Annotated in this window: 50 protein-coding genes (2 of these 50 only partly in view); 19 read left to right on the top strand and 31 right to left on the bottom strand. The window is 72.1% G+C overall.

The annotated features are described in order from the left end of the window. Nucleotides 1-1251, top strand: partial view of an MFS transporter gene (locus ACWD02_RS01795; RefSeq protein WP_451203391.1) — the 3' portion only. It extends 12 nt beyond the left edge of the window; the window shows 1251 of its 1263 coding nt (coding positions 13-1263); its start codon lies beyond the left edge, outside the window; the stop codon is at nucleotides 1249-1251. A gap of 9 nt (nucleotides 1252-1260) precedes the next feature. On the opposite strand, the gene ACWD02_RS01790 is transcribed toward ACWD02_RS01795, so the two are convergent. Genes ACWD02_RS01790 through ACWD02_RS01765 form a run of 6 tightly spaced genes read right to left on the bottom strand, consistent with a single transcriptional unit; the run spans nucleotide 1261 to nucleotide 8846 of the window. Continuing rightward, nucleotides 1261-5445, bottom strand: a complete 4185-nt coding sequence (locus ACWD02_RS01790) for an SAV_2336 N-terminal domain-related protein (RefSeq protein ID WP_451203389.1) — start codon at nucleotides 5443-5445, stop codon at nucleotides 1261-1263. Then, a complete protein-coding gene (locus ACWD02_RS01785; RefSeq protein WP_451203387.1) occupies nucleotides 5435-5584 on the bottom strand; it encodes a hypothetical protein in 150 nt (49 codons plus the stop codon). Before ACWD02_RS01785 ends, ACWD02_RS01790 begins: the two co-directional genes overlap by 11 nt. Then, on the bottom strand, nucleotides 5574-5723 hold the full coding sequence (locus tag ACWD02_RS01780; RefSeq protein WP_451203385.1) for a hypothetical protein: 150 nt from the start codon (nucleotides 5721-5723) through the stop codon (nucleotides 5574-5576). Before ACWD02_RS01780 ends, ACWD02_RS01785 begins: the two co-directional genes overlap by 11 nt. Beyond that, nucleotides 5713-6729, bottom strand: coding sequence for an AAA family ATPase (locus ACWD02_RS01775; RefSeq protein WP_451203383.1), 1017 nt, complete (start codon nucleotides 6727-6729; stop codon nucleotides 5713-5715). The genes ACWD02_RS01780 and ACWD02_RS01775 overlap by 11 nt, the downstream gene beginning before the upstream one ends. Before the next feature lie 51 nt (nucleotides 6730-6780). Beyond that, on the bottom strand, nucleotides 6781-8493 hold the full coding sequence (locus ACWD02_RS01770) for a VMAP-C domain-containing protein (RefSeq protein ID WP_451203381.1): 1713 nt from the start codon (nucleotides 8491-8493) through the stop codon (nucleotides 6781-6783). Next, nucleotides 8490-8846, bottom strand: coding sequence for a CU044_2847 family protein (locus tag ACWD02_RS01765; protein ID WP_451203379.1), 357 nt, complete (start codon nucleotides 8844-8846; stop codon nucleotides 8490-8492). Before ACWD02_RS01765 ends, ACWD02_RS01770 begins: the two co-directional genes overlap by 4 nt. Before the next feature lie 230 nt (nucleotides 8847-9076). Here ACWD02_RS01765 and ACWD02_RS01760 point away from each other — a divergent pair, with 230 nt between their 5' ends. The 4 genes from ACWD02_RS01760 (at nucleotide 9077) to ACWD02_RS01745 (ending at nucleotide 15821) form a co-directional block, all read left to right on the top strand. Next, nucleotides 9077-12808: a S8 family serine peptidase gene (locus tag ACWD02_RS01760; protein ID WP_451203377.1), complete on the top strand. Its 3732-nt coding sequence runs from the start codon at nucleotides 9077-9079 to the stop codon at nucleotides 12806-12808. Nucleotides 12809-13184: 376 nt separating this feature from the next. Continuing rightward, nucleotides 13185-13397, top strand: coding sequence for a DUF488 domain-containing protein (locus tag ACWD02_RS01755; RefSeq protein ID WP_451204352.1), 213 nt, complete (start codon nucleotides 13185-13187; stop codon nucleotides 13395-13397). A gap of 107 nt (nucleotides 13398-13504) precedes the next feature. Further along, nucleotides 13505-14386, top strand: coding sequence for an ATP-grasp domain-containing protein (locus ACWD02_RS01750; RefSeq protein WP_451203374.1), 882 nt, complete (start codon nucleotides 13505-13507; stop codon nucleotides 14384-14386). Between the two features lie 220 nt (nucleotides 14387-14606). Beyond that, entirely contained in the window at nucleotides 14607-15821 is a 1215-nt protein-coding gene (locus tag ACWD02_RS01745) for a Cmx/CmrA family chloramphenicol efflux MFS transporter (RefSeq protein WP_451203372.1), read from the top strand. Here the strand turns inward: ACWD02_RS01745 and ACWD02_RS01740 are convergent. From ACWD02_RS01740 to ACWD02_RS01695, 10 genes are all read right to left on the bottom strand, one after another. After that, entirely contained in the window at nucleotides 15749-16333 is a 585-nt protein-coding gene (locus ACWD02_RS01740) for a hypothetical protein (protein WP_451203370.1), read from the bottom strand. The genes ACWD02_RS01745 and ACWD02_RS01740 overlap by 73 nt on opposite strands. Next, complete coding sequence (locus ACWD02_RS01735) at nucleotides 16323-17183, bottom strand: FkbM family methyltransferase (RefSeq protein WP_451203368.1); 861 nt, start codon at nucleotides 17181-17183, stop codon at nucleotides 16323-16325. Before ACWD02_RS01735 ends, ACWD02_RS01740 begins: the two co-directional genes overlap by 11 nt. Then, complete coding sequence (locus ACWD02_RS01730; RefSeq protein ID WP_451203366.1) at nucleotides 17180-17407, bottom strand: Trm112 family protein; 228 nt, start codon at nucleotides 17405-17407, stop codon at nucleotides 17180-17182. Before ACWD02_RS01730 ends, ACWD02_RS01735 begins: the two co-directional genes overlap by 4 nt. Further along, entirely contained in the window at nucleotides 17407-18312 is a 906-nt protein-coding gene (locus ACWD02_RS01725) for a hypothetical protein (protein ID WP_451204350.1), read from the bottom strand. The genes ACWD02_RS01730 and ACWD02_RS01725 overlap by 1 nt, the downstream gene beginning before the upstream one ends. Before the next feature lie 15 nt (nucleotides 18313-18327). Next, nucleotides 18328-19062, bottom strand: coding sequence for a class I SAM-dependent methyltransferase (locus tag ACWD02_RS01720; RefSeq protein WP_451203364.1), 735 nt, complete (start codon nucleotides 19060-19062; stop codon nucleotides 18328-18330). After that, the gene (locus ACWD02_RS01715; protein ID WP_451203362.1) at nucleotides 19059-20456 is read right to left on the bottom strand and encodes a condensation protein; all 1398 of its coding nucleotides are present in this window, start codon (nucleotides 20454-20456) and stop codon (nucleotides 19059-19061) included. Before ACWD02_RS01715 ends, ACWD02_RS01720 begins: the two co-directional genes overlap by 4 nt. Continuing rightward, nucleotides 20453-25012 (bottom strand): alpha-(1->3)-arabinofuranosyltransferase domain-containing protein, encoded by a 4560-nt coding sequence (locus tag ACWD02_RS01710; protein WP_451203360.1) that lies wholly within the window; start codon nucleotides 25010-25012, stop codon nucleotides 20453-20455. The genes ACWD02_RS01715 and ACWD02_RS01710 overlap by 4 nt, the downstream gene beginning before the upstream one ends. Beyond that, a complete protein-coding gene (locus ACWD02_RS01705) occupies nucleotides 25009-25728 on the bottom strand; it encodes a class I SAM-dependent methyltransferase (RefSeq protein ID WP_451203358.1) in 720 nt (239 codons plus the stop codon). The genes ACWD02_RS01710 and ACWD02_RS01705 overlap by 4 nt, the downstream gene beginning before the upstream one ends. Continuing rightward, nucleotides 25725-26891, bottom strand: coding sequence for a glycosyltransferase family 4 protein (locus ACWD02_RS01700; RefSeq protein ID WP_451203357.1), 1167 nt, complete (start codon nucleotides 26889-26891; stop codon nucleotides 25725-25727). Before ACWD02_RS01700 ends, ACWD02_RS01705 begins: the two co-directional genes overlap by 4 nt. 208 nt (nucleotides 26892-27099) lie before the next feature. Next, nucleotides 27100-28134 (bottom strand): DUF3068 domain-containing protein, encoded by a 1035-nt coding sequence (locus tag ACWD02_RS01695; RefSeq protein WP_451203355.1) that lies wholly within the window; start codon nucleotides 28132-28134, stop codon nucleotides 27100-27102. A 190-nt stretch (nucleotides 28135-28324) separates the two neighbouring features. On the opposite strand from ACWD02_RS01695, the gene ACWD02_RS01690 reads away from it, so the two are divergent. The 4 genes from ACWD02_RS01690 (at nucleotide 28325) to ACWD02_RS01675 (ending at nucleotide 31548) form a co-directional block, all read left to right on the top strand. After that, nucleotides 28325-28477 carry a hypothetical protein gene (locus tag ACWD02_RS01690; RefSeq protein ID WP_344521185.1) on the top strand — a complete coding sequence of 51 codons (153 nt, stop codon included), beginning with the start codon at nucleotides 28325-28327 and terminating at the stop codon, nucleotides 28475-28477. Between the two features lie 69 nt (nucleotides 28478-28546). Beyond that, the gene (locus ACWD02_RS01685; RefSeq protein WP_451204348.1) at nucleotides 28547-29800 is read left to right on the top strand and encodes a PucR family transcriptional regulator; all 1254 of its coding nucleotides are present in this window, start codon (nucleotides 28547-28549) and stop codon (nucleotides 29798-29800) included. 49 nt (nucleotides 29801-29849) lie between these two features. Then, the gene (locus ACWD02_RS01680) at nucleotides 29850-30698 is read left to right on the top strand and encodes an SMP-30/gluconolactonase/LRE family protein (RefSeq protein ID WP_451203353.1); all 849 of its coding nucleotides are present in this window, start codon (nucleotides 29850-29852) and stop codon (nucleotides 30696-30698) included. A 136-nt stretch (nucleotides 30699-30834) separates the two neighbouring features. After that, entirely contained in the window at nucleotides 30835-31548 is a 714-nt protein-coding gene (locus ACWD02_RS01675) for an SCO2400 family protein (RefSeq protein WP_451203351.1), read from the top strand. A 6-nt stretch (nucleotides 31549-31554) separates the two neighbouring features. Here ACWD02_RS01675 and ACWD02_RS01670 read toward each other — a convergent pair whose 3' ends face one another. After that, entirely contained in the window at nucleotides 31555-32007 is a 453-nt protein-coding gene (locus ACWD02_RS01670) for a MarR family winged helix-turn-helix transcriptional regulator (RefSeq protein ID WP_451203349.1), read from the bottom strand. A 127-nt stretch (nucleotides 32008-32134) separates the two neighbouring features. Between ACWD02_RS01670 and ACWD02_RS01665 the strand changes: the two genes are divergently transcribed. After that, a complete protein-coding gene (locus tag ACWD02_RS01665) occupies nucleotides 32135-33181 on the top strand; it encodes an NADP-dependent oxidoreductase (protein ID WP_451203347.1) in 1047 nt (348 codons plus the stop codon). A 151-nt stretch (nucleotides 33182-33332) separates the two neighbouring features. After that, on the top strand, nucleotides 33333-33761 hold the full coding sequence (locus ACWD02_RS01660) for an organic hydroperoxide resistance protein (RefSeq protein WP_451203344.1): 429 nt from the start codon (nucleotides 33333-33335) through the stop codon (nucleotides 33759-33761). 57 nt (nucleotides 33762-33818) lie between these two features. Here ACWD02_RS01660 and ACWD02_RS01655 read toward each other — a convergent pair whose 3' ends face one another. Continuing rightward, nucleotides 33819-34973 (bottom strand): serine hydrolase domain-containing protein, encoded by a 1155-nt coding sequence (locus tag ACWD02_RS01655; RefSeq protein WP_451203341.1) that lies wholly within the window; start codon nucleotides 34971-34973, stop codon nucleotides 33819-33821. Nucleotides 34974-35145: 172 nt separating this feature from the next. Further along, nucleotides 35146-37767, bottom strand: coding sequence for a M14 family zinc carboxypeptidase (locus tag ACWD02_RS01650; RefSeq protein ID WP_451203339.1), 2622 nt, complete (start codon nucleotides 37765-37767; stop codon nucleotides 35146-35148). 135 nt (nucleotides 37768-37902) lie between these two features. Between ACWD02_RS01650 and ACWD02_RS01645 the strand changes: the two genes are divergently transcribed. Beyond that, on the top strand, nucleotides 37903-38733 hold the full coding sequence (locus ACWD02_RS01645) for an EI24 domain-containing protein (RefSeq protein ID WP_451203337.1): 831 nt from the start codon (nucleotides 37903-37905) through the stop codon (nucleotides 38731-38733). On the opposite strand, the gene ACWD02_RS01640 is transcribed toward ACWD02_RS01645, so the two are convergent. Both ACWD02_RS01640 and ACWD02_RS01635 read right to left on the bottom strand, forming a co-directional pair. Beyond that, a complete protein-coding gene (locus tag ACWD02_RS01640; RefSeq protein WP_451203336.1) occupies nucleotides 38714-39988 on the bottom strand; it encodes a pyroglutamyl-peptidase I family protein in 1275 nt (424 codons plus the stop codon). The genes ACWD02_RS01645 and ACWD02_RS01640 overlap by 20 nt on opposite strands. Nucleotides 39989-40056: 68 nt before the next feature. Beyond that, nucleotides 40057-41022: a LysR family transcriptional regulator gene (locus ACWD02_RS01635; protein ID WP_451203334.1), complete on the bottom strand. Its 966-nt coding sequence runs from the start codon at nucleotides 41020-41022 to the stop codon at nucleotides 40057-40059. Between the two features lie 49 nt (nucleotides 41023-41071). Here ACWD02_RS01635 and ACWD02_RS01630 point away from each other — a divergent pair, with 49 nt between their 5' ends. Together ACWD02_RS01630 and ACWD02_RS01625 are read left to right on the top strand one after the other, a co-directional pair. Further along, nucleotides 41072-41902, top strand: a complete 831-nt coding sequence (locus ACWD02_RS01630; protein ID WP_451203332.1) for an NAD(P)-dependent oxidoreductase — start codon at nucleotides 41072-41074, stop codon at nucleotides 41900-41902. A 28-nt stretch (nucleotides 41903-41930) separates the two neighbouring features. Beyond that, on the top strand, nucleotides 41931-42338 hold the full coding sequence (locus ACWD02_RS01625; protein WP_451203331.1) for a RidA family protein: 408 nt from the start codon (nucleotides 41931-41933) through the stop codon (nucleotides 42336-42338). Here ACWD02_RS01625 and ACWD02_RS01620 read toward each other — a convergent pair whose 3' ends face one another. Then, entirely contained in the window at nucleotides 42339-42911 is a 573-nt protein-coding gene (locus tag ACWD02_RS01620) for a TetR/AcrR family transcriptional regulator (RefSeq protein ID WP_451203329.1), read from the bottom strand. 178 nt (nucleotides 42912-43089) lie between these two features. Between ACWD02_RS01620 and ACWD02_RS01615 the strand changes: the two genes are divergently transcribed. After that, nucleotides 43090-45543 carry a beta-glucosidase gene (locus ACWD02_RS01615; protein ID WP_451203327.1) on the top strand — a complete coding sequence of 818 codons (2454 nt, stop codon included), beginning with the start codon at nucleotides 43090-43092 and terminating at the stop codon, nucleotides 45541-45543. Nucleotides 45544-45558: 15 nt separating this feature from the next. On the opposite strand, the gene ACWD02_RS01610 is transcribed toward ACWD02_RS01615, so the two are convergent. Together ACWD02_RS01610 and ACWD02_RS01605 are read right to left on the bottom strand one after the other, a co-directional pair. Continuing rightward, nucleotides 45559-46545, bottom strand: coding sequence for an aldose epimerase family protein (locus ACWD02_RS01610; RefSeq protein ID WP_451203325.1), 987 nt, complete (start codon nucleotides 46543-46545; stop codon nucleotides 45559-45561). 31 nt (nucleotides 46546-46576) lie between these two features. Continuing rightward, complete coding sequence (locus tag ACWD02_RS01605; RefSeq protein WP_451203323.1) at nucleotides 46577-47503, bottom strand: SGNH/GDSL hydrolase family protein; 927 nt, start codon at nucleotides 47501-47503, stop codon at nucleotides 46577-46579. 302 nt (nucleotides 47504-47805) lie between these two features. Between ACWD02_RS01605 and ACWD02_RS01600 the strand changes: the two genes are divergently transcribed. Beyond that, the gene (locus ACWD02_RS01600) at nucleotides 47806-48300 is read left to right on the top strand and encodes a DUF3145 domain-containing protein (protein WP_363208519.1); all 495 of its coding nucleotides are present in this window, start codon (nucleotides 47806-47808) and stop codon (nucleotides 48298-48300) included. Between the two features lie 82 nt (nucleotides 48301-48382). Here ACWD02_RS01600 and fabF read toward each other — a convergent pair whose 3' ends face one another. From fabF to fasR, 5 genes are all read right to left on the bottom strand, one after another. Beyond that, nucleotides 48383-49645, bottom strand: coding sequence for a beta-ketoacyl-ACP synthase II (gene fabF, locus ACWD02_RS01595; protein WP_451203321.1), 1263 nt, complete (start codon nucleotides 49643-49645; stop codon nucleotides 48383-48385). 70 nt (nucleotides 49646-49715) lie between these two features. Next, nucleotides 49716-49967: an acyl carrier protein gene (locus tag ACWD02_RS01590; protein WP_249590117.1), complete on the bottom strand. Its 252-nt coding sequence runs from the start codon at nucleotides 49965-49967 to the stop codon at nucleotides 49716-49718. Between the two features lie 98 nt (nucleotides 49968-50065). Then, nucleotides 50066-51097 (bottom strand): ketoacyl-ACP synthase III, encoded by a 1032-nt coding sequence (locus ACWD02_RS01585; RefSeq protein ID WP_399386371.1) that lies wholly within the window; start codon nucleotides 51095-51097, stop codon nucleotides 50066-50068. Nucleotides 51098-51114: 17 nt separating this feature from the next. Further along, nucleotides 51115-52062, bottom strand: a complete 948-nt coding sequence (locus ACWD02_RS01580) for an ACP S-malonyltransferase (RefSeq protein WP_451203318.1) — start codon at nucleotides 52060-52062, stop codon at nucleotides 51115-51117. An 89-nt stretch (nucleotides 52063-52151) separates the two neighbouring features. Continuing rightward, the gene (gene fasR / locus ACWD02_RS01575) at nucleotides 52152-53291 is read right to left on the bottom strand and encodes a fatty acid biosynthesis transcriptional regulator FasR (RefSeq protein ID WP_451204346.1); all 1140 of its coding nucleotides are present in this window, start codon (nucleotides 53289-53291) and stop codon (nucleotides 52152-52154) included. A gap of 188 nt (nucleotides 53292-53479) precedes the next feature. On the opposite strand from fasR, the gene ACWD02_RS01570 reads away from it, so the two are divergent. Continuing rightward, nucleotides 53480-54142 (top strand): pirin family protein, encoded by a 663-nt coding sequence (locus ACWD02_RS01570; RefSeq protein WP_451204345.1) that lies wholly within the window; start codon nucleotides 53480-53482, stop codon nucleotides 54140-54142. A 93-nt stretch (nucleotides 54143-54235) separates the two neighbouring features. On the opposite strand, the gene ACWD02_RS01565 is transcribed toward ACWD02_RS01570, so the two are convergent. Next, nucleotides 54236-55051: a serine hydrolase domain-containing protein gene (locus tag ACWD02_RS01565; protein WP_451203316.1), complete on the bottom strand. Its 816-nt coding sequence runs from the start codon at nucleotides 55049-55051 to the stop codon at nucleotides 54236-54238. A gap of 19 nt (nucleotides 55052-55070) precedes the next feature. Then, a complete protein-coding gene (locus ACWD02_RS01560) occupies nucleotides 55071-55559 on the bottom strand; it encodes a GNAT family N-acetyltransferase (RefSeq protein WP_451203314.1) in 489 nt (162 codons plus the stop codon). 123 nt (nucleotides 55560-55682) lie between these two features. Between ACWD02_RS01560 and ACWD02_RS01555 the strand changes: the two genes are divergently transcribed. Both ACWD02_RS01555 and ACWD02_RS01550 read left to right on the top strand, forming a co-directional pair. Beyond that, nucleotides 55683-56234, top strand: a complete 552-nt coding sequence (locus ACWD02_RS01555) for a MerR family transcriptional regulator (protein WP_451203312.1) — start codon at nucleotides 55683-55685, stop codon at nucleotides 56232-56234. Nucleotides 56235-56362: 128 nt separating this feature from the next. After that, nucleotides 56363-56625, top strand: partial view of an aldo/keto reductase gene (locus ACWD02_RS01550; RefSeq protein WP_451204343.1) — the 5' end (the start) only. Its footprint extends 679 nt past the window's final position; 263 of the gene's 942 nt are visible here — the first part of the coding sequence; the start codon lies at nucleotides 56363-56365; its stop codon lies off the right edge, out of view.

The raw sequence follows: 56625 nt of genomic DNA, 5'->3' as shown, positions 1-56625 counted from the left end.
GGGCCCGTCGCGAAAAGGCGGATACTCGCCGATCTGACGCCTTTGCGTACGTCCGTCGACTACCGGCGGCTCTGGGCCGGCAACACGATCTCCTGGATCGGCCAGGCGATGACCTCGCTCGCGGTCTCCCTCCAGGTCTACGACATCACGCACTCCAGCTTCTCGGTCGGCCTCGTGGGGCTCTTCTCGCTGGTACCCCTCGTCGTGTTCGGCCTGTACGGGGGCGCCATCGCGGACACCGTGGACCGGCGCAAGCTCGGCCTCTGCTCGTCGCTCGGCTCGTGCGGGCTCTCCGTCGCCCTGGCCGCGGGGGCGTTCGCGGGCTTCCACCACGTGTGGTTCCTGTACTCCGTGGTGGCGCTGCAGGCGGTCTGCGGGGCGCTGAACTCGCCGGCCCGGTCCTCGATGATCCCCCGGCTCCTTCCGCAGGAGCAGTTGCCCGCGGCCAACGCGCTGTCGTCGATCACGACGACGGGGGGCATGATGCTCGGCCCCATGCTGGGCGGCCTCATCGTCGGCCTGTGGGGGTACCAGATCGCGTACACGGTGGACGCGGTGGCCTTCAGCGCGTCCCTGTACGCGATGTGGCGGCTGCCGGCGATGCGGCCCGAAGGCTCGGAGGAGGGGGTGCGCAGGAAGCGGGCCTCGGTCCTCGACGGCCTGCGGTTCCTCGCCACCCGGCCGAACCTGCGGATGACCTTCTTCACGGACCTGTGCGCGATGGTGTTCGCCCACCCGCGGGCACTGTTCCCCGCGGTGGCGGTGGTGTGGTTCGGGGGCGACGCGAAGACGGTGGGCCTGCTGGTCGCGGCGCCCGCGGTGGGGGCGCTGCTCGGCGCGGTGTTCTCCGGCTGGCTGGGGCGCGTCCGGCGGCACGGGCTCGCCATCCTCGTCGCGGTGGCCGGGTGGGGCACGGCGATCGCCGTCTTCGGCCTCACCCGGAACCTGTGGCTGGGGCTGTTCTTCCTCGCGGTGGCGGGCTGCGCCGACACCATCTCGATGGTGTTCCGGAGCACGATGCTCCAGGCGGCCGTGCCGGACGAGATGCGGGGCCGGCTGCAGGGCGTCTTCATCGTGGTGGTGGCGGGCGGGCCACGTCTCGGGGACTTCATCGCCGGGTCGGTTGCGGACCTGGCGTCGCCCGGGGTGGCCGTGGTGGGGGGTGGGGTCGCGTGTGTCGTCGGCGTGGGGTTGCTGGCCCTGCGGTGGCGAAGGTTCGCTCGGTACGACGCGAGGGCGCCGGAGGCGTAGTGGGGGCGTTCAGCGGTCGGGGAGCAGGCCGACCAGGCGGGACAGGTCGCTGATCGTCGTGTGGGCGCCGGCGGTGGTCAGGCGTTCGCGGGCCGCGGGGTTCGGTGCGTATCCGACGAAGGCGACGCGCAGGCTCCGGGCGGCGGCCGCCTCCGCCGTCGTGGAACCGACCATCACGCAGCGGTCCGCCGGGGTGCCCAGCTGCTCCAGCGCGCGGCGCGGGCAGTCGGGGTCGGGCATGAGGAGGGTGAGGTCCGAGGTGCGGCCGTGGATCTCGACTTCGGGGAGATGGAGCCCCTTGGCGCCCAGGTAGGCCACCACCGCCCGCGCCGAGGTGTCGGTGACGACGGCCAGGCGGAGGGCTCTCTCGGGCTGGGCCAGGGTGTGCAGGACGGACGCGACGTAGGGCTCCGGCTTCGCGGTGAGCGCGGCCTGCATCTCGATCTCCTCCAGGCGCGTGCGCAGTTCCCGGGCCAGCGTGCGGTGCCGGGCGACGGGGCGGAGCACGTCCATGGGGTGGACGCGGTCGGCCGTGCCGCCCGTCACGTGCTGCTCGGGCAGGAGGGGGGTGCCGGCCAGCGCCTCCTCCGGGTCACGCCGCTCGGCGATCAGTGTGGTGAGGGCGCGGGCGGCATGGCGGGCGGACTGTTCCGAGTAGAGCCGGGCGAGGGTCCCGTCGAAGCCGAGGAGGACGGCCTCGACGGTGTCGGGCAGCGGGACGGGGGGCTGTTCGGTGGACACCTCGCAGTACCAGTCGTCGGACTGCGGGACCGGATCGAAGCGGTGGGGCAGACGGCCCGAGCGGTTGAGGCGCTGGTGCAGGTCGTTGGAGACGATCACGACGGCGCGTCTGCCGTCGCGCCCGAGCAGATGACGCGGCCCGGACGGGATCGTGGGCGCCGAGACCGTCGGGTCCGGCTCATGGGTGAAGGTGACCCCGAGCCCGAGCACGGGGAAGGCCTCCAGCGCGGACGGAAGTTCGTTGACCGTGGTGGTCAGTACGTGCAGGACATGCACCTCGGGGGCCACGGTCACGTCCCAGCCGCGTGGGCGCGGACGCATCGCGAACTGATCGGGGGTGATGCCGCCCCGGATGAGGAGGTGGGAGATCTCCCGCCCCAGGTTCTGCCGTACGTCCTCCTGGCGTCCCGCAGGGCGGGCCAGGTACTCGAAGGTGACCGTGGTCGGCGGGGTGACCGGCTGGTCGTCCGCGGTCTCCCGCCGGACGCCGAGGTCGTCGAGCTGGTCGCTGGGGAGTTCCTCGTTCGGAGTGAGCACCTCGTCGTCGGTGTGCGGGAACTCGCGGAGCAGGGACTGCCGCAGGCGGTTGACGTCGGCGCGGGTGGCGCGGGCCGCCGGGCCGGGCACGCCTTCCAGCGGGGTGCCGCGCCACAGCTCCAGGGCGGCTCTGCTCAGATCGCGGGCCCGGGCGGAGTCTCCCGCGAAACGGGCGTCACGGGCGTCGTCGTGGAGCCGCTGGAAACGGAACAGGTCGACCGCGTCGGGACCCGTCGGGAGGGCCAGGGCGTATGTGCCGCTCCCTGCCACCACGGAGTCGGGGCCCAGCGCGTTGCGGAGGCGGGAGGCGTAGGTGCCGATGAGCCGGGGCGCGTCGGCGGGTCTGTCGCCCCCGCCCCAAAGGCCGTGCATCAGCTCGTCGAGAGGCACGTCCCGGCCGCGCCCGAGCAGCAGCATGCAGAGCATCGCCTGCTCGCGGCCGCTGCCGGTGGCGAGGGGCCGGCCGCCGCGGGCGACGCGCAGAGGGCCGAGCAGGGAGTACGTGCGCTCGTACGACGTGGGCGAGGCGAGCCGCGCGAGCCGCCGGAGGCCCTGGCTCCGGCGCTCCGGGTCGGTGGAGCCGAGGTCGGTGACGGCCGAGAGGAGCGTCTCGCCGATGCCGCCGGGCTCAGCGATGCCGCCGGGTTCCGTGATGCCGTCGGGATCACTGATGCCGCCGGGCTCGGTGACGCGGCGGCGGTCGGTTGTCCCGGGCGGGCTCAACATGCCGATCCCCTCCACCAGTTCGGAGGGCGCCGCCGCGTCCGTCCCGGCGGCCTCGCCGGTCCCGGCGTACATCTGGCGTACGAGGCGGCCGAGCGCGGCGAGGTCGGCCGTGCCGCTCTCCTCGCCGTAGGGGATCAGCGTGAAGCCGCACAGCACGGCGCCCCCTCGCGGCGGGAGCCGCACGAAGGCGGGGGAGAGGGCGCCATGGGTCATGCCCGCGGTGTGCAGGGCGGAGACCGCGCGGGCGAGGGGCGGGACCAGATCGAGGAGGAGAGGGGCGGGCAGCCCGTCGGGGTGGTCCGCCAGGAGCTCCGCGAGGTTGCGGCCCTCGATGAAATCCATGACCACGTACGGGACTTCGCCGTTCGCGTAGTCCCGTACGGCGGCCACCTGCGCGTGGCGGAACCGCGACAGCTGCCGCGCCGCCCGCGTGAAGTCGGCGCGGAGCCACTGCGGTGCCTGCGGGTAGCGTTGCACCACCACGGGCTCGCCGCCCCGGCGCAGATCCTCCGCGAGCCACACGCTGTCGCTCTGCCCGATCCGCCGCACCATCCGGTAGCGATCGCCGAGAAATCCCGCCCCCCGGCCCCCGCCCAGCTGCCGCACACTGTCCGGGGTGACCGTCGCGAAGGGCTCGCCCTGCGGTGTCTCCGCTTCCGAGACCCCGCCGGACGTCGCCGCCACCGCCCGCAGCTCGCCGGGTGCCGTACCCGCCCGCTCGTCGATCAGCCCGCCGACCCGGGCGAGCAGCTCCCGCGTGCGTCCCCGTGCGGTACGGGGGAGCGTACGGAGCAGCAAGTCACGTACGCCGGGCCGGAATTCGTACGACCCGGCGCCCTCGCCCGAAGCCAGCATCCCGCTGAGGATCACCTCCGCCAGATGCTGCGGACGCGGGCGCTCCTCCACCGCGGCCTGGACGAGCCGCATCACCGGCAACTGGGCCTCGCCCACCGCGAGATGCCCTGCCAGGCGGAACGCCTCGGGAGAGGCGGTGGAGCGGAAGCGGAGCACGAGGTCCTCGGGCGAGGCCGGCGTGACGTCGTCGGCGGACGTCTCGGCGTCGGGGGGCGCCGGAGCCGGACCGAGCCACCCCACCGCCCCCGGCAGCCGCGCCCCACCCGCGTCCGCCACCAGCGCCGCCCAGTTGGCGAGCCACGGACCGGCGGGTTCGAGGACCGGGACCGGCACCGCTGCGGCGGGCGGCGCCTCCGACGCGGCGTACGGAGTGAAGGAGAGCGCGGCGGACGGTGCCGCGGGGAACGGGGCCGAGAGTGAGCCCGGGGTCGTGGGCAGAGCCGTGGTGCGCCAGAGGCGTTCCGGGAGTGGCTGGATCACGGCCACGGGCTGGTGCGCTGCCCAGCGGCGCAGCGTGCGGTACCAGCGGGTGCCCGCCGCGCCGTCGCGCCACTGCGGGCCCATGCAGTCGCTGATCACCAGGGTGACCGTGCGGCCCGACGCGGGGGCGTGCGCCGCCTGGGGCGGGACCGTGCCGTCCGGCTCCGCGCGGTGCAGCTCCACCGTGCGGAAGATGCCGGACTGGGCGAGTGCCGTGTGCAGTTCGTGGACCAGGGGGCGCCAGATCGGCATGGTGGGGCCCGCGTCGTACACCAGGCACAGGCGCAGCCAGCGCTCCTCGGCGGGGCGCAGGACCGGCAGCCAGCCGCGCGGGTGGCCGCCGAGGCGGGCGATGCGGTGGGCCGTGGCCTCCTCGTCGATGACCTGGCCCACCGGGGAGGGGGCGCGGCGCTTCAAGGGGCGCAGGGCGCGTTGCAGGGTGAGGGGGTGCGTCACCATCGGGGGGACGGGGACCCGGACCGGGGTGTGGCCGGCTGCCGTCTGTGGTGCGTCGGAGGTGCTCGACGGGTTCTCGGGAGAAGCGCCGGCCGCCGCTGTGTCGCCGTCGGGCCGGGCGGGCAGCAGCAGCGGCACCCGGTCGTCCGATGCGGGAGCAGGCGCGGGGTCGGCCGGGTGCGGTGACGGCGACGGGCTCACCGGCGCCGGCGTGGGCTGCGTCGGCGCCGGGTCGGCAGAGGCTTCCTGCCGCGTCGGCCCGGCGCCGCCCATCTGCCCGGCGAGCCACAGCAGTTCGGCGAGTTCGGTCGCCGTGGGGCGTGCCCCGTCCGCCGCCTCCGCGAGGAGATCGGCGAGCCGTGCGACGGGGCCCCGGTGCCGGGGGGCGTCAGAGTGCATCGGGGTCGCCCATCTGCCGTGCGGGCCAGGGGAGTTCGGCGAGTTCGGTCGACGTGGGGCGTGAACCATCCGCCGCTTCCGTGAGCAGATCGGCGAGCCGTGCGACGGGGCCCCGGGGCTGGGGCGTGTCAGAGTGCATCGGGGTCGCCCATCTGCCGTGCAGGCCAGGGGAGTTCGGTGAGCTCGGTCGTGGTGGGGCGTGCCCCGTCCGCCGCCTCCGCGAGGAGATCGGCGAGCCGTGCGACGGGGCCCCGGGGCTGGGGCGTGTCAGAGTGCATCGGGGCCCGGGTCCGCGGCCTGCGTCAGGTACGGCATCAGTTGCCGCGCGAGCTCGTCGCGGGACGCCGCGTCGACACCCGCCGCGCCGGTCAGGTAGATCGCGTTCAGGAGCTGGTCGGTGGCCAGTTCGCCGCCTGTGCCGCGTTCCAGGAAGCGGGCGATGAGCGTGCGGGCGTAGGCGTCGGGCTCGCCGAGGTGGGCCCGGACGATCTCCTCCAGGTGCTCGTCGCGGGGCTGGCGCAGGCGCAGCGTGACGCAGCGGCGCAGGAACGCGGGCGGGAACTCGCGCTCGCCGTTGCTGGTGAGGACGACGAAGGGGAAGGCCCGGCACCGCACGCGGCCGCGCTCGACGGTCACCGGGTCGTCCGAACCGTCGGCCAGGAGGGCCGCCCTCGGGGTGTGCTTGGCGATCCGTACCAGCTCGGGGATCTCGTACTGGCCCTCCTCCAGGATGTTCAGGAGGTCGTTGGGCAGGTCGAGGTCGCTCTTGTCGATCTCGTCGATGAGGAGGGCGCGCGGACGTTCGTAGGGGAGGAGCGCCGTGCCGAGCGGGCCGAGGCGCAGGTGGTCCTCGACGCCCGCGCCGTCCCGCGACGCCTTGGTCCGCGGGGCGCGCCCCGCCGCGTACAGCCGCGACAGCGGGTCGTACTGGTAGAGGCCGTCGTGCAGGGCGCTGCGGCTCGTGATGTTCCAGCGCAGTACAGGGCCGAGGCCCAACTCCCGCGCCACCGCGTACGCCAGGCTCGACTTGCCGCTGCCCGGAGGGCCCGTCACCAGGAGTGGACGCCGCAAGTAGAGGGCCGCGTTGACCAGTTGTACGCAGGTCTCCGTGGCCCGGTACGTGTGCGCCCGGTGCACGCGGTCGGGGGAGGTCGCCGAGCCGTCGTCCGTGGGAGCGTCGAGGACCGGGCCGCCGTCGAAGGCGCGCCAGGGCGGCGGCGGAGGCAGCCGGGTGATCCCGTCGTGGGGCTCGTTCGTGCCGGTGTAGACGGGCCACAGGGACATGATCGGGGTTCTCCGTGTTCCTACGTGGGACTCAGGACGCGTACGGCGGGCTCAGGCGACGGGGGAGTGGCGGTGGGCGGCGGGTGTGTCGGGGAAGCAGCGCGGGTCGTCCCAGAGGAGCTGTACGTCCCTCGCCCAGTGGGTGTCCGGCTCGTCCGACGCCTCCGCGGTCTCCCGCAACGTCAGGATGGTGCGCGGGAGTTCGGTGGGCGGCTGCCCCTCGATGTGGGCGGCGATGCGGTCCAGGAAGTCGGAGCCCGGGCAGGTCGTGTCGTCGCGGTGGCCGGGGTCCTGGCAGCCCGTTCGCGGCCACAGGATGACCGGCACCGGCACGGTGAGCGAGACATCGAAGTGCGTCACGTCGGTGTCGGGGCCGCCGCGCCCGGTGCGTGGCGGTGCGGCGAACCCGGCCAGATCCGCGCCGTCGCGCCGCAGCCGGAACCGCAGCTTGTTCGGTTTCTCCTCGGTGCCGCACTCGACGCGGTGCAGGACGGTCGCCGGGCCGTCGTCCAGGTGCTCCCACTTGCGGGCGAGGCGGTGGCGCAGACCGCCCTTGCGGCGTGACCGGTCGGTCACGACCAGGGGGTACGAGCAGCCGAGCGGGGTCGGGTCGTCGGCCCCGCACTCCCATCGGGCCACCGGCCAGTTGAGCAGCGCGCGGGGCAGCACGAAGGCCAGCAACTCGTCCGTGCCGGGGGTGAGATGGGAGAAGGCGTCGTCGACGCGCTCCTGCACGTACGCGCGCACCTGCCCCGCGGGCAGGGTGTGCGAGCCCACGGGGTGGCGCAGCCCCTCGCGGTAGGCGGAGACCTCGACCAGGAGCTGGTCGTCGCCCGCGCCGCTGTGGTCGATCTCGACGAGGATGGGGGACCAGACCGGCGGCTCCCCGGGCTTCGGCGGGGCAGGGGCCGCGGGCGCTTCGAGCAGGCCCGCGAGACGGTCGGCGAGGCGCGTCACCGCGTCCGGGTCGTCGACCTCCCAGAGGATGTACCAGGCCGCCGACCACAGCGAGCCGAACCCCTCCGGCGGCACGGGCGGCCCGAGCGGGCCCACCGCGTCGCGGTACAGCCGCTCCGGGTCGCGGGCGGCGCCGGTGTCCGCCGCCCGGTCCACCAAGGCGCGCAGCCGTTCCTTCGCGGGGCGCCGATGGCCGGGGATGGGGACCAGGTCGCCGAGCGGGGGCCAGTAGCGCGCCATGACGGGGGTGGGCAGCATCCGTCCGTTGCGCACGCCGCTGGACGCGCGGGCGGCGGCCGACACCATGCCCACCACTCGGTTGCTGTCCGCGAGGGTCACCGCCGCGCCGCTGAACCCCGGCGCCAGGGACTGCCCGTGCGCGCTCCACGCCTCCAGCTGGACCCACTCGTCGGCGATCCGCTGGGCGGCGGTGGCGCGGTACTCGGCGAGGGTGCCCTCGCGATAGCCCTTGGGGAAGCCGTACACGAGGAGCCGGGGGCGGGGTTCGGCATACGCGTCGTCGGGCGCCGCGAACTCGGCGGGCCGTACCGGCACCGCGTGCGCGAGCTCAAGGACGGCGAGGTCTCCCAGGTCGCCGCCGTGCCCGTCCCAGCCGCCGTGCGCCTCGACGGCCGCGTTCACGACGCCGAGATCCTCACGGTGCGGGAAGGAGACGGTGACGGGCGCGCCGCCGTCGCTGCCGCGGACGACGTGCGCACAGGTCAGCACGTGCCGCTCGGACACGAGGAACCCCGCCCCGACCTCGCTCCCGCACGCGATGCGGGCGTGCCACGATGCGCTGCTCATGGGGCGGGGGTGGCCTCCGGCGGGGTCGCGGCGGCGGGCCCGTCCGGGGTCCAGGCGAGGCGCACCACCAGGTGGCCCTCCGCCGTGCCCTTGACGATCACCGCGCCCGCCTCCGCCGACATCCGCACGCCGAACTCGATCTCCACCGAGTCCGGGCGCAGGCTGCCGTCACGGAACACCCGCAGCGCGGACTCCGCGGCCGCGCGGGCTCCGGCGAGCGACTCCTCGAAGGTGCGGACCGCGCGGGCGGGGCCCTCGCCGCGCGAGATGAGGTGGGAGCCGTGCGTGTCCTCCACGTCGGCCATGACGACCCGCGTGCCGTCGTCGGTCGTGAATTCCACCAGATCGTCCACCAGTGCCCCCGTCGCCCCCGTGCCGCGCCTGCCAACCGCATTGTTACGGAAGGTCGTTGCGGCTGTCACCCGTGCCCCGGGCAACGGACGCGTACGGGTGAGACTGGCGGGAAGGTGCCCTGGCGGCTTCCCGCCAGCACCCGTCAACACCCCCGCAACACAAGCCCCCCGACACTTCTCGCAGCACCCGGGGACCACCCCCGCCCGGGTCCGACGAAGAGAGGGCACCCATGACCCGATCCCCCGCGTGGCGAAGAGCCGGGCTGCTGCCCGCGGTCGGCCTCGCGTTCGCGCTGCTGCCGGCCGGGCAGGCCGCCACCGCGGCTCCTTCCGACGTGCCGCAAGGGCGGGCCACCCCTGCCACGCCCGGTGCGCGCGCCGCCCACACGGTCACCCTGGTGACCGGCGACAAGGTCACCGTCACGGAACTCGGCGGCGGCAAGAGGACCGTCACCGTCGACCGGCCCGCCGGGGCCACCGGAGCCGTCCGGAGCGAGATCGCGGGGGACCGCATCACCGTCGTACCGGACGAGGCGCGGCCCTACCTGAGCGCGGGCACCCTCGACGAGCGTCTCTTCGACGTGACGGAGCTGATACGCCAGGGGCTCGGGGACGAGAAGGGCGGCGCGCTGCCGCTCATCGTCACGTACGACAAGAGCGCCCGCCGTGCCGCGGGACCGGAGACGCCCCGTGGCGCCGACAAGGTGCGCTCCCTGCCCAGCGTGGGCGGCCTGGCGGTGAAGGCGTCCGAGCCGGGCACGTTCTGGCGGGACGTCGCTCCGGGGCCCGCCAAGTCGGCGCCCAAGAAGGCTGGTTCGGGTGGTGGGCTCGCGGACGGCATCGACAAGATCTGGCTCGACGGGCGGGTCGAGGCCGACATGGCGCGGAGCAACGAGCAGATCGGCACCCCCAGGGCATGGGAGGCCGGGCTCACCGGCAAGGGCGTGAAGGTGGCCGTCCTCGACACGGGTGTGGACGCCGGTCACCCCGGGCTCAAGGGCCGGGTGGACGCCACCAAGAGCTTCATCCCGGGCGAGGAGGTCGCCGACCGCAACGGCCACGGCACCCATGTGGCCTCGACCGTCGGCGGCAGCGGCGCCGGGTCCGAGGCCGACAAGGAGAAGGGGGTGGCGCCGGGCGCCACGCTCTTTGTCGGCAAGGTGCTCGGCGACGAGGGCTCCGGCAGCGAGTCGCAGATCATCGCGGGCATGGAGTGGGCGGCCGAGGACGTCGGCGCCAAGGTCGTCTCCATGAGCCTCGGTTCGCAGGAGGCAAGCGACGGCACCGACCCGATGGCAGCCGCGGTCGACACCCTCACCAAGGAGACCGGCGCGCTCTTCGTCATCGCCGCGGGCAACACCGGCGCCCCTTCCTCGATCGGCTCACCCGGCGCGGCGGACTCCGCGCTGACCGTCGGCGCCGTCGACTCCGCCGACCAGGCCGCCTACTTCACCAGCCAGGGACCGCGCGCCGGGGACAACGCCCTCAAGCCGGATCTGTCCGCGCCGGGCGTCGACATCCTCGCCGCACGCTCCCAACTCACCGCGGGTGAGGGCTACTACACCGAGATGAGCGGTACGTCGATGGCGACGCCGCACATCGCGGGCGTGGCCGCCCTGCTGGCCGAGAAACACCCGGACTGGAGCGGGGCCCGCCTCAAGGACGCCCTGATGTCGACGTCCACGCGGCTGGACGCGTCGGCGTACGAGCTGGGCGCCGGGCGGGTCAGCGTGCCCGACGCGATCGACGCGCGGATCACCGCGAGCGGGAGCGCCGACCTCGGCTTCTACTCCTGGCCGTACGGTGACAACAAGCCCGTCACGAAGACGCTGACGTACACCAACTCGTCGGACACGGCGGTCGACCTGACCCTCGCGGCCGAGGGGGCGGCCGAGGGTGTCGCCACCCTCGCCGACAAAACGCTCGCCGTCCCCGCGCACGGCACCACGTCGACCACGGTGACCGGCGACGGCGCGAAGGCGCCCGTCGGCAACACCAGTGGCCGCATCGTCGCCAGCGCCGCCGGGAAGCCCGTCGCGCACACCGCGTTCGGCCTGGTCAAGGAGGAGGAGCGGTACACGCTCACCGTCCACGTCAAGGACCGTGACGGCGCCGCGACCGGCGCCCGCCTCGTCTACCAACGGCTCGCGGAGCAGGTCGACCCCGTCCCGGCCGATGTCGGTGACTCCGGGACCCTGGAGCTGCGCCTGAAGCCCGGCACGTACACCCTCTCCTCCTTCCTCGACGTGCGCGGCGGCAACGGCAAGGACTCGCTCGGCCTCGGCTTCCTCGCCGCGCCCGAGATCGTCCTCGACCGGGACCGTGAAGTCACCCTGGACGGGCGGAAGCTGCGGGAGATCGGCGTGGACGTCGGCAAGCGGACGGAGACCCGGCAGCTTCTGATGGAGTACGACCGCCGCGCGAACGGCGCCGCTCTGCAGGGCGCGGTCCAGGTTCCGGTCAAGTACGACAGCGTCTTCGCGGCGCCCACCGCCGAGGTGACCGACGGCAGCTTCGAGTACCGCACCGTCTGGCGCCTCGGCAAGCCGTCCCTGGACGTCAAGGGCCTCGGCGAGGTGGTCGCCCAGCCCGGCGGCACGGTCGGCGAGGGCCGGAGCAAGCTGCGGATCGTGGACGTGGGCGGCGGTACGGCGGCCGAGTACGCGGGCAAGGACGTCAAGGGCAAGGCCGTGCTCGTGCGGCGCGAACCCGGCTCGGAGGCGACGCCCGAGCAGCTGGGGCAGGCGGCCCAGGACGCGGGCGCGCGGGCGCTGTTCGTGACGGACGACGCGCCGGGCAGGCTCAACGCCTGGTTCGGCACGGACGACAACGCGGACCGGCCGCTGCGGATCGGCACGGTCAACGCTGCCGACGGGGCGCGGCTGCGGGCGGCGGCGAAGGCGGGCCGGACCGTGGAGACGACGGCGACAGCGCGCACCCCCTACGTCTACGACGTCTCGGAGGGCCACAAGGGCGCGGTGCCCCGCGACCTGACGTACGAGCCGTCGAAGCGTGAACTGGCCGTCCTGGACGCGAAGTTCCACGCGGTGAAGCCCGTCGCGGGTGGCGAGTTCCGCTACTCCCTGACCGACACCTTCGACGTCGGGATCGGCTTCCAGGAGAAGATCGACCATCCGGTGGAGCGGACGGATTACGCGTCCACGGGAGCCGGCCAGCTGTGGCACGAGTCGGTGTCGGTCGGTCCCGGCGCCCTGGAGGAACGGAGCGGCCTGGTCACGTACCGGGGAGGCAAGCGCGGCGAGCTGAACTGGTTCAAGCCCGTGTGGCATCCGTGGCTGGGCACGGGCCTCGGCTGGGGCCAGCAGCGGACCGGGAACGACCTGGAGTTCAACGTCCCCGGCTGGGGCGATTCGGGGCCTGACCACACGGGATTCGGTGACGTGTGGAACGAGGACTCGATGACGCAGTTCACCGAGGTCCACGCGGACGGGAAGCTGGTCGACCGGCGGCAGAGTTCGGCGGCGTACGCCTGGGACGCGAGCCCGGAGCCGACGACGTACAAGGTCGTGACGGACACGACGCTCGATCCCGAGCGGTGGCGGCTCGCCACGAAGGGCCACTCCGAGTGGACCTTCAGGTCGAAGGAGACGGCGAGCGACCGCAAGACCTTCCTGCCGCTGCTCAACCTCGGGTTCGACGTTGACACGGACCTCGCGGGCGACGTGCGGGGCGGCCGGAGCGTGCCGGTCGGGATCTTCTCCGAGTACGTCAAGGGCGCGCCGGACACCGGGACCATCGGCGGCGGCAAGCTGGAGGTGTCGTACGACGACGGGAAGAGCTGGGCCGGCGTGAAGCTGGACCGGGACGGCACGAAGGCGGCCTGGAGCGGGAAGCTGAAGGTGCCCGGCTCAGCGGAGTTCATCTCGTTGCGAGCCTCGGCCAAGGACGACCGGGGCGGTTCGGTCACCCAGGAGATCGTGCGGGCGGTCGGGGTGAAGTAGCGGAGGGCCGAACGCGGCGACGCCGCCTCCCCTGGGACGGGGGAGGCGGCGTCGCTGTGAGTACTTCTGGGTGACGTCAGACCAGCCAGCCGAGGAAGTGGGCGATACCGGCGACGACGTCAGTGATGATGTTCATGGTGGTGCTTCTCCTTGTGGGACTTTCAGGATGTGCCAACTCCCGGACCCCGTATGGGACATGGCCCGGGAACGCGATAACTACGGTCTGCAGCCCGTCGCTTGCGCACCGTAATCATCGTCAATCACGCAGGCCACATGCAATCTCTGGAGTGACGATCACCTGTTCCAGGGAACAACTGCTCCCCTGTTCGCATTTTCGAGATGCGGAGGGTGTGGAGGGGAGTGACGATGGGCCGGGCTGCGAACCTGGTTCCACCAACAACGCGACCAGTACGAGGAGTTCGGCCGCCGGTACCGCGCCGAGCTGACGGGCCCCGAACAGCAGGACGCCCTCCAGCACCTGAGGGAACTGGCCGCCACCGGGACGGTCACCCTGGTCACCGCGGTGAAGGACGTGGAGCACGGACATCTGCCGACGCTGCGGGCCGTGTTGCCGGCGGACGAGAACTGAGGCGCTTCGGGTGCGGCTGGTGCCCATCACGTGCGAGATGGGGCTTGTCGGGAGCACGTCGAGAAGTTGTTAGCCTGCGGGGCGAATAATCGACCCCAGGAGGCCTAGTGTCACCCGACCGCCCCACGATCGCCCTGGTCACCAGCAGGCCTCAGCTGGAGACCGGTCTCGACCGTGACCTCCCCGAGCTGGCACGCTCGCTCGGCGCGGCGGACGCCGATGTCGCCACCGTCTCCTGGGACGACCCGGAGGTCGACTGGGAGCGGTTCGACCTCGTCGTCATCCGGTCCGCCTGGGACTACAGCGAGCGCGTCGCCGAGTTCGTGGCCTGGGCGGGGCGGGTCGCGCGGCTCACCGTCCTTGCCAACCCGGCCTCCGTGGTGCGGTGGAACACCGACAAGCGATACCTCGCGGACCTCGCGACGGCGGGGGTGCCCGTCGTGCCGACCCGCTATCTGGCGCCCGGCGACCCCCTGGAGATACCCGACGACGGCGAGTTCGTCGTCAAGCCCACCGCCGGGGCGGGCGCGCGCTACGCCGCCCGGTACGAGAAGGGTGAGTACGAAGCCGCCGCGGCGCACATCGGGCGGATGCACGGCGAGGGCCTGACCGCGATGGTGCAGCCCTACATGCCGGGCATCGACGAGACCGGCGAACGCGCGCTCGTGCACGTCGGCGGGCGGTTCCTGCACGCCGTGCAAAAGGGTGCGGTGCTCGCGCCCGGCACCGCGTACGACGCCGACAAGATGCCGCACCCCGATCTGCGCCCCTGGCAGCCGACCGCGGCCGAACTCGACGTCGCCGAGCGGGCGCTGGCCGCGGTGCCGGGCTCGCCCGAGCTGCTGTACGCGCGCGTGGACCTCGTCGACGACGCGGACGGGGCGCCCTGCGTCATGGAGCTCGAACTCGTCGAGCCGAACCTCTTCCTCGCCCTGCACGCGGACTCGCTGCCCGTGGTGACCGAGGAGATACTCACCGCCGCCGGGTAACGGGGTGGACGTGGCGCAGGGGGCGTGAATACCCTGCGGCCATGTCCAGTCCCGAGTCCGACAGACTCCAGCCACCGGCCGGCATGACCGGTGGCTCTCACGCACGTCACCGGACCCATCGCCGCAGCGCGGACTGACATTCCCCTTTTCTCCCTGGCGCGGCAGCCGCACGGCTGAGCCGCCGCCTTGTCGACCCATGCCATGGGTGCGGAGTCTTCTCATGCCCTTTGCCCTCTACATGCTCGGACTTGCCGTCTTCGCGCAAGGCACGTCCGAGTTCATGCTCTCCGGTCTCGGCCCCGACATCGCCGCCGACCTCGGCGTGTCCCTCTCGACCGCCGGAACCCTCACCTCGGCCTTCGCCGTCGGGATGGTCGTCGGCGCGCCGGTGATGGCCGTACTCGGCCGACGCCGGCCGCCCAGGACCGCACTGCTCGCCTTCCTGGTCACCTTCCTGCTCGTCCACGTCGTGGGCGCGCTGACCACCAGCTTCGCCGTGCTGCTCGCGACCCGTGTCGTCGGCGCGCTCGCCAACGCCGGGTTCCTCGCGGTGGCCCTTGTCGCCGCCGTCGGCATGGTCGAGCCGAACGCCAAGGGGCGGGCCACGTCGGTCCTGCTCGGCGGCGTCACCCTCGCCTGCGTCGCGGGCGTACCGGGCGGCGCGCTGCTCGGGCAGTTCTGGGGGTGGCGGTCCGCCTTCTGGGCGGTGGCCCTCGTCTCGGTGCCCGCCGTCCTCGCGATTCTGCGGTCCGTGCCCGCCGGCGCCCCCGCCACCACCGGGACCGGCGCGCGCGGGGAACTGCGGGCCCTGCGCGAGCCGCGCCTCGTGGTGACGCTGCTGCTCGGGGCGCTGGTGAACGGCGCGACCTTCTGTACGTTCACCTATCTCTCGCCGGTGATCACGCAGGTCACCGGCTTCGCCGAGAGCTGGGTGCCCGCGCTGCTCGCGCTCTTCGGCGTCGGGTCGTTCGTCGGGGTCACGGTCTCGGGGCGGTTCGCGGACGCGCGGCCCTTGCCGTTCCTCCTCACCGGCGCGGTGGCGCTGCTCGCCGGGTGGGTGCTCTTCGCGCTGACCGCGGGCAATCCCGTGGCGGCGGTCGTCCTCGTCCTCGTCCAGGGCGCGCTGTCCTTCGGCGTCGGCTCCGCGCTGATCACCCAGGCGCTGTACGCGGCGGCCGGCGCCCCCACGCTCTCCGGCGGGTTCGCCACGGCCGCGCTGAACGTGGGGGCCGCGATCGGTCCCGTGGGCGGCGGCATCGCCCTCGCGGCGGGACTCGGCCACCGCTCGCCGCTGTGGGTCAGCGCGCTGCTCGTGGCGCTCGCGCTCGCGGTGGGGGCGGTGGCGCTCCTCCGCGGGAGGGGTCAGGGGCCGTCCGGGAACGACAGCCGCTGGAGCAGCCCCCAGGTGAACTCCGCGACGCAGCGCCGCGGCTGACCCTCTCGATCCGGCGCGGTGAAGGCGAGTCGCCAGCGCGTGGGTGCCGTGCCCTCCATCGGGCGGGCCGGGGCGAACGCGCGGGCGGCCTCGTCGACCGTGCACGACCAGGGGGTGAGGTCGTCGAGGGTGCGGAGCGCGGGGGCCGGTGCGCCGGGCGCCCGGATCAGCCACTCGTTCCACACCGCGCCGTTCGGGGCGCGCAGCACCTCGAAGCGCAGGTCGGGCCAGAGTGGCACCGGCCACAACAGGGCCTCGCACTCCAGGTCGCCGATCCGGCGGGTCACGGTGGCTTCGGGCGGGCCGAGGACCGAGCGGTAGCGGGAGGCGGCGCCGCGCGAGCGGGGCGAGCGGGACATCGCCTGCCAGCGGCGGTTGGCCTCGCGCATGTCCGCGACGGCGGCGCCGAGCTCGTGGCGGGCCGCCTCCACCAGGTCCGGGTGGTGGTCGGCCATGCGGCGCAACAGGACCAGCTGGAAGTCGAGCGGGGTGAACGCGGAGCTAGCGGACATGGGCTCCATGGTCGCGCACCGTCGCGGCTCCCGGGCGGCGCCCGCCGGGAAGGAAGAGGACGGAGTTGACGTACCGGGGCCTGCGCGGCGTGAGCACCCTGCGCAGGAGGCCCTGCGACACCACGTACGACGTGTCGTTCTGGTGCGCCTCCAGGTCGAAGTCGGCGAGCGGCAGCCAGGTGTGGTGGGGCAGGACCCAGCCCTCGTAACCGTGCTTCCGGGTGAGCAGCTCGACGATCGGCTTGATCGGCTGGATGCGGGACTCCAGCTCGATGAAGAGGGCGGGACGGTCCCGGGTCAGCAGATCGTGGGCGCCCTGCAGGACCGGGAGTTCGTTGCCGTCCACGTCGATCTTGATGAAGTCGACGTCACGCAGTCCGAGCCCGTCCAGGGTGAGGCAGGGCACCTCGACCGCCTTGGCGTGGATGTCCCTGCGGATGAGGGAGGAGACCCCGCGGTCCCCGCGGTCGCCCTGCGGCAGCCAGAGCCGCGCCGTGCCGGGGCGGTCGGTGGCCGCCGCCTGGATCACCCGGACGTTGCCGGGCGTGGAGGTCTCGAGGAGCCGCGCCAGATGCGGCACGGGCTCCACGGTCACCACGCGGCGCGCATGCGAGGCCAGGCGGCGCGACCAGGGCCCGTACCAGCCGCCGACGTCCACCGCTGTGCCGCAGCCGCGCGGACAGAGGTCGGCGAGGCGGGCGAGCTCCGGTTCGAAGCGGGGGTAGACGAGCCGGGCCAGGGCGCCGATGAGCCGGGCGGGGAGGTGCGGGGCGAGGCGGGCGGCCACGGTCTTGTGGGGGTTGGCCCCTTCCTCGTGGGGGTTGCCCCCGGTCTCGCCGGGGCCCGTCACGGGGAGATCCGCTTCAGGAACTGCTCGTGCTCGTCCTCCGATATCTGCTCTCCCGAGGAGGGCAGGAGCTGCGGTATGCCGTCGATGATCGGGTAGCGGCGGCGCAGCCGCGGGTTGTAGAGGACCTCGTCCGGTACGAGGGGTTCCGCGGGCTCCAGGAGATGCAGCGGGCCCTTGTCCAGTGGACAGGCGAGGATCTTCAGGAGCGGGTCTTCGGGGTTCATCAGCTGGTCAACTCCTTGGTCGGGGGCGTTGGTTGAGGTGGTGGCGCGTCATGCTTGGGCATGGCGAGGAGTACGGAGACCGCCAGCGCGGTGCCCGCGATCCGCAGGGCGAGCCGCAGCGGCTCGTCCGGCAGCGGCTCACCGAACGCCAGCGTGCCGAGTACCGCGGTGAACAGCGCCGTAACCGTCGTGCACACGGGGACGATGAGTGAGGCCCGGCAGCGCTGCAGCGCGGCCTGGGACATGATCAGGCCGAACGCGCCCGTGAACATCAGGAGGTACGGGTACGGGGAGGCCAGGAGGTCGAGCAGCGCCGAGCCGAGTTCCTGCGTGGTCAGGTAGCTGGACACGCCCTTGATGGCCAGCGAACTGACCCCGTAGAGCAGGCCGACGGCGACCCCGTACTCGACGCCCGTCGTCGGCAGGCGGTGCCGGTGCTTGGCGCGGCGCTCGGCCGATCCGTACAGCAGGACCCCCGCCGCGAGCGACGGCAGACAGACCGTGAGGACCAGTGCGACGGGCGCGCCGCGGCTCACGGTGTCCGCTTCCTCGTCCAGCGAGAGGACCACCATGAGCAGCGCGGCGAGGATGGCCCCGACGGCGTACCGCTCGCGCCCCGACGTCTGCTCGCCCAGCAGCACGGAGGAGAGCAGCAGCAGGAGCACGAGCCCGGAGACGAAGATGCCCTGCGCGGCGGCGATCGGCAGTGTCCGGTAGACGGCGAGCTGCGCGCCGAACCCGGCGGCGAGCGCGAGCGAACCGCCGATCCACAGCGGGCTGGACACGACCTGCCTGAGCAGCCGTGCCGGTTTGCGCACGCTGACCGACGGCATGGCGGTCAGGGCCCGTTTCTCCAGGACGAACCCGGTGCTGTAGAGGACGTTCGCAAGGAGGGCGGCGGCCACACCCCACCACATGCCTTACGTCCTTCGGGCGTGCAGCAGCAGGATCGACGAGGCGCTCGGCACGGCGCACGCGAGCCGGTCCAGGGCGCGCAGCGGACGCGGCACGCCGTGGAAGGGCGCACCGGCGAGGCGCACCACGTCGAAGCCGGACGCGGCGACGAACTCCCGCAGCGCGCGGGCGGTGTAGAGCCGCAGGTGACCGACGACCTCGCTCCCCGGACGGCCGTGGATGCCGCGCAGGCTGACCTCGGAGAAGACGGGCTGGACCCCCGCGAGCAGGAGCCCGCGGTTGTACCAGGCGGCGAGGTTGGGCGTGGAGAGCATCAGGTGCCCCCCTGGCCTCAGCACTCTTCTCAGCTCGTCCAGGGCGCTGTCGGGGTCGACGAGGTGCTCGATGACCTCGCTGAACAGGACGGCGTCCGCGGAACCGTCGGCGAACGGGAGCCCGCCGTCGGTGAGTTCACCGCGTACGACGTACGGCAGATGCGCGTGCGCCCGCTTGAGGGCGTCCTGGGACCAGTCGACGCCGACGACGCGATGCCCCGCGAGGAGCGGGGCGGCGGTCGCCGCCGCGGTGCCGTCGCCGCACCCGATGTCGAGGACGACGGCCGTACGGGCGGTGGCGGGGCCGATGGCGTCGGCGAGCATCCGGGCCTGGCGCAGGCTGCGGGCGTCGCCGGAGGCCACGGGGACGGAGGGGTCCTCGTAGAAGTCCCGCAGGTCGCGGGGCGCGGTGCTGGTGCTGGTCAAGGTGTCTTCCCCTCCTCCGTGGGCTCCGTGTGCTCCGTGGCGTGGAGGTAGTGCTCGAAGAGGTCGCGCAGGTGCGCCCCGTCGCCGCTGCTGAGCAGGGTCTTCGACCAGCGCAGGGCGACGTGCAGCCGGCCCGCGGTGGACGCCGTGGTCACCGTCAGGCCGCGGGGCAGCCGGGCGGGCGCGGAGAACCAGACGGCGTGCGCGCGTCCGGCGTCACCGAAGTCCAGGGAGTACGGGACGCGGCCGATGTTGCTGAGCAGCGTGGTGGACGTCCAGGGCGCGGCGGCTCTGCGCAGGCCGCGCGTCACGGCGGCCCTGAGGGTGACGGGCAGGACGGGCGAGGTCAGGAGGGCGGCCCCGCGGCCGAGTTGGGGCCGGGAGAGGGCCTTGAGCGCGCGGGTGCGGTCGGCCGTGCGGCGCAGGAGTGCCCCGATGTCTTCCGGGCCCCAGTCCTTGGACGTCAACTCGGCCGCGCTGAAGGGGACTTCGACGAGCCGGGTGCCGTTCCCGATGGGCATGTCCATGCTGCGGGGCCGGTCGTCGACGGGCATGGTGATCCGGAACGGCTTCGGTCGCGCGCCGTGCTCCCGGTTCCAGTGCGCGATCATCAGGGCGGTCGCCACCATGAGCTGGTCGTTCACGGTGAACGGCGCGCCCTTGGGCCGCCGGGGCACGGGCAGCTCGGCGACGAGCATGCCGTTGCCGGGCGAGGGCTCGGGTGTCCCGCGCGAGACACGGGCGGGAGGAGCCCACCCGGAGGGCGCGTCCCCCACGTCCGCCGCGCTCCGGGCATCGGCGGACGAGGGGGTACGCGACGGGGGAGCGGCGGGCGAGTTGTCCTGCCCGCCGTACAGCTCGGCGGCGGTGGCAAGGACCCGGAGGCAGGCGGGGCCGTCGAGGGCGGTGTGATTGATGGTGAGGAAGAGGACACTGCCGTTGCCGGCCCCGTCCGCCCCGCCGGAGGCCGCCGTGTCGCCGTCCCCCTCCTGGGCGATCACCTCAAGGCGGATCGGTGGCGAAGCCGACAGAGGCGGGGCCTCCGAGAGGGAGCGGGTGCGGGCCTTCTTGAGGGCGTCCCGCTCCGGCGGCGGGAACGTCACGACCTCCACGTCCGGCTCCGCCGTCAGCTCCCATTCGTAGCGACGGCGGTACCAAGGCCCCCGCGCCTCCCGCATCAGGATGCGCGGGTGGCGGCGCAGGGCCTCGGCGAACGCGGCCTTCAGGCGGGCCGGGTCCGGGGTGCCGGGCAGGTGGACCTCGATGTGTACCGTCTCCGGCTCCTCCTCCTGGAGGCAGTGCCTGGCGACCTCGTCGACGACGGGGAACGGCACGCGCTTCGGAGGCCGTTCGGGTCCGTCGGCGTGACGTGCCGGGTGATCGAGTGCGGTCATCGGTCGGTGTCCTCCCCGGAGGCGGACGGCGCCGCGGCTCCCGCGAGCCCCTCCGTGTTGCTTGGCCTGCGCCGCCTGAAGCGCGCGGTCCGCGTGGTCCGCGCGCCCGGCGGTGCCGGTTCCGGCTGGGCCGCCGCGGGGCCCCTGGCCGAGATGGTCGAACTGGTGGCCCGCGGGTCGCCGCCCGCGTCCTGACCGTCGCCCGCGTCCGAGCTCGCGTCGGAGCCGGGACCGCTCTCCCCGCGCTTGCGGCGCGGCAGCGGAGTCGTGCCCAGGTCCCGGTCAGGACCCGGCGACGGGGTGCCACCGCTCACCGGGGGAGGTGGCATCACCGGGGGAGCGGCGGGCGGCGGCTGGTGCGGAGGCGGCTCGTACGGAGCGAACTCGCCGCCGCCACCGGGACCCCCGGCTGTCGCGGTGGTCCCCTCCTGGGCACCCTTCACACTCACCAGGGCCGCGAACAGCGCGATCAGTGCGAGGAGTTGGGCGAAGGGGCTGAACGCGCCCTCGTCGGCCGTGCTCGGCTCACCCGCGCCGATGGCCGCCGCGATGCCCGCCCCGGCCATCGCCACGAAGGCGAGCGGCACGAGCAGCGCGTGCCGGCGCCAGGCGAGCAGCGCGAGCGCGGGCACCAGCAGGGCGAACCAGCCCGCGATCACCGCGGCCACCAGCGTCAGCGCGACCGTGCCCAGGATCAGACCCGGCGCCGGCGGCGCCAGGTCCGGACCGTCCGCATTCGGCTCCCGGCGCTTGATCAGGACCAGGGCGATCAGGGCGAGGATGCCGACGCCGCCGCCGATCAGGCCGATCTCGTAGATCCGCGAGGGTTCGTAGGAGAGCTTGACCGTGCCGCCCTCACCCTTGGGGACCAGGAAGCCCTGCTGCCAGCCGTCGAGCCGTACGGACGACAGCTCCTTGCCGTTCAGCGTCGCCTTCCAGCCGTCGTTGATGTTCTCGAAGGTCGAGAGGTACGAGGCCGAACCCGCGCCCACCGACACCTCGCGCCGGTCGCCGAGCCAGTCCTTGACGTCCAGGGAGCGGGACTCCTCGTCGATCGCTCCGGGCGTCCCCTGCGTCATCGAGACGTCCATGAGGGTGAGCGGACCGCCGTCCCCGGCCTCGACGGTGTGCTTGCCCGCGCCGAGCGACAGGGTCGTGTTCTCCGAACCCCGCGAGCAGAGCGTCACCTCGATGGGCCGCCGCTCGACCAGGTCCCGAACCGAACCCTTCGCGCTCGTCGCGTGCAGCTTGCCGTCGACGGCGAGCGTCGGACCTTCACCGCAGGCGAGCTCGAACTTCTTGGAGGCCGCGGGCTGCTTCGTCCGGAACTTGTCGAGCGCAGGGACGTAGACCTCGGTGAGGCCGACCGGCAGCTGCAGCTCCTTGTCCGCCACCGGGTTGTGGACCGCCAGCGGCGCGGTCTCGGTGATGGTGATGGTCAGCTCGTCAGTGGTGATCGGCGGGAACCGCGTGTTGCCGTTCTCGTCGACGCCGGCGATCGCCGCGCCGTCCGGCGAGCTGATCTCGACCTTCTGGGGACGCGTCGAGAGTCCGCCCGCGCCGGGCAGCACGACCTCGCCGACCGGCACCTTGCCCTTCCACTTCAGGTGCACCACGGGCCTGTCGCCGGCGATCCACGCCGTCGTCAGGTCGCCGTCCGTGAGGTTGCGCGGGGAGAGACCGCCGCCGAGCCTCGACGTGGAGTCGGCGCTCGCGATGATCTGGTCCTTCTGCTCGGGCGCCACCTTGTAGAGCAGCTCGTCGAGCTCGGACCCCGCCACGGGGAGCGCGCTCGCCTTCACCTCGTACTCGGCCTCGGCCGGCGTGGTGAAGCGGCGGTGCAGCCCCGACTCGGTGTTCACCGGCGAGAGTGCGCTCGGGTCGGAGGCGCGGTGCATCGAGTACGTCGTCGCGTCGGCGCCCTCGGCGGGCGTCCTGGACTCGGACCCGGTGTCCGTGGGCAGCTGGAGCAGCTTCGTCACCCGCACACCCGGGACGGTGATCTCCGAGAATCCGGCGCCGGTCAGGCCCTCGTGGCCGATCTCCGCGTCGAGGATGGTGACCTTCAGCCAGCTCGAGTCGCCCTCGGGCGCCTTGATGCTCTGCCGCATGCCGTTGGGCTTCAGCGAACTCGTGCGGCTGCCCTGCTCCGTCTCCACCCGCACCTTGGTGGGCGCGGCCCGCACGCCCTCCTGGGGCAGCGGCGTGACCCGGAGCATGGACGGAATCGACTCCTTGGCCCTGAACTCGGCCTTGATCCACGCGCCCTTCGGCTTTCCTGGGCTTCCCTCGGCCCATGACGTGGCCGGGTTGCCGTCGAAGGCGTTCACGGGGTCGTACTGCGGCAGGTGGAAGAGCCAGTTGCCGTAGCTGGACGCCGTCACGGACTTCGCACCGCGCAGCTGGGCCGTCGTCTGGTGCTCGATCCCGGTGGTGGGAAGGATCTGGTGCGGCTTCTTGCCCGGTTCCTGCAGGGCCTCGCTCGCGTTGCGTTCGTCCGCCGTGTAGGTGTACGAGGTGTTGGAGCTGACCAGTCCGAAGCGGGTGTCCGCGCGGCGCAGACCGTCACCGACCGCCTGCAGTCCGGGAGTTCCGACCCCCGGGTGGTTGTCGCCCGTCAGGACGGAGGGGCGGTCCCGCATCGAGGGATCGGCGGACAGCTGGAGCAGCGACTCGGGGCCACCGCTCACCACGGCCGTGTTCGAGACCGGCTTGATCCCGGCCTGGCCGGGACGCTCGGCGCCCGCGCCCGGGGCGTAGATCTCCACCGCGCGCTCACGCGGGTAGAGGCCCTCGACCTGGAGGGGCGTGTCCTTCGGGATGATCCCGCCGGTCTGTGTCGGACCGAAGCCGGTGACCCGCTTGAAGCCGGACTCCTCGAGGGTCCGCTTCACGGTCGCGGACGGCACGTTCCCGACCTGGTCGGGGTCGAGGTCATTGCGTACGACGACGTAGTACAGGCCCGCACGCGTCAGGTAGTCCTGCAGACCGGGGACCGCGCCGCCGGTCGTGAGCGCCTGCTCCACCGCGTCCATCGCGCGCCGGTTGCCGGGCGTGCCGAACGGGACGTAGTCCCGCTGCGCCCAGCGCGACTCGGCCAGCACGTCCAGGGGCTGGTCGATGGGCGAGCCCCAGGTGTAGATGCCGTGCGCGGTGGCGGGCACCACGAGTGCGCGGGAGTCGGGGGAGTACTTCTTCAGCCAGTCACCCGTCGCCTCCCAGTAGTTGGGCAGCTTCTGGAAGGAGCCGGGCTGGAGGATCGAGCCGTTCAGGTAGGGGAAGGCGAGCCCTGGCAGCACCAGCAGGGCCGCAATCAGCGGGGCGAACTTGCGCCCGCGCACCGGCCGCGCCCCGCGCGCCTGCGCGGCCACGCCCACCAGATGCATCAGGCCGAAGACCAGCGCGAGCGCGAGGCCCGTCTGGAACTTGTAGATGTTGCGGAAGGGGACGAGCCCGCCGTTCAGCCACGACTGCACCGTCTCGTGGAAGGGCGCGCCGAACGAGCCGCCGTATCCCGCGAGCGTGATCAGCGCGACCGAGAGCACGGTCAGGACGAGCCAGCGCCGCTCGGGCAGGTCGCGCCGCGCGAGCCCGGCGAGGCCGAGGGCGGCGGCGAGCGCCGAGCAGACCACGACGACCACGGACGTCGCGACGGTCCAGCCCGCGGGCAGCCATGCCTCGCCGAAGTGCAGGTAGGCGACCCAGTTTCCGGCGCCGCGCAGGGTCTCCGTGGCCGACATCGTGCCGGTCGTGGTGGCCGAGTTCTCGACGTAGGGGAGGAAGTTCTCGCCGTACACGCCGAGCACGAGCAGCGGCACCACCCACCATGCGGTGGCGAGGATGACGCCGGGCACCCACCAGGTGATCAGCTTCCGCTTGCGTGGCCCGTTCGGTCGTGACAGCAGATACAGGCCCACCGGCAGCAGCGAAGCGAGCGTCGAGGCCGCGTTGACGCCCCCCATGAAGGGGATGACAAGCGCCGAGCGCAGCGCCGCCGAGCGTGCGCTGATGCGGTCGTTCGTCAGCGGGAGCAGCACCCACGGGAGCAGGGCGCCGGGCAGCGCCGCCGCCGACGTCGACCCGACGACGACCGTGAAGGTCGGCCACAGGGCGTAGGCCACCGCGCCGAGCAGCCGGCTCGCGCTGCTGCCTATGTTCAGCCGCTCCGCGAGCCGCAGCGCACCCCAGAAGGCGGTCGCCACGATCAGCGAGAGCCAGAGGCGCTCCGCGAGCCACACGGGGAGCTGGACGAGGTCCGCGAGGCCGTAGAACGGCAGCATCGGGAAGGTATAGCCGACGTACTGGTTCTGGATGCCGCCGAAGCCGCTCTGGTCCTGCCACAGCTGGCCCAGGTCGGAGAGGAACCGCCAGGGGTCGACGGCGACCCCCAGCTTGGTGTCGAACGTCATCCGCCCCGGCTTCACGGCCAGGAAGAGGACGAACACCACGGCCCAGAACCCGAGCAGCCAGCGCTTGGAGCGCGGCCCTCTGCCGGGTTCGGGGGCGTCAGCCGTTGGCCGGACTGCCGCCGGAGGTGGGGCCTGGACCGTGGTCATGAACACCGCCTGAGGATGAGAAGGAGATTCCAGGTGGCGAACTCGCGTACACCCGGCACTTTGGTGATGCCGCTGGCCAGGAACGGCCAGTAGCGGGACCGTGCGGACACGACGGACACGTCTTCCCTCGCCCGCACTTGGCGCAGGGTCGGGCCGACGTGGTGAGCGAAGAGGTTCTCGCCGAGCGTGTGTTTGGCTGCTTTACCGGTACGCCGTTCATAACGGGCGCGCCCACGGGCGCCGCCCAGGTAGTGCCAGGGCGCCCACTCATGGCCGCCCCAGGGCGAGTACCAGTTGGTGAAGGAGACATAGATCAGACCGCCCGGCCTGGTCACCCGCACCATCTCGCTGAGGAACGTCTGCGGATCGTCCACGTGCTCGAGGACGTTGGAGGAGAAGGTGACGTCGGCGACGCCGTCCGCCAGCGGGAGCAGATACCCGTCGGCGACGACGGAGCCCTCCGGCGGCTTGGCGCCCAGCTCGGCCGGGTCCGGCTCGAACAGGAAACTCTGGGCGCCGCGGCGCCGGAACTCCTCGGTGAAATAGCCACCGCCGCCGCCGACATCGACGACGACGCGGTCCTTGACCGGTCCGTAGGCCTCGACCTGGTCGGCGGCGTCACGGGCGAGCAGGGTGTAACACCGCTCGGGCTCTTGCTGCTCGCGCAGGAAGGCCCGGAAGAGGGTGACGGAACGGCGCAGGGACGGATCCTTCACGCGGACCCCTGGGCTGTCTGGTGCGTGACGATCGCCTCGGAGGCCACCGCCTGGAACTCGCGCACGGAATTGGCCCACCGGTAGCTGGTGGCCCGTTCGCCCGCCGCCTTGCCGAAGGTCTCGCGGCGCTCGGTGCTCAGCGCCAGGGTGCACCAAGCGGCGGCGAAGGAACTCTCGCCCCGGGCGAGGAGCCCGGTCACGCCGTCCTCGATGGAGTCACGGACGCCCGGTACGTCGAAGCCGATGGCCGGGGTCGAGCGGGTCGCCGCCTCGGTGATCACCAGGCCCCAGCCCTCCACGGCGGAGGGGTGGAGGAGCATCCACGCCTCGCAGAGCAGCCGGTGCTTCTCCGCCTCGGAGACATGGCCCTTGAACTCGACGCCGGGTCCCGCGATCTGTTCCAGCCTGGCCCGCTCGGGGCCGTCGCCCACGATCACCAGACGTCCTCCGGTGACGGGCCTGACCCGCTCCCAGAGCCTGAGGAGCAGATCGATGCGCTTGTACTCGACGAGCCGTCCCATCGCCAGGAACATCGGCTCGTCCGAGCGGGGGTGGAGCGGACCCGGCTCCTCGACCCCGTTGTGGACTATGCGTATGCGCTCACGGTCGACGCCTATCGCACGCAGCGCGGTGGCCGTCGAGGGCGAGACGGCCACCAGGAGATTGCCGCGCTGGGCGCCGGAGAGCGACCAGTGTTCGAGTCTTCGGCCGAGCCGGGCCGCGGGGGCGAGGGCACCCTGGAAGCGCATCCCCCACAGATCGGTGTGCACGTGGTTGACCAGGCACAACGTGGGCCCCCGGTGCCACAGCGGCGCCAGGTACGGCATGCCGTTGCAGACCTCGACCAGCAGGTCGCAGTCGCCGACCTGCCGGGTGAAGGCGGAACGCGAGCGCAGATAGTGCCCGAGGTCCCCGCCCGCCGAGACGACGCGGTAGTTGCGGAAGGCGGCCGGGCCCCCGCACAGGAGGGTGACCTGATGGCCGAGCTTGCTCAGGCCGTCGGCCAGCCGGTCGACGAGCAGTTCGGATCCGCCCGCGGCCGGATTCGCCAGGTCGCGCCGGGCGAGAAAAACGATCCGGCGCGGCTGCGGGGGAGGTGCCGGTAGCCGTTGCGCGACCCGCGGGATTGCGGCGCGCAGCGGAGAAGGCACGTGCTGGGGCATGCGTGCTCCAACTCGTCAGGGTGCGGAACCGTGAGGTCGCTATGGGGGGTTGCACCGTTCGGGGGTCGCTTGCGGAGGTGCTGTGTTCTGACTGTGCGGGGGTGGTGCGGGGACTGTGCTGGGGTGGGACCGTTAGTTTTCGCCGCAGTGTTCGACGCGGCTACTCACCGAAGTGACAACTTTCGGGGTTTCAACTGCTGACGTCTCATCACATCGTGGTGGGTTGCAGGGCGGTTGGTGACGTATCGCTATTCGGACCGCTCGGCTCCGCTGCGGAACCCGGCCCTCCGGGCCCTTGCGCCCCACTGTCGGAACGCCGTCCGCGCAGGACGAGCACGCCTCCCGCGATGGCGAGCAGCGCACCCAGCACACCCGCACCGACCGGCAGCGTCTCGCCGAGGAGCTTCAGCCGGCTGCTGTCGTCGTCCGCGAGCTTGACCTGCGCCTTCTGGGTCTTCTCGGTGAACGCGATGCGCTTGCTGTCCAGCAGCTCCGTCGCGTCCTTGTCCGAGCCGGGCGCGCGCAGCGTCTTGCGGGGGCCGATCGCCGCGTAGATGATCCGGCCGGTGCGCTTGTCGGCGACCAGCTCGACGCCGTGGTTGGAGTACCACTCCTCGGCGAGCACGTTGCTGCGCTCGGGCTGCCCCACCAGACGTCCCGGCACGAGGCGGGTCCCGGTCTTGGCGGGCTTCACCTTGGCGGTGAAGCGGTAGCCCTCGTAGCCCTGGATCTTCTTCGTGCCCCGGAAGGTCAGCGGGACGGTCGCTCCGAGGGTGTTGTCCCACCAGACGTAGGAGCGTCGTTCCACGTCAAAGGGGAACTTGAGGTAGGCCTCGCCCTCGAAGTAGGGCTTCTCGTCGCAGCAGTGGACCGGCTTGTTCGTCTTGCGGTCGGTGACCCAGCGCTCCTGGGTGAACTGGAGCGAGTCGTGCGGGTCCGACGCGGGCAGTGACGCGTCCGGGTCGACGGACGTGACCACGTCCCAGACTGCGTGCTCGCTGTTGCTGTCGTCGACGTCGCCGCGTACCTGACGCGTGATCGTGAGGTTCTTGTTATGGACGGTCTTGATCTTCTTGGTGTCGAAATAGCTTCCTTTGCCCTCGAACACGGTGGTCGTGTCGATGTCGACGGGCGTGCGTTTCGCCCGTGGCTCGACGTACCACGCGAGCATCGGGGCCAGGACGAGCAGAAAAACGCCGAGTCCGAGCAGGATCAGCGAGAGGGGCGAGGCTGTGCGGCGCATCCGGCACTCCTGGTGGCGGGTGAGAAGTGTTACCGAGCCGTAGGGGCCGGAACGCTAGGCGGACCCTTGACGAAGTGTCAATGCGTTGATGAAACTGTGCACCAACCGGGTGGGGCCGGTGAGGGACTGTGTGCACGACATCCGCGCGACCTGGGTGGGGACGACCTCCAGCAGAGAGGCTGACCCTGACATGCACCGATTGCTCGCCGCCGGTCTGACCGTCGTAGCCGCCGCGGCACTCGCCGTGGCCGCCGCGTTCGGCGTCGTCGCGCTCCTGAACGCGACCCCGGACCAGCCCAACACCCCCCTCGTGCATTACGAGACTGCCCCGCGGGGACAGTGAGTGGCCGTGCCCGTGACCGAGAGCCAGGGGTCACTTTCCGTCCGCTCCGCCTGGCGCGACGTACCGCCCATGCAGGTGCGCCGGTTCGCCGCGCTCGCCCTGGACGAGGTGCCCGCCCTGGCCCAGGACATCCTGCGGCAGATCCGCTCCGAGTACCCCGGCCTGCCCGTCGTTCTCGACGACTCGGGCGAACCGATGGCGCTCATCGGCATACGCCGTGCCCTGGAGGGGTTCGTCCAGCAGATCGCGTCCGCCGAGGGCGGGCGCCCCTGCTACCCCCTTGAGGTCTTCCAGGAGTTCGGCCGGGGCGAGGGCCTGCACGGCCGCAGCCTCGACTCGCTGCAGGCGATCTACCGCCTCGGCGTACGGCTCGCCTGGCGCCGCCTGGCCGAGATAGGCCAGCAGATCGAGATCCCGCCACCGGCCATGTACGAGCTCGCCGAGTCGGGCTTCGAGTATCTGGACGGCCTGGTCGACCAGTCCGTCCGCGGGTACGCCGAGGCAGCGGCCCGGCAGGCGGGCGAGCGGCTGCGCCTGCAGCGCAAGCTGATGGAGCTGCTGCTCTCCGAGCGGCGCGGGGACCCCGGAGCGGCGGCACCGGCCGACTTCGGTCACGCCTCTGGTGCCTCCTCCGCCCCGGGACAGTCCGGGGCCCGAAGCGCCCGCAGCGCCCTCGACGAACGCGCCGCCCGCGTGGGCTGGCAGCTGCCCGAGCGGGTCGCCGTCGGCGTGCTCCTTCGCCCCGCGAGGGAGGCCGTGGCGCCCGCCGTCGGCCAGGGCGTCCTGCTCGACATGGAGACGGAACAGCCCCGCATGGTCGTCCCCGACCCAGACGCGGCCGGCCGCCCCGAGCTCCTGCGGCGCGCCATGGCGGGCTGGTCCGGCGCGATCGGCCCGCCCGTGCCGCTGGCCGACGCGGCGAAGTCGCTGCGCTGGGCCCAGGCCGCGGTCCGCCTGATGGAACGCGGACTGCTGCCCTCCGGCGAGGTCCTGCACTGCACCGAGCACACCGAGGCGCTGGTCCTGCTCCAGCCCGAGGAACTCATCGAGGATCTGGCCCGCCGCTGCCTGGCCCCGCTCGCGCACTGCGGTCCCGCGCACGGCCGCCGTCTTGCCGAGACCCTGCTCGCGTGGCTGGAGACGCGGGGCGGCGCACCGGAGGTCGCGGCCCGCCTGGGGGTGCACCCGCAGACGGTGCGCTACCGCCTGCGGCAGATCAGGGAGCTGTGGGGCGACGAGGTCGACGACCCGGACCGCCGCTTCGAGCTCGAACTGGTGCTTCGTGCACGGCGGTTGAGGGGAGAGCTGGGCAGGGCCGGCTGAGGCGCTCGGCCAAGGCTCCCGGAGCCGTGCTTGCGGGTAGCCTGCCGCAATGGACATAGCGGTACGCGCGCAGGCAGCACTCGGCGAGGGCCCCACCTGGGACTCCGCCGCCCAGCGGCTCATCTGGGTCGACATCCTGAACTCACGCGTCCACACGTACGACCCGTCGAGCGGGCACCGCTCGGTGCTGGCCACCGAGCAGCACGTGGGCGCCGCGAAGCCGCGCGCGGGCGGCGGTCTGGTGGTCAACCTCCGGGACGGCGTGGGCCTTTACGACTCCATGGCCGACGGGGGCGCCTTCCGTTGGCTGCACCGCGAGGTCGTGCCCGGCCGCCGCGGCAACGACGCGGCGGTCGCCCCGGACGGGGCGCTCTGGGCGGGCACGATGGCCTACGACGAGACACCGGGGGCCGCCAACCTGCTGCGCGTCACGGGGGACGGCACCGTCACCGAGGTGTTCGGCGACGTCTCCGTCAGCAACGGCATCGGCTGGAGCCCGGACGGCCGGCTCATGTACTACATCGACACCCTGACGCGCCGCATCGACGTACTGGAACCGCGCGAGGGCCAACTTCCGCCCTCCAGGCGCCCCTTGGCGGCCGTCGAGGCCGAGGCCGGCTACCCCGACGGGCTCACCGTCGACGCCGACGGCTGTATCTGGGTCGCCCTGTGGGACGGCGCCGCCATCCGCCGTTACACCCCGGCCGGCGCCCTGGACCGGGTGATCGAGCTCCCGGTGGCCCGCCCCACCGCGTGCGCGTTCGGCGGCGCGGGACTGCGCGACCTCTACATCACCACCGCCCGTACGGGACTTGAGGCGCCGCACCCCCTGTCCGGCTCGGTGCTCGTGCTGCCGGACGCGGGACAGGGCGTGGCGCAGGCGGCGTTCGCCGGGTAGGGGCCGCGCGCCCGGCGTGGAACAGGCGGTTTGCCCCAAAGGGGAAGCCGACACGGCTGGAACATTCGATTCCGCACACAACCTTCACGGCAGCGGCTTCCTCTGTTACCCGTGGCTCACTTAGCCTCCATGCCTCATGGACTACTGCCACCCGTGCCTCAGGCACCTCAACGGCGCCCTGGCCTGCCCGGGGTGCGGCACTCCGGCCGAAGCCTGCCGTGAGTACGCGGAGGCGGTCGCCGCGCAGGACGAGTCGCCGGGTTCCGAGCGCCCGTACGACGACGAGGCGCCGCGCGGCAGGAGCCGCCGCCGGGAGCGCGGGCGCCGGGCGGCGCACCGCCGAAGGCGCCGCAAGATCCTCCTGGTCACCGCGGGGCTCGCGCTCGCGGCCGGTGGCCTGAGCCTGGCCGAGCTGGGCATGGAGGGGCCATCGGACGAGCCGGCGGCGGCCTCCGCGCCGGACGCGGAGGCGAGCCGGTCCGCGTCCCGGAAGCCGACGGACCCGGACAGCGGGGCGGCCACGGGCGGCGGTGCCACGTCGGCGACGCCCTCGGCGTCGGCATCCGCGACGGGCAAGGAGTCCAAGAAGGCCAAGGACAAGGACGGCAAGGACGGCAAGGGCGACGAGGACGGCAAGGGCGGCGAGGAGACGGAGGAGGCCGGGCAGGAACCCGACTCGACCACCCCGGGCACGACCTCCGCGCCGGACGCACCGGGTTCCCCCGACGCACCGGGCACCCCAGGGACCCCACGCCCCAGCACGCCCCCGCCGAGCTCGCAGCAGCCGGACCCGACACCGGAACCGGAGCCGTCGCAGACGTGCGACCGCTTCCTGTGGTGGTGCACGTAAGGCCCGTCAGGCCGTGGCGTCCTCGCCGATCATCCTGCGCAGCAGCGCCCGCAGCGAAAGCCGTTCCTCCCTGGAGAGCTCGGCCAGCGGCTCCCGCGCGAAGTCCAGCGACTCGCGCAGGCTGCGGGCGACCTGAAGGCCCTCGTCCGTCGGCGCCGCGAGCTTCACGCGGCGGTCGGCCGGGTCGGGCCGCCGCTCGACGAGGCCGCGCGCCTCGAGGCGGTCGATGATCCCCGTGATGTTCGACGGCTCGCACTTCAGCTTCTTCGCTATGCGACGCATGGGCAGCGGTTCCAGCGAGAGCAGTCCAAGAACGCGCGCCTGCGCCCCGGTGAGGGCGTGCTTGCCCGCCGCGGCGTCGTACTCCTCGTAGTAACGCGCGACGACCGTGCCGATGAGCTCGACGACTTCGAGCGTCAGGGGGTCCGTGCGCGGGGTGCGGGAGCTGCTGGTGGCCATGGGCTCCAGGCTACCCCGATACTTGACATAGTGAAATATGTAGGAGCATGGTTGTTTCACAACCTGAAGCATTTCCACGATGTCAGCCTGTCGGCAACGGCAGTCTGAGCAGGAGGAGGACGCCCGCATGTCCGTCACCCCCGAGGCCCCCGGGTCCGCGCAGCTCCCCGCCGTCAGCCGCGAGTGGCACCTCGTGCGCCGCCCGCACGGCTGGCCGGTCCCGGAGGACTTCGCGCTGCGCGAGGCCCCCGTGACCGCCCCGGCCGACGGCCAGGTCGTGGTCCGCAACCTGCACTTCTCCGTGGACCCGTACATGCGGGGCCGGATGAACGACGTGAAGTCCTACACCCCGCCGTTCAAGCTGGACGAGCCCATGCAGGGCGGTGCGGTCGGTGAGGTCATCGCGTCGAACGCCGACGGCCTGGCCGTGGGCGACCACGTCCTGCACTTCGCGGGCTGGCGCGACTACGCGACCGTCCCGGCCAAGCACGCCGTGAAGGTGGACCCGCAGGCCGCACCGCTCTCGGCGTACCTCGGTGTGCTCGGCATGCCGGGCCTGACGGCCTACGCGGGACTCTTCGAGGTCGCCTCCTTCAAGGAGGGCGACGCGGTGTTCGTCTCCGGCGCCGCGGGCGCCGTCGGCTCCCAGGTCGGCCAGATGGCCAAGCTCAAGGGCGCATCGCGCGTCATCGGCTCGGCGGGCTCGGACGAGAAGGTGAAGCACCTCGTGGAGGAGCTCGGCTTCGACGCCGCGTTCAACTACAAGGACCCGCGTCCGGTCGTGGAGCAGCTCAAGGAGGCGGCCCCCGACGGCATCGACGTCTACTTCGACAACGTCGGCGGCGAGCACCTCGAAGCCGCCATCAGCCGCATGAACGTGCACGGCCGCGCCACCATCTGCGGCATGATCGCGGGCTACAACGACACCGAGCCGACGCCGGGCCCGCGCAACATGGCCATGATCATCGGCAAGCGCCTGCGTCTGCAGGGCATTCTCGTCGGGGACCACGAGAACCTCCAGCCGCAGTTCGTGCAGGAGGTCGGCGCCTGGATCCGCTCCGGCGAGCTCAAGTACAACGAGACGGTCGTCGAGGGCGTCGAGAACGGCGTCGAGGCCTTCCTCGGCATGCTGCGCGGCGAGAACACCGGAAAGATGGTCGTTTCCCTCGCCTGAGAGTGGTGAGCCGGTGAGGTGAGGGCGACGGGCGGCGGCCGAGCCGAGCAGGTGGCCGCCGCCCGTCGTTTTCCGTCATCCGATAAAGTAATTCCACATTGTCGCGACTGTGGGCGCGCATCGCGGAACATCTCAGGAGGAACCGGCACTTATGTCCATCCAGAAGATCGACGTCAAGTACACCGCCGTCGCCACCGCCGAGAACGGCCGTGACGGCCGCGTCGCCACCGATGACGGCAAGCTCGACGTCGTCGTCAACCCGCCGAAGGAGATGGGCGGCAGCGGCGCGGGCACCAACCCCGAGCAGCTCTTCGCCGCGGGCTACAGCGCCTGCTTCCAGGGCGCCCTCGGTGTGGTCGCCCGCAAGGAGAACGCCGACATCTCCGGCTCGACCGTGACCGCCAAGGTCGGCATAGGCCAGACCGAGGCCGGCGGCTTCGGCCTGGAGGTCGCGATCACCGCCTCCATCCCGAACGTGGACGAGGCCACCGCGCAGGCCCTGATCGAGAAGGCGCACCAGGTGTGCCCGTACTCCAGCGCCACGCGCGGCAACATCAAGGTGGAGCTCGCGGTCGCCTGATCGCTGCTTCGCGTATGTGACGGAGGGCCGCACCCCGGGCTGGGGTGCGGCCCTCCGTCACGTGACCGCGGCGGTGTGGACCGCCCGCACGAGCCGCTCCTCCTCCGGGGCCGGGCTGCCGGGGAAGGGGAAGCGGCGCCGCGTGTACCCGTAGGCGAGCCCGCTGCGCGGATCGGCGAACGCCTGCGAGCCGCCCACGCCCCGGTGCCCGATCGTCCCCGCGCCGAGGAACGGGTGCCAGGCCTCGGCGACGTTCTGGAACCCCACTCCGAACGATTTGTGGGCCCGCGCCACCAGGTCGAACCCGTTGGAATGGATCTGCCCGAACTCGGCCACGGTGTCCGGCTTCAGGAGCGGCTCCCGCCCGTCGAGTCCGCCGACCGCTGCCGCGTACATGACGGCGAGTCCGCGCGCGGAGGCGACACCGCCGACGGACGCGGGCCCCTTGGCGCGCACCACGCGGGAGTTGGGGAGCGACTCCAGGTCGGTGGGATGAGTGCCGTTGCGGTTGAAGGCGATGGAGTTCAGGGTGCCGGGCTGCGGCGGCTGCGCGTCCATGAGGGCGCGCTCCGAGGGGGAGGGGATCGCCGGCAGCACGGAGCGGAAGCGGGGCTCAAGGGCTTCCGGGAGCCCGAGGTGGAAGTCGAGGCCGAACGGGGCGCGGACCCGCTCCTCGTACACCTCCTGCAAGGTCCGCCCGGTGGCCCGGAACACGACCTCACCGGCCAGCGCCCCGACGGACAGCGCGTGATAGCCGAAGGCGGTGCCGGGACGCCAATAGGGCCGCTGGGCCGCGAGGCGGGCGGCGATGGCGCGGTCGTCGGCGATCTCCTCCGGACTGAAGCCGCTGTCGGCGCCGACGACGCCCGCGCGGTGGGAGAGAAGCTCCCGGAGCGTGCTGCCGCCCTTGCCCTCGGCCGCGAACTCCGGCCAGTAGTGCGCGACTTCGCGGTCCAGCCCCAAAGTCCCGTCCTGGACGAGCAGCGCCATGACGAGATGGGCCGCGCCCTTCGTGGAGGAGTAGACACCGAAGAGGGTGTCCCCGTCGGTATCAGGTCCCACCCACAGGTCGACGACCTGCTCCCCTCTTACGTAGGCGGAGAGCTGAGCGGCGTGATCAGGCTTCGCTCCGGACAGTGTCGCGGTGAACTCGTCCCGGACGGCTTCGTATCCCGGGGCGGTGGTGCCCTGGACCTTGATCTCATGTGTCATGCGTTCTTCCTCCCCAACCCCACCCCTTCCCGAAAACCCACTCGGCGTGGGGGCCGGATTCAGCCCCTCCGGCGTTTGAGGAGCGGGGCCCGGGGCGGAGCCCCCACGCGGCGGAGCCGCACATGTCACAGCCGGGAAGGGGTGCGATTGGGGAAAGCCCCGCAGGGACCGCCTAGCCTTGGCTCACACTCAGCAGCGCCCGCCCCACCTGCGGGAACACCCCCTTGGGGTGGTCCCGGAAGAGAGGCTCCGTGCCGAACAGGACGACCCGCGACCCCGCAGCGGCACCACTCACCACAGAAGGCTGACCCGCGGCATCCGCAGGCCCACCCGCACCGCCCTCCGCAGGACGCCAGTGCCCGGAGACCAGCGGATTCCCGGCCCCATAGGACTGATCCACCCGCACACCGCTCCCCAGCCCCTTGAACCACATGGGCGAGTAGACGAACGAATGCGACGGCGCACCCCCGGTGACAGCACCACCGGAGTTCACCACCCGCACCACTCCATTCGCATCCCCGTTCCCGGAGACCGCCTCAACGGAAAGCAGCTTCGCGTCCGCGTTCAACGAGGCTCCCTCCGCGCCACGCCCGACAAGGCCGCCGCCCCCGGCGAGGAACGAGTCGAGCCCGGCCTTCGCCCCGGCGTTCAGCTCCCCATAGGAAAGCCCGGCCGACACGAACAGCGCGTCCGCACCCGACTTCTTCCAGTCGAACCCGGCGTTGAGGACGTCCGTCGAGACGGGCACCACGTCGAAGTTCATCTCCCGCAGCGCGAACAGCTCCCCGGGAGTGACGGCCGCCGCGATCCGCGTGGGACGGACCACCGCGCCACCCTTCGTCTTCGTCGCGTCGAAGGCGACGTCGTACTTCTTCGCCGCGGCGGCCGCCGAGCCCCGCGCCGACGACGGCAGGATCACGCTGCCGTCATCGGCCCGCCGTACGGAAGTACCGCGCGCGAGCAGCCAGTTGAGCGCGGCCACCTCCCGCGCGTCGTCGAGCCGCAGCCGAAGGTCCCCGCGCGAGGCGACATGGCCGACCCGCGACGCGGAGTCCACGACACGCGTGCGCACACCGGAGAGCGAACCGCCCTGCACGGAGTCCACGGTCGCGCCCCACAGCCGCCCGAGGCTCCACCCCGAGATGTCGTACATGGCGGACACCTTGTCGCTGATGTCCCGCCCGTCGGCGAGCATCACGTTGGCGAGCCCGCGCTTGGGCTGACGCATGTCGATGACGTACGAACCCTCGGCATACGAGGTGCCACCGAGCCTGAAGTCCCGTGTGGCCCTGCGGACTTCGACGTCGTTGTCGAGCAGGTGCTCCACCAGGCGCGAGACGGCGGCCGCCGAGCGCTGACCCCGCTCGCCCTTCCCCTCGCCCTTCGACTGCTCCCGCGGGATCACGTACGCGCGCGGGAAGTCCGTCGTGTAGACGTCCTCCGGGCCGATGCCGGGCACGCCCGGCACGGTCTCCGGCGATACCTCCACCTGCGCCGCGCCCGCCGCGCCCCGCCGGAACGTCTCGATCTGGTCGGCGATCACCGAAGTGCGGTGTTCCTGCGTGTACTTGAGCGTCGCCGTCATGGCCGCGCCCGCGATGTCCACGTTGATCGCGGACCGTCGCCGCAGCTCGGGCACCGGAAGCTCGTCGTACTCGTCGTTGTTGACGGTCATCGGGAACTCGATGGTGTGCGCGGCGACCGTGCCGTGGAACGGCATGTACTGCGGGGTGAAGATCGGCGGCCAGTCGTCCCAGCCCTCCTCCTGGTCGCGGAAGGGGATGATCGCCGGCTCGACGCCGTCCTTCTCGGGGGTGTAGCCGAGGCCGTTGACCGCGGCCTCCATGCCGAGCGCGTTGGCGTAGGTGTTCTTCAGGAAGAGGTCGTACTCGTAGTTCTCGCCGTGCGGGGGAGTCGTCGGCTCGATCAGCGTGCCGTTGACGTACCCGTGCAGGTCGATCATGACCGCGGGCTGCTTGTCGATGGCGATCTGCCGCATCGCGCGCGCCTCGGGCTGCGAGGCGGTGATGAAGTCGCGGTTGAGGTCGAAGCCGTTGGCGTTGGCGCGGGTGCCCGCGATGCGGCCGTCGGGGTTGGCCGTGACGTTGAAGTAGAGGCGGTTGTGCGCCAGCAGGTCCTTCGTCTTGCCGTCCTTGGCCTTCGCGAGCTTCTCGATGAGCTTGAGGGCGGCGTCCGTGCCCTCCCACTCGTTGCCGTGGATGTTGTTGTTGATGAAGACCGGCGTCTTGTACGAGGACTTGACCGCCGGGTCCTTGGCGGCGGCCGCGGGCTCGTTCTCGATGAGGTCGCGCATCCGCTCCTGGCGGGCGGTCTCCTTGGCGGACTCGGGGGAGGTGACGGTCACCAGATACAGCTGGTGCCCGCCCGCCGAACGGCCCGCGATCTCCACGCTGACACGGTCGCCGACGCCCTGGATGTCATTCAGCTTCGGGGCGATGGAGTGGTAGGGGGCCAGACCCAGTTTTATCGACTTGTCGTCAGGGTTCGCGGGCGGCGGGGTGAGCTTCTGCTCGCGGGGATATCCGCGGTCCTTGCCGCGACCGGAGTCGAGACCGGGGGTTCCGGCTGTTCCCAGAGCCCGGTCGGCGGCGCTCTCCGGGCTTTTCGCGGCCCGTTCCGTACTGCTGAGGGGCGAACCCTCGCGGAGGATGTCGCGGCCGCCCGGACCGGGGTCGGCGGTCGCGCTGCCGGGGACGACGGTCGTGAACACAAGGGCGCCCGCCGAGGCGAGGGTGGTGAGCAGAACGGGTCTGGATGGCCGGGATATGCCCATACGTACCTCCGGGAAAGAAGTCGGTACGCGTGGTCTACCGGTTCAACCACCGCGCAACAAGAGGGCCTTCACCTCCCTTCGTCCCCACGCGTCCCGTGGACCGCGGCGCCGTGACCGGCGGATAGGCTGTGCCGCATGCGTGATCTGGGACGTGGCTTCGGCTATTTGATGAAGGGCCAGCGCTGGGTCGCCCAGCACGGCAAGCAGTACGGAGTCGGCCTGCTGCCCGGCCTGATCACCCTGCTCCTCTACGCGGCCGCGCTCGTCGCGCTCGCCCTGTGGGGAACGGACCTCGTCGGCTGGGCCACGCCCTTCGCCGACGACTGGTCCTCGCCGTGGACCGGCCTGTTCCGCGGCTTCCTCACGGGACTCCTCTTCGCGCTCGCGCTCCTCCTGTCGGTCATCACCTTCACGGCGGTGACGCTCCTGGTGGGCCAGCCCTTCTACGAGTCGCTCTCGGAGAAGGTCGACATCTCCGTCTCCGGGTTCGCCCCCGAGTCGGGCCTGCCGCTCTGGCGCGAACTGTGGATCTCCGCCCGCGACAGCCTCCGCATCGTCGCCCGCGCCCTGGTCTGGGGCATCCTGCTCTTCGCCCTCGGCTTCATCCCGGTCGTCGGCCAGACCGTCGTCCCGGTGATCGGCTTCTGCGTGACGGGCTTCTTCCTGGTCGAGGAGCTGACGGCGGTGGCCCTGCAGCGCAGGGGCGTCGAGGCCCGCGAACGGCTTGCGCTGCTGCGCGGCCGCAGGCAAATGGCGTGGGGCTTCGGCACCCCGCTCGCCGTGGCCTTCCTGGTCCCGTTCGTCGCCGTGTTCCTGATGCCGGGGGCGGTCGCCGGCGCGACCCTCATGGCGCGGGAACTGCTGGGTGAGGACAGCGGCCAGGCCCCGGACGACGACGATCCCCGGGGCGCGGCCGATCCGGCGGGCCCCGGCGGACCGCAGGCCGCTACCGGCGGGCGTTCATAGCCGTCGTCAGGATCTCCCGCACCTGCGCGATGATGTCGAGCCGGTTGCGCACGAACCCGGGATCGGTGATCGCGCCCGTGGCCGGGTCGGTGTTGCCCGCCCCGAACTGCAGGACCGGCGTGTGCACATGGCCGCCCGGCAGGCGGTCGTGCAGCCCGAGGCGGTCACGAAGCAGCGTCGCCCGGTAGGCGATCTCGTTCGACAGGTAGTTGCCGCCGCCGCCCTCACGCGCCGTCGAACCGGCGGTGGGTCCGTCGGGGCGGACCACGGGAGCACTCTGGCCCGCAGGGATCTCGGTCACCGACGTGTTGTCGTACACCGGGAAGCGGCCCGTCTCCGCGCTCACGATCTCCTTGTACGGGAGGGTCGTGGACGTCCACTGGGGCTGCGTGGCCGAGTCGGTGACCGGGACGGTCTCGGTGCGCGAGAGGTTCTCGTTGTCCGGGAAGCCGCCCCGCCAGGCCCCGTTGGTCCGCTCGATGTCGAAGCGTCCCACCCGGCCCTGGCTGATGGTGGTGAAGAGGTCGACGCGGGGGAGGTGGGCGCGCAGGGTGCTCTCGACCGTCCCCTCGGCGAAGTCGTCCCAGCGGACGGGGAAGACGGCGGTCTCCACGCGGGCTGGTCCGTCGGCGGTCTCGATGACGGCGCCGTCGAGCGCCAGGGCGGTGGCGCCCGACGGGTTGCTGATGCGGACGTCACGGTCGAGCGTGAAGGGGTCGAAGCCGGTGACGAGGATGCGCTTGAGGCGGTGGCCCGCGCGGTCCTTGTGCGGATAGCGGATGGAGTCGTGCCCGCGCGAGGCGTTCTCCAACGCCCGTATGAGCCGATCGTGCTGGGCCTCGCTCACCCCGAACCGGCTCGGCTCCCACTGCCGGAGCTCCCGCGTCATCCCGAGCCGGGCCCAGTACAGCGGCCGGTCGTCGTCCCGGCTCAGGTCCGCTGTCCCATCCGCGTCGGGGCCCCGCCCCTGCGCCCGGTCGACGGCACGCCGCCACAGCGCGTCCCCCTTCCGTGCGACGACGCGCTTGGCCTCCGCGTACGAGCGGGCGCGGTCGAGGGCGCGCGCGAACTCCGGTGCCACGGCGTCGAATCCGCTGCGGCGCAGGATCTCCTGCGGAGCCGCCCGGTCGAGGCGCTGTTCCTCGGCGGTGGCGGCCGGTGCGGTGGCCGCCGACGCGGGCACCGCGGCGAGGGAGAGCAGCAGGGTGACACCGAGCGCGGCGAGCCGCGGGGAGACGGTGGGCGTGAGTGACACGGGAGTCCTTCCGTGGCCGGTGGGGGTGGTCGCAGTATTCCGGCATGCGGACGGCGTTCGCCAGACCCCTAGCCGCCCACGGCAGCCCGATGCCCGCGCAGCGCCTCCAGGAACGGCTCCACCGCCGGTGGGGCCGCCCGGCCCCGCACGGTCGCCGCATACACGGCCCGGGGCGGCGCGTCATCACCGTGCACCGGGACCAGCGTGATGTCGGGGCGTACGGACTCGGCGGCGAGGGCGGGCACGAGGGTGACCCCGAGCCCCGCGGCGACATAACCCTGCTTGGCGGTCCACTCGGCGACGACATGGGCGACCCGGGGGCGGAAACCGTGCCGGTGCGCCTCCTCCAGGAGGGTTCCCCCGACGTCCGCGCTGCCGGAGACCCACTCCTCTTCCGCGAGTTGGGACAGCCGCACCGACGCGTGGCCCGCCAGCGGATGGGCCGGCGGAAGGGCGACGTACAGCACCTCGTCCAGGAGGTGACGCAGTTCGTACGCGCCCACGTCGCCGCTGAGCGCGCCGCCCGTCGAGGAGACGATCGCGAGGTCGAGCTCGCCGGCCCCGAGGCGGGCGAGCAGCCCCGGCGTCAGTCCCTCCTCGCGGGTGAGCGTCACACCGGGGTGGCGGGCACGGAACGCGGCGATGGCCCGTGGCACGAGCGCCGCGTCGGCCGTCGCGAACGCCCCGAAGCGCAGGGACCCGCCGGTCAGGTCGCGCAGCGACGCCAACTCCCTGTGCATGGTGCGCAGTCGGGTGATGGTCTCCTCGGCGTGCGGCAGGAGCGTGCGGCCGTGCGCGGTCAGACGTACGCCCCGTGGCAGCCGGTCGAAGAGCGGGGCCCCGCCCAGTGCGGCCTCCAGCGAGGAGATCTGCCGTGAGACGGCGGACTGCGTCCAGCCGAGGGAGCGGGCGGCCACGGTGAAGGAGCCGTGCCGCGCGACGTCGAGGAAGACGCGGAGCCAGACGGTGGAGAGGTCGGGCGGGACCGGGTCCTGGGCCATCCGTGCGGTATGCGGTTCGGGCATGGCACGCATGCTAGACATTCGCTTGTCGCATCACATGTCCGGCCCTAGCGTCGAGGCCATGGAGAAGGCCATGGAGAAGATCGCGTTTCTGGGACTCGGACACATGGGCGCGCCGATGGCTCGCCAACTACTCACCGCAGGACACCCGTTGACGGTCTGGAACCGGACCGCCGGGAAAGCGGAGTCACTGGTGGGGGAGGGCGCCCGGCTCGCCGACGACCCCGGTGACGCGGTGTGTGACGCCGATGTCGTCATCACCATGCTGGCGGGCCCCGAGGCGGTGCGTGCCGTCGCCGACGCCATCGTGCCGCGGCTGCGGGCGGGGACCCACTGGGTGGAGATGTCCACCGTCGGGCCCGGAGTCGTAAGGGAGTTGGCGGCGAGGCTGCCGGACGGCGTGACCCTCGTCGACGCGCCCGTCATGGGCAGCACGGACAAGGCGGCGGCGGGGCGGCTCGGCATCCTCGCGGGCGGTGAGGCCGACGGGGTCGAGCGCATCCTGGCCTGCTTCGGCCCGGTGACCCGTACGGGCCCGCTCGGCTCGGGAGCCGCCCTGAAGCTCGTCGTCAACACCGCCGTCATCGGGGGCGTGGCGCTCGTGGCCGAGGCGATGAGGCTGGCGGACGCGCTGGGCCTCGACGAGGAGACGGCCAAGGGGGCGCTCGCGGGCGGGCCGCTCGGGGGCGCGGTGAGCCGGGCCTTCGCCACCGACGTGCACTTCGGCAGCGACCTCGCCGTCAAGGACGTGGCGCTCGCGACCGAGGTCACCGGACTCCCCGCGATGGAAGCGGTCCTCGCCCACTACAAGGCCGCCGCCGCCGATCCGGAGGTCGTCCACGAGGACATCGCGCGGGCGGTCGCCCACATCCGTTCCCGGAGCACCCACTAGTCACGACCCGACAGGAGCAGCACGCACCATGAACATCACCATCGACAACCCCGCTTCCGCACCCCGGCCCCTGGGCCCCTACTCCCAGGTCGCCCGCGTCGAACTGGACGGCGGAGGCGCCCTGTTGTACCTCTCGGGGCAGATCGCCGGGGGCGACGACGTCGCCGCCCAGAGTCGCGGCATCTTCGAGACCCTGTCCGCCCTGCTGGCGGCGCACGGCGCGACGCTCGACGACGTCATCAACATCCGTACGTTCATGACGGACCTCGGCGACCTCCCCCGATACGCTGCCGTGCGCGCCCAGTTCCTCACCGCGACGCCGCCCACCAGCACGACGGTCGAGGTGCCCCGGCTCTTCCGGCCGGAGGCGCTCATCGAGATCGACGTCGTGGCGGCCGTACCGTCGGCCGTACCGCCGTCCGTCCCGGCGGCCTGATCACGCGCCTTGCCCGGAGCCGGCGCCCAGCAGCCCGAGGAAATCCCTGAACGCCTTCGCCATGTCCACCGATTCGGGGTCCAGGAGCCACTGGTACTGAAGCCCGTCCATCACCGCGACGAGGAGCGGCGCCGCCGCCTGGGGGGTGAGGCCGCCGGGGAGCCGCTCCCCGTACTCCGCGCGCAGGACCGCGGCGAACTTCTCCCGCACCGAGCCGTACCGCTCGGTGAAGTACCCCCGTGCCGGATGCCCGTCCGTGACGCTCTCGCCGAGCAGTGCGGAGAAGGTCTGGATGATGCCGGGACGCATCGCGTTGTACTCGACGAGCGAGCCGAGCAGGTCGAGGCGGATCTCGTTCGCCGGCACCGCGTCCCACTGGTCGCGGGCCTCCAGGACGGCGACCAGCAGCGCATCCTTCGTGGGGAAGTGGTGCAGCAGGCCCTGCTGGGTGAGCCCGACCCGTTCGGCGACGGCGCCCAGGCTCGCGCCCCGATAGCCCCGCTCGGCGATCACCTCGAGGGCGGCCCGCAGGATCTCCGCCCGCCGCTCCTCGCTCCTGGCCCTGGTCGCCATGGTGTCTGCCCCTCGCGTTCTCGGTGCTGCTCTCGGGACGACCGTACGTCATGCTCCCGATCAAATATAACGCACAGATAACGAAACCTACCGACCTACAGGTAGTCGAGGCAGGATGGAGGGAACGCACGGAACGGACATTCGACGACTCAGGCGACTTCGACGAGGAGGTACCGCCATGGCGGGAACCCAGGGCCCCGGGGCCACGCAGGCCAATCAGGCGCGCGAGGCGGTCGTGGAGACCGCGCTCGCCGCGCTGGACCTGGACGCCAAGGCCCGGCTGCTCGGCGGGCGTGACATGTGGTCGCTGCACCCGCTGCCCGAGATCGGCCTGGCGTCCCTCGTGATGTCGGACGGCCCGATCGGCGTGCGCGGCACCCGCTGGACCGCCGACGACCCCTCCATCGCCCTGCCGTCACCGACCGCGCTCGCCGCCACCTGGGACCAGGACCTCGCCCGCCGCGCGGGCACCCTCCTCGCCCAGGAGGCCCGCCGCAAGGGCGTCCACGTCCTCCTCGCGCCCACCGTCAACCTGCACCGCTCGCCGCTCGGCGGGCGGCACTTCGAGGCGTACAGCGAGGACCCGTATCTGACCGGCGTCATCGGCACCGGCTACGTCCAGGGCGTGCAGTCGGGCGGTGTCGGCACGACCGTCAAGCACTTCGTCGCGAACGACGCCGAGACCGACCGCTTCACCGTCGACAACAAGGTGGGCGCGCGGGCCCTGCGCGAGCTGTACCTCGCGCCCTTCGAGGCGATCGTCGCGGACGCCCACCCCTGGGGCATCATGACCGCGTACAACCAGGTCAACGGCTCGACGATGACCGAGCACCGCCATCTGGTGAACGAGGTCCTGCGCGGCGAGTGGGGCTTCGACGGCTACAACGTCTCCGACTGGATGGCCGCCCGCTCGACCACCGGCGCCATCGACGGCGGCCTCGACGTCGCCATGCCGGGGCCGCGGACCGTGTACGGCGACGCGCTCGCCGAAGCGGTGCGCGGCGGCCGGGTCAAGGAGGCGACGGTCGACGAAGCCGTCCGCAACGTCCTGCGTCTCGCCGCCCGCGTCGGCATCCTGCGAGGCGCCGAACCCGTGGTCACCGACCTGCCCGCCGAGATCGACGGCGAGGCGCTCGCCCGCGAGATCGCCCGCCGCGCCTTCGTCCTCGTGCGCAACGAGAACGACACGCTGCCGCTGCGGCCCGCCGCGTCCGTCGCCCTCATCGGCGCCGCCGCACGCGACGCCCGTGTCCTGGGCGGCGGCTCCGCCACCGTCTTCCCCGCCCGCGTCATCTCCCCGCTCGACGGCCTGACGGCGGCGCTCGGCGAGGACGCCCTGACGTACGCCGTCGGGGCCGACCCGAGCGACGAACTCGCCCCCGCGGACAAGGGGTTCGAGCTGCGCGCCATCTGCCGCGACGCGAACGGCGACGTCCTCGGCGAGGGCAACCTCCCCTCCGGCCAGGTCCAGTGGATCGGCGAGGACCTGCCCGACGGCGTCACCCACGCGGCGATGGCCTCCATCGAGGTCGTCGGCACGTTCACGCCCCGCGAAAGCGGCGAGCACTCCTTCGGCACGCGCGGCCTCGGCGCCTTCACGCTCCGCGTCGGCGGGGAGGTCGTCTTCGACGGGACCGAGGAGATGGGCCCCGCGTCCGACCCCTTCGAGGCGTTCTTCGGCACACCGGTCGAGCGGGCCAAGGTGGGCCTGACGGCGGGTGAGCCGGTCGAGGTGTCCCTGCTGCACCCGCTCGACAAGCAGTACAAGGCCCCGCTTCCCGGCGTGGTGTTCTCCTTCGTGCACCTGGGCCCGCGGCGCGACCCCGACGAACTGATCGCCGAGGCCGTCGAGGCGGCGCGCGGCGCGGACGCGGCGGTCGTGGTCGTCGCCACCACCGAACGGGTCGAGTCCGAGGGCTTCGACCGTAAGGACCTGCGGCTCCCCGGCCGCCAGGACGAACTGGTGCGCGCGGTGGCCGCGGCCAACCCCCGCACGGTCGTGGTCGTCAACTCCGGCTCCCCGGTGGAGCTGCCGTGGCGCGACGACGTGGCGGCGGTGCTGCTCGGCTGGTTCCCGGGGCAGGAGGGCGGCGCCGCGCTCGCCGACGTGCTCCTCGGCGCCCAGGAGCCTGGCGGGCGGCTGCCCACCACCTGGGGCTCGCTCGCGGACGCGCCGGTCACCCAGGTCACCCCCGCCGACGGTGAACTCGCCTACTCTGAGGGCGTGTTCATCGGTTACCGCGCCTGGGAGAAGGCGGGCGCCACCCCCGCCTACGCCTTCGGCCACGGCCTCGGCTACACCGACTGGACGTACGAGTCCCTCGACGTGGAGGGCACGACGGCCACCGTCCGCGTCCGCAACTCCGGCCCGCGCGCGGGCCGCGAGGTCGTCCAGGTCTACCTCGCCCCGACCGCGGCCGACGGAAACCGCCCGGCCCGCTGGCTCGCGGCCTTCGCGGGGGTCGATGCCGCGCCCGGCGAGAGCGTGGAGGTCCGCGTCGAACTCCCGCGCCGCGCCTTCGAGATCTGGGACGAGGACGCCAACTCCTGGGCTCTGCAGAGTGGTTCGTACGACATCCAGGCGGGCCGCTCGATCGACGACCGCAGGCTGAGCGAGACCGTCGTCGTCTGACGCCGGGCACCCGCGTCAGCGCACGGAGAAGCCGTACACCGTCTCCGACCCGAACACCTCACCCGGCCGCAGTACCGTGCCCGGAAACTCCGGCCGGTTGGGGGAGTCGGGGAAGTGCTGCGTCTCCAGGGCGACCCCGTCCCCCGGACCGAACGGCAGCGGCTCCTCGAAGTGGTCCGCCGTGTACAGCTGAAGGCCCGGCTCCGTCGTCGCCACGGTCAGCACACGTCCGGACGCCGGGTCGCTCAGCTCGGCCACCTCGACGGGCCGCGCGGTGAGCCCCTTGTCGAGCACGTAGTTGTGGTCGATCCCGGCCCCGACCTTCCGCGCCTCCCGGAAGTCGAACCGCGTCCCCTCGACGTCCTCGTACACCCCCGTGGGAATCTGCGCCCCGTCCGTCGGCGTGATGCGCTGCGCCGCGATCCGCAGCTCGTGGCCGCCCGCGCTGCCGCTGGTGGCGCCCGCGAGGTTCCAGTACGTGTGGTTGGTCAGGTTCACGACCGTCGGGGCGTCCGTCGTCGCCTCGTACGAGATCCGCAGCGCGCCCGACGCGTCCAGCGAGTACGTCGCCGACACCGCGAGCCGCCCGGGATAGCCCTCCTCGCCGTCCGGACTCACCCGGGAGAGCCGCACGCCGTGCTCGACCTCCGTCGCCTCCCACACCCGCTTGTCGAAGCCGGCCGTGCCGCCGTGCAGCGCGCTGGGCTCGTTGTTCCGCGCCAAGCGGTACGTCCGGCCGTCGAGCGTGAAGCGACCGTCCGCGATCCGGTTCGCGTACCGTCCCACCAGCGCCCCGAGGTAGGGCCCCGGGTGGTCGAGATAGCCCTGGAGGCCGTCGAAGCCGAGCGCCACCGGCCCGAGCCGCCCCGACCGGTCGGGAACTTCCGCCGACTGGATGATCCCGCCGTACGTCAGGACGCGTACCCGCACCCCGCCCCTTTCCAGGGTCCAGCGATGGACGGGCGTGCCGTCGGGGAGCGTCCCGAAGAGTTCACTGCGCATGATCGCGACCCTACGCCGGGAAGCGGTGACCTCAGGCCCCGGGAGCTGCGGGATGACTGGGATTCTTGGCCTTCACCTGCCGGTAGGCCAGCTCGGCGAGCCGCGACTGGCCGTTCTTGCTGGGGTGGAACCAGTCCCAGCGGCTCAACTGGTCGCCGTCGAAGCGGTAGTCGAAGACCGCCCCACCGTCGTACCGGCAGCGCAGGTCCTTGGCGCACACGTCCTTGAGCACGTCGTTGTACGCGACCACGCGGTTCTGCACGTTCGCCCGCCGCTGCGTCGCCGCCGCGTCCTGCGCGTCCGGATCCGCCAGCATCGAGGCGCAGATGCCCAGCTTCCAGATCTGCTTGCCCAGCGGGTTGGTGCGCCCCTGGGACCAGAGCCGCTTCAGGTCCGGCACAGAAGTCACGTACACCTGGGTCTTGGGGAGCTCACGCCGCAGCGTGCGCATCGCCTTCTCGAAGTCCGCGCGGAACTCGGCGACCGGCGTCATGGAATCCGCGGTGGGCCGGCACGCGTCGTTCGCGCCCGCCATCACCGTGATCAGCTCGGGCCGTTCGGCCGCGGCCTGCTCGACCTGCGCGGGGAGGTCCGCCATACGGGCGCCGGTCTTCGCGTAGTTCCAGCTGTGCCCGGCGGCCCGCTCCTTGCCCAGGAGCCGGGTGGCGAGGCTGCGCACCTCGGAGTCCGTGCCGGTCGCCCAGGACGCCTCGGGGCAGTCGGCGAGCACCGAACAGGCGTCGAAGCCGCGGGTGATGGAGTCGCCGACGGCCGCCAGGGAGTCTGGGCTCGTGTCCCAGGTCGGGGTGGGTTTGGGCGACGGCTTGTGCGCGGACGGTCCCTGGGGCGCGGGGGAGTCGCCACCGGAGGCGTCGCACGCCGTGAGCGCGGTGGCGCCAAGAAGAACCGCCGTCGCCATGGCGACGGCGGCACGCGAGCGGTGCCTTCGGTTCCGCATCCCGGGTCCCCCTCTGTTGCCGTAGACCGATCCACTGCCGTAGGCCGACCGCGCCCCCGCAGACCCCCGGCCGGGTGAAGCCTGGGCGATTCCTGGCCTTGGGACCGACCGTACGTCACACTCCTTGTTCCGCCGCACGGTAGCCTCGCCACCCAGTGGCACCCTGCTCTTCCGGTTCCGCTAAATTACATCACGTCACATCTGTCCCGTTTTCGGGAGTTTCCCGAATTCAGGGCGACAACGCTCGGCACGGGCGCGAGGCCGCTGGGGAAGGCGAACCTCGACCCACACTGGAGGTCCCGGTGACGACACGTGGAGTTCTTTACGTGCACTCCGCACCGCGCGCGCTGTGTCCGCACGTCGAATGGGCAGTCGCGGGCGTACTCGGCGCGCGCGTCAACCTCGACTGGATCAGGCAGCCCGCGGCGCCCGGCAGCTGGAGATCCGAGTTCTCCTGGCGTGGCTCGGTGGGCACCGCGTCCAAGCTCGCCTCGGCCCTGCGCGGCTGGCAGCTGCTGCGCTTCGAGGTCACGTCCGAGCCGTGCCCCACGGCCGAGGGAGAGCGGTACAGCGCCACGCCCGAGCTCGGGATCTTCCACGCGGTCACCGGCATCCACGGCGACATCCTGATCCCGGAGGACCGCCTGCGCGCCGCACTGGCCCGCTCCCAGGCCGGCGAGAGCGACCTGGAGGGCGAGCTGGCCAAGCTGCTCGGCAAGCCCTGGGACGACGAGCTCGAACCCTTCCGGTACGCGGGCGAGGGCGCCCCGGTCCGCTGGCTGCACCAGGTCGTCTGACGTCGTCTGACACGGCTCCCACGCGCACGACGAAGGGCCCCCACCGAGCGGTGGGGGCCCTTCGTCGCTTGCTGGTGACTGCTCAGACGGTCCTGAACGCGAGCACCACGTTGTGGCCGCCGAAGCCGAACGAGTCGTTCAGCGCCGCGATCCTGCCCTCGGGCAGCGCGCGGGCCTCGTCGCGGATGATGTCCGCGTCGACCTCGGGGTCGAGGTTCTCGATGTTGATCGTCGGCGGGGCCATGCGGTGCTTCAGCGCGAGAACCGTGGCCACGGTCTCCACGCCGCCCGCGCCACCGAGCAGGTGACCGGTCATCGACTTCGTGGAGGCGATCGCCATGTGGTCCACGTCGTCGCCGAACGCCTTGCGCAGCGCCTTGATCTCGGCGACGTCACCCTGCGGCGTCGAGGTCGCGTGCGCGTTCACGTGCACGATCTCGGCGGGCTTGAGGTCCGTGCCGTCGATGAGGTTCTGCAGCGCCGCCGCGATGCCGTTGCCGGACGGCTCGGGCTGCGTGATGTGGTGCGCGTCGGCCGAGATGCCCTGGCCGACGGCCTCCGCGTAGATCTTCGCGCCGCGGGCCTTGGCGTGCTCCTCGGACTCGAGGATGACCACGCCCGCGCCCTCGCCGAGCACGAAGCCGTTGCGGTCGACGTCGTAGGGACGCGAGGCGCCCGCCGGGTCGTCGTTGTTCTTGGACATCGCCATCATGTTGCCGAACGCGACGATCGGCAGCGGGTGGATCGCCGCCTCCGTGCCACCCGCGACGACGACGTCGGCGCGGCCGGTGCGGATCATCTCGATGGCGTAGCCGATGGCCTCGGCGCCCGAGGCGCATGCCGACACGGGGGTGTGCACACCCGCGTGGGCGCCCAGCTCGATGCCGACGTTGGCCGACGGCGAGTTGGGCATGAGCATCGGCACGGTGTGCGGGGAGACGCGGCGAACGCCCTTCTCCTTGAGCACGTCGTACTGGTCGAGCAGGGTCGTCACGCCGCCGATGCCGGAGGCGATGACCGCGCCCAGGCGGTGCGGGTCGACGGACGTGTCCTCGCCGGCCTTCGCGGTGTAACCCGCGTCGGCCCAGGCCTCCTTGGCCGCGATCAGCGCGAACTGCGCCGAACGGTCCAGCTTGCGGGCCTGCGGACGGGGAATGACCTCGCCCGGCTCGACCGCGATCTGGCCCGCGATACGGACCGGAAGCTCGGCCGCCCAGTCCTGCTCGAGAAGGCGTACACCGGAACGGCCCGCGAGCAGACCTTCCCAGGTCGAGGCTGCGTCGCCACCCAGCGGTGTGGTTGCGCCGATACCGGTGACGACCACGGTGCGATTGGTCGAGTTCACAGGAAATTTCTCCACGGTGTTGAGGGGATCAGCGGCGCCACCGCCGGGTGGCGACAGCAGAGCAGCCTGGTCAGGCGGCCTGGTGCTTGAGGATGTAGCTGGTCGCGTCGCCGACCGTCTTGAGGTTCTTGACGTCGTCGTCCGGGATCTTGACGTCGAAGCGCTCTTCGGCGGCGACGACGACCTCGACCATGGACAGCGAGTCGACGTCCAGGTCGTCGGTGAAGGACTTGTCCAGCTGGACGTCCTCGACCGGGATGCCGGCGATCTCGTTCACGATCTCGGCGAGACCGGCGACGATCTCTTCCTGAGTGGCGGCCATGTTGGCGCTCCTTCTATGTATCCAGAGGGTGTGGCGCCCGCCGCGGCAGCGGCAGGTTGGTTTACAGCCGTACGGATCGGATGATCCGGACGTGATGCCTAGGGGAGGGTAACGACCGTGGCGGCGTACACGAGACCCGCCCCGAAGCCGATGACGAGCGCGGTGTCGCCGCTCTTCGCCTCACCGGTGGCCAGGAGCCGCTCCATCGCGAGCGGGATCGAGGCTGCCGACGTGTTGCCGGTGGTGCGCACATCACGGGCGACCGTGACGTGTTCCGGCAGTTTCAGAGTCTTCACCATCGAGTCGATGATCCGCTCGTTGGCCTGGTGCGGGATGAAGACATCCAGGTCGTCCGCGGTGATTCCGGCCGCGTCCAGCGCCTGCTGGGCGACCTTCGCCATCTCGAACACGGCCCAGCGGAAGACCGCCTGGCCCTCCTGCGTGATCGCAGGGAACTTGATGTTGCCCTTGCTGTCGAGCGGCAGCTTCGAGACATCGCCGACGTGCAGGTCGTTCCACGACACGGTCTGCTTGATGGTCTCGGACTTGTCGCCCTCGCTGCCCCAGACGGTGGGACCGATCTGCGGCTCGGTGGCCGGGCCGACGATGACGGCGCCCGCGCCGTCACCGAACAGGAAGGCCGTCGCGCGGTCCTCCAGGTCGGTCAGGTCACTCAGCCGCTCGACGCCGATGACCAGGACGTACTCCGCGGAGCCGTCGGTGATCATGCCCTTGGCGAGCGTCAGGCCGTAGCCGAAGCCGGCGCAGCCCGCGGAGATGTCGAACGCGGCGGGCTTGCCCGCGCCGATCTTGTCCGCGATCTCGGTGGCGATGGCCGGGGTCTGCTTGAAGTGCGACACGGTCGAGACGACGACCGCGCCGATCTGCTCCGGGGTGATGCCCGCGTCGGCGATCGCCTTGCCGGAGGCCTCGACGGACATCGCGGCCACGGTCTCCTCGTCGGAGGCCCAGTGGCGGGTCGCGATGCCGGAGCGGGAGCGGATCCACTCGTCGGACGAGTCGATCGTCTCGAGGATCACCTCGTTGGGCACGACACGGGTCGGGCGGTAGCCACCGACACCCATGATGCGCGCGTACGGGGCGCCCTTACTGGGCTTGATCTTCGACATGCTCTCCTGGCTCCTTCTCAGGCACCCGCCGCGTCGGCGGCGGATGCGGTGTCGGCGATGAGCTCAGATGCGGCGTCGAGGTCGTCGGGGGTCTTCAGGGCCACCGTCCGCACCCCGGGCAGGGCGCGCTTGGCGAGGCCGGTCAGCGTGCCACCGGGGCACAGCTCGATCAGCGCCGTGGCGCCCAGCTCCTTGAACGTCTCCATGCAGAGGTCCCAGCGCACCGGGTTGGCCACCTGGCCGACCAGGCGGGACACGACGTCCGCGCCGGTCGCCACGGCCTGGCCGTCGCGGTTCGAGACGTACGTCAGCTTCGGGTCGGCCGGGTCGAGGGCCTTGGCGGCCTCTTCGAGTGTGGCGACCGCGGGTGCCATGTGGTGCGTGTGGAACGCGCCCGCCACCTTCAACGGTACGACGCGGCGGACGCCTTCGGGCTTGTCCTCGGCGAGCGCCGCGATCTGCTCGGCGGTGCCCGCGGCGACGATCTGGCCCGCGCCGTTCACGTTCGCCGGCGTCAGGCCGAGCTTCTCCAGGTGCGGGATGGTGACCTCGGGGTCGCCGCCGAGCAGCGCCGCCATGCCGGTCTCCGTGATCGCGGCGGCGTCGGCCATGGCCAGACCCCGCTTGCGCACGAGGCCGAGCGCGGCCTCCTCGGTGAGCACACCGGCGTACGCGGCGGCGGTGATCTCGCCGACGCTGTGTCCCGCGACCGCCCCGGGCCTGTTCGCGGCGAGGGCGTCACCGAGTGCCGCGGCGGACAGCAGTCCGGCGGCCACAAGGAGGGGCTGTGCCACGGCGGTGTCGCGGATCGCGTCCGCGTCGGCCTGCGTGCCGTAGTGGGCAAGGTCGAGCCCGATGGCGTCCGACCAGGCACCGATGCGGTCGGCCGCACCGGGGAGGTCGAGCCAGGGGGTCAGGAAGCCGGGCGTCTGAGCGCCTTGGCCGGGAGCGACGAGTACGAGCACTCTCACACTCTCTCTTGTGGACGGTGGTAGCCGCCCGTGGGGACAGGGACGAAGAACCGCTGGGGGAATTGTAGAGGCCCGACAAAATCCTAGGGTTGGAGATCTCCGTCGGCCAGACGTCCCAGGATCAGCGCGATCCGCAGCGTGAATGCGGAGCGCACATCGGAGGGTGACCAGCCGGTGACGTCAGTCACACGTCGCAGCCGGTAGCGCACGGTGTTGGGGTGCACGAAGAGCATCCGGGCGGCTCCTTCGAGACTGCTGGCCTGCTCCAGATAGACGCTGAGCGTCTCCAGGAGCGCGGAGCCTGCTTCCTCCAGTGGTCTGTAGATCTCCTCCACCAACTGCTCGCGCGCGGCGGGATCGCTCGCGATGGCGCGCTCCGGCAGGAGATCGTCCGCCAGGACGGGGCGCGGGGCGTCCTGCCAGGCGGCGCAGGCCTTGAGCCCGGCGGCCGCGGCCTGCGCGGACCGGGTGGCGGCCAGCAGGTCGGGGACGATGGGTCCGGCGACGACGGGCCCGGCCGCGTACGGGCCGATCAGACCCTTGGCGACGTGCAGTGGATTGTCGCTGCCGCCCGCGATGACGACAAGGCGGTCGCCGAGCACACCGGTCAGGACCTGCAGTTTGGCGTGGCGCGCGGCGCGGCGGATGGCCTCGACGGTGAGTTCGCTGTCGCCGTCGGGCGCGGTGCCGAGGACGACGCAGACGTGGTCGGGGGAGTTCCAGCCGAGCGCGGCGGCTCTGCTCACCGCCCCCTCGTCGGCCTCTCCGGAGAGGACCGCGTTCACGACCAGCGACTCAAGCCGGGCGTCCCAGGCACCGCGTGCCTCGGCGGCCTGCGCGTAGACCTGCGCGGTGGCGAAGGCGATCTCGCGGGCGTACACGAGGAGCGCCTCGCGAAGGATGGATTCGTCTCCCGGGGCCGCGATCTCGTCGACCGCGGACTCCATCACCTCGATCGTCGTACGCACCATCTCCACGGTCTGGCGCAGGGTGATCGCCCTGGTCAGCTCGCGGGGGGCGGTGCCGAAGACGTCGGTGGAGATGGCCTGGGGGGTATCGGGGTGGCGGAACCACTCGGTGAAGGCGGCGATACCGGCCTGCGCCACCAGTCCGATCCAGGAGCGGTTCTCCGGAGGCATCGCCCGGTACCAGGACAGCGTCTCGTCCATGCGCGCGATGGCCTGCGCCGCGAGGCTGCCGGATGACTGTTCGAGGCGCTTCAGCGTGGCTGAGTGCGCGTGCGCCTTCCGGTGCGCGTCCTGACGAGCGGCTTCCTCGTGGCGCGCGGCTTCCTCGTGGGCTGCCTGATGGGCGTCCTGGCGGGCTTCGTTCGCAGAGGGTTCGGGCACGGGGACAAGACTGCCTTATCGGGACGGGGGTGTGCGGTGCCGGGTCTAACGTGGGGTGTGTGATTGATGTACGGCGCTCCGGCGATCGGTACCGCGGCGGCGAGCCCGGCGCCGGTATCGAGACCTTCCACGCCTTTTCCTTCGGGCCGCACTACGACCCGGACAACCTCCGCTTCGGTGCGGTCCTGGCCTGCAACGAAGAGCGTCTGGCGCCCGGTGCGGGCTTCGACGAACACCCGCACAGCCACACCGAGATCGTGACCTGGGTGGTCGAGGGCGAACTGACCCACCGCGACACGGCCGGCCACGAGTCGACCGTCGGGCCGGGGGACGTGCAGCACCTGAGCGCGGCCGGCGGCGTCCGGCATGTGGAACGCAACGACGGTGGCGGCCCGTTGGTCTTCGTGCAGATGTGGCTGTCTCCCTTGGCACCGGGGGGCGACCCGTCCTACGAGGTGGTCCACGGCATCGCGGACTCGACTCCGTACGCGGTCCCGGCCGCGGGCGCGCTCCTGCACGTCCGCAGACTCACCGCGGGCGAACGCACCGCCATCCCGGACGCCCCCTTCGCGTACGTCCACGTCGTACGCGGCGAAGTCCACGTGGCCGACGACACCCTGACCCCGGGCGACGCGGCCCGCATCACGGACGGCGAGGGCCTGGAGGCAGTAGCGGGAACCGAGGGCCCGGCGGAGCTACTGGTCTGGGAGATGACGGGGGGCTGAAGGGTGCTGTGCTGCCCCCCCGAAGCCGCGGGGTACGACGCTAAGCCGCGGGGCGCGACGCAGAGCGGGACCCCGCACAGCGCGAGCGAACCCTTAGAGCTCGGAGAGCACCGCGTCCGTGAACGGAGGCCATGCCTCCACGGCCCACGGCCCGAACGCCCGATCCGCCAGAGCGACACACGCCGCCCCCGCGTCGGGATCGACCCAGAGGAACGTCCCGGCCTGGCCGAAGTGCCCGAACGTCCGGGGCGACGAAGAACTCCCGGTCCAGTGCGGCGACTTCGAGTCCCGGATCTCGAACCCGAGCCCCCAGTCGTTGGGACTCTGATGCCCGTACCCGGGAAGCACACCCTTGAGCCCCGGATACGCCACGGACATCGCATCGGCCACCGTCCGCGCGTCGAGCAACCGCGGCGCCTGCACCTCGGCGGCGAACTTCACCAGGTCGTCGACGGTGGACACCCCGTCCTTGGCGGGCGAAGCCCCTCCGTCGAGCGTGGTGGACGTCATCCCGAGCGGCTCGAGCACGGCCTGCCGCAGATACTCCCCGAAGGGAATGTCCGTCGCCTTGGCGATGTGATCCCCGAGCACCTCGAACCCCGAGTTCGAGTACAGCCGCCGCGTCCCGGCAGGCGCCGTCACCCGGTGCTCGTCGAACGCGAGACCACTGGTGTGCGCAAGGAGATGCCGCACGGTCGAACCCTCGGGCCCGGCGGGCTCATCGAGCTCGACCGCCCCCTCTTCGTACGCCACCAGCACCGCGTACGCCGCCAGCGGCTTGGTGACCGAGGCGAGCGCGAAACGGTGCCCGGTGGGTCCATGCGCCCCGACGACCGTGCCGTCCGCGCGCACGACGGCGGCGGCAGCGGTGGGGACCGGCCAGTTCTCGATCAACGCCAGGCTCTGCATGCGTACGAGCCTATGCGCCCTACAGGCTCAGCCGCATCGAGGGGTCAGGCTTGCGCACGAAGCCGAGCGAGGCGTACAGCGGCTCGGCCTCCGCCGACGCGTTGAGATCGACACTCCCCGCCCCGCGCTCCCGGAACCAGTCGAGCAGCACCTCCATGCACGCCCGCGCATACCCACGCCGCCGCTGGTCCGGGTCGGTGGCCACGCTGAACACATGGCCGATGACGCCCCGCGGATTGCCCGCCCGTCCGATGCGGTAGTCCAGCGTTCCCACCACCAGCGCCGCGAGCCTCCCGGGCCGGTCCGGGCGGTCGACGACGAAGGCCGCGAAGTCGCCGTCATGATCGGCCAGTCTGCCCCGGACGACGGACAGGGACTCGGTGTGCCAGCCGGTGTCGGACTCGGCGGCGCCCGCCGAACCGGTGGCGAATACCGAGTCGATCATCACCTGCCGCAACCTGATCAGTTCCTCGGCATCATCTGGCGTGGCACGACGCACAACACTCATGATCGGCACCGTAGCCACCGCGGAAAGCGGCGTCCCCCGATTTTCCGAGGGTTTGCTTCCGTCACATATTTCCTCCCGGTTCTGCTTGCTTAGAGCGCACTCCAAGGTTCTAGCGTGGTGGTCATGACGGTGATGGAGACCGAGACCACGCGCATCAAGGGCCCCGCGCAGGGCGTGACCGAAGCACCCCCGGGCGCCACCGGCGGCACCGAAATCCCCGCCGGCACCGGAACTGGCACTGGCACCGGGGCCGACGCCTGCGCCTCGGCACCCACCACGCACCCCCGCCCGAACGGGCAGGACCACTACACGATCAGCGAGGTCGTCGCCTTCATCGGCCTGACCGCGCACACCCTGCGCTGGTACGAGCGGATCGGCCTGATGCCTCACATCGACCGCTCCCACACCGGCCAGCGCCGCTACCGCAACCGCGACCTGGACTGGCTCACCTTCGTCGGCAAGCTCCGCCTGACCGGCATGCCGGTGGCGGACATGGTCCGCTACGCCGAGCTGGTGCGCGAGGGCGATCACACCTTCACCGAGCGCCACGAGCTCCTCGAACAGACCCGCCGCGACGTCCGCACCCGCATAGCGGAGCTGCAGGACACACTCGCCGTGCTCGACTACAAGATCAACTTTTACGCTGACGCCCGCCCGGCGCCGGAGAGGCACTGACACCCATGACCTCACAGACACCCAAGCCCCCCACGACGACCGGAGCCCTCGGCGGGACGCCCGAACCGATCGCGAAGGCGCAGCTCGGCACAGGCGGCCCCGAAGTCGGCGTCCAGGGACTCGGCTGCATGGGCATGAGCTTCGCCTACGGCCCCACCGACGCCGACGAGGCCCGGGCCACCCTGGAACGAGCCCTCGAACTGGGCGTCACCTTCTACGACACCGCCGACGCCTACGCCGCCGGTGAGAACGAGAAGTTCCTCTCCCCCTTCCTCAAGGCCCACCGCGACGAGGTCGTCCTCGCCACCAAGTTCGCCCTGGCCATCGACCCGAACGACTCGACCAAGCGGATCATCAACAACGACCCCGCCTACATCCGCGCCTGCGTCGA

This window comes from Streptomyces sp. NPDC002853 (assembly GCF_053591915.1).
The sequence above is the reverse complement of the archived record's forward strand: the minus strand, read 5'-3'. Positions and strand labels throughout refer to the sequence as shown.

Coding starts and splice junctions, on each gene's coding strand:
- ACWD02_RS01675 (WP_451203351.1), top strand. CDS start 30,835: ATGGACTACTGCCACCCGTGCCTCAGGCACCTCAACGGCGCCCTGGCC.
- ACWD02_RS01685 (WP_451204348.1), top strand. CDS start 28,547: ATGCAGGTGCGCCGGTTCGCCGCGCTCGCCCTGGACGAGGTGCCCGCC.
- ACWD02_RS01645 (WP_451203337.1), top strand. CDS start 37,903: ATGCGTGATCTGGGACGTGGCTTCGGCTATTTGATGAAGGGCCAGCGC.
- ACWD02_RS01710 (WP_451203360.1), bottom strand. CDS start 25,012: ATGACCACGGTCCAGGCCCCACCTCCGGCGGCAGTCCGGCCAACGGCT.
- ACWD02_RS01770 (WP_451203381.1), bottom strand. CDS start 8,493: ATGAGCAGCGCATCGTGGCACGCCCGCATCGCGTGCGGGAGCGAGGTC.
- ACWD02_RS01630 (WP_451203332.1), top strand. CDS start 41,072: ATGGAGAAGGCCATGGAGAAGATCGCGTTTCTGGGACTCGGACACATG.
- ACWD02_RS01610 (WP_451203325.1), bottom strand. CDS start 46,545: ATGCGCAGTGAACTCTTCGGGACGCTCCCCGACGGCACGCCCGTCCAT.
- ACWD02_RS01665 (WP_451203347.1), top strand. CDS start 32,135: ATGTCCGTCACCCCCGAGGCCCCCGGGTCCGCGCAGCTCCCCGCCGTC.
- ACWD02_RS01745 (WP_451203372.1), top strand. CDS start 14,607: ATGCCCTTTGCCCTCTACATGCTCGGACTTGCCGTCTTCGCGCAAGGC.
- ACWD02_RS01775 (WP_451203383.1), bottom strand. CDS start 6,729: ATGTCCCTGTGGCCCGTCTACACCGGCACGAACGAGCCCCACGACGGG.
- ACWD02_RS01785 (WP_451203387.1), bottom strand. CDS start 5,584: ATGCACTCTGACACGCCCCAGCCCCGGGGCCCCGTCGCACGGCTCGCC.
- ACWD02_RS01715 (WP_451203362.1), bottom strand. CDS start 20,456: ATGACCGCACTCGATCACCCGGCACGTCACGCCGACGGACCCGAACGG.
- ACWD02_RS01670 (WP_451203349.1), bottom strand. CDS start 32,007: ATGGCCACCAGCAGCTCCCGCACCCCGCGCACGGACCCCCTGACGCTC.
- ACWD02_RS01660 (WP_451203344.1), top strand. CDS start 33,333: ATGTCCATCCAGAAGATCGACGTCAAGTACACCGCCGTCGCCACCGCC.
- ACWD02_RS01695 (WP_451203355.1), bottom strand. CDS start 28,134: ATGCGCCGCACAGCCTCGCCCCTCTCGCTGATCCTGCTCGGACTCGGC.
- ACWD02_RS01620 (WP_451203329.1), bottom strand. CDS start 42,911: ATGGCGACCAGGGCCAGGAGCGAGGAGCGGCGGGCGGAGATCCTGCGG.
- ACWD02_RS01560 (WP_451203314.1), bottom strand. CDS start 55,559: ATGAGTGTTGTGCGTCGTGCCACGCCAGATGATGCCGAGGAACTGATC.
- ACWD02_RS01690 (WP_344521185.1), top strand. CDS start 28,325: ATGCACCGATTGCTCGCCGCCGGTCTGACCGTCGTAGCCGCCGCGGCA.
- ACWD02_RS01650 (WP_451203339.1), bottom strand. CDS start 37,767: ATGGGCATATCCCGGCCATCCAGACCCGTTCTGCTCACCACCCTCGCC.
- ACWD02_RS01780 (WP_451203385.1), bottom strand. CDS start 5,723: ATGCACTCTGACACGCCCCAGCCCCGGGGCCCCGTCGCACGGCTCGCC.
- ACWD02_RS01555 (WP_451203312.1), top strand. CDS start 55,683: ATGACGGTGATGGAGACCGAGACCACGCGCATCAAGGGCCCCGCGCAG.
- ACWD02_RS01700 (WP_451203357.1), bottom strand. CDS start 26,891: ATGCCCCAGCACGTGCCTTCTCCGCTGCGCGCCGCAATCCCGCGGGTC.
- ACWD02_RS01730 (WP_451203366.1), bottom strand. CDS start 17,407: ATGAACCCCGAAGACCCGCTCCTGAAGATCCTCGCCTGTCCACTGGAC.
- ACWD02_RS01740 (WP_451203370.1), bottom strand. CDS start 16,333: ATGTCCGCTAGCTCCGCGTTCACCCCGCTCGACTTCCAGCTGGTCCTG.
- ACWD02_RS01605 (WP_451203323.1), bottom strand. CDS start 47,503: ATGCGGAACCGAAGGCACCGCTCGCGTGCCGCCGTCGCCATGGCGACG.
- ACWD02_RS01625 (WP_451203331.1), top strand. CDS start 41,931: ATGAACATCACCATCGACAACCCCGCTTCCGCACCCCGGCCCCTGGGC.
- ACWD02_RS01590 (WP_249590117.1), bottom strand. CDS start 49,967: ATGGCCGCCACTCAGGAAGAGATCGTCGCCGGTCTCGCCGAGATCGTG.
- ACWD02_RS01760 (WP_451203377.1), top strand. CDS start 9,077: ATGACCCGATCCCCCGCGTGGCGAAGAGCCGGGCTGCTGCCCGCGGTC.
- ACWD02_RS01680 (WP_451203353.1), top strand. CDS start 29,850: ATGGACATAGCGGTACGCGCGCAGGCAGCACTCGGCGAGGGCCCCACC.
- ACWD02_RS01655 (WP_451203341.1), bottom strand. CDS start 34,973: ATGACACATGAGATCAAGGTCCAGGGCACCACCGCCCCGGGATACGAA.
- ACWD02_RS01585 (WP_399386371.1), bottom strand. CDS start 51,097: ATGTCGAAGATCAAGCCCAGTAAGGGCGCCCCGTACGCGCGCATCATG.
- ACWD02_RS01615 (WP_451203327.1), top strand. CDS start 43,090: ATGGCGGGAACCCAGGGCCCCGGGGCCACGCAGGCCAATCAGGCGCGC.
- ACWD02_RS01565 (WP_451203316.1), bottom strand. CDS start 55,051: ATGCAGAGCCTGGCGTTGATCGAGAACTGGCCGGTCCCCACCGCTGCC.
- ACWD02_RS01635 (WP_451203334.1), bottom strand. CDS start 41,022: ATGCGTGCCATGCCCGAACCGCATACCGCACGGATGGCCCAGGACCCG.
- ACWD02_RS01790 (WP_451203389.1), bottom strand. CDS start 5,445: ATGCACTCTGACGCCCCCCGGCACCGGGGCCCCGTCGCACGGCTCGCC.